Source organism: Spirosoma flavus, from assembly GCF_054778555.1.
Map to the genome: position 1 here is coordinate 692,057 of NZ_BAAGZL010000004.1, position 57,671 is coordinate 749,727.

General features: G+C 47.5%; 51 protein-coding genes (1 of these 51 cut by a window edge). 17 read left to right on the forward strand and 34 right to left on the reverse strand.

What is annotated here, in order from left to right:
* Positions 1 to 23: 23 nt before the first annotated feature.
* Genes ACYVF1_RS23125 through ACYVF1_RS23155 form a run of 7 tightly spaced genes read right to left on the reverse strand, consistent with a single transcriptional unit; the run spans position 24 to position 3,554 of the window.
* On the reverse strand, positions 24 to 374 hold the full coding sequence (locus tag ACYVF1_RS23125) for a hypothetical protein (RefSeq protein ID WP_461083323.1): 351 nt from the start codon (positions 372 to 374) through the stop codon (positions 24 to 26).
* Positions 375 to 402: 28 nt separating this feature from the next.
* Positions 403 to 909 (reverse strand): DUF4123 domain-containing protein, encoded by a 507-nt coding sequence (locus ACYVF1_RS23130; protein WP_461083325.1) that lies wholly within the window; start codon positions 907 to 909, stop codon positions 403 to 405.
* A 26-nt stretch (positions 910 to 935) separates the two neighbouring features.
* Positions 936 to 1,385 carry a hypothetical protein gene (locus tag ACYVF1_RS23135; RefSeq protein WP_461083327.1) on the reverse strand — a complete coding sequence of 150 codons (450 nt, stop codon included), beginning with the start codon at positions 1,383 to 1,385 and terminating at the stop codon, positions 936 to 938.
* The gene (locus tag ACYVF1_RS23140; protein ID WP_461083329.1) at positions 1,382 to 2,407 is read right to left on the reverse strand and encodes a glycoside hydrolase family protein; all 1,026 of its coding nucleotides are present in this window, start codon (positions 2,405 to 2,407) and stop codon (positions 1,382 to 1,384) included. Before ACYVF1_RS23140 ends, ACYVF1_RS23135 begins: the two co-directional genes overlap by 4 nt.
* The gene (locus ACYVF1_RS23145; RefSeq protein ID WP_461083331.1) at positions 2,397 to 2,753 is read right to left on the reverse strand and encodes a hypothetical protein; all 357 of its coding nucleotides are present in this window, start codon (positions 2,751 to 2,753) and stop codon (positions 2,397 to 2,399) included. Before ACYVF1_RS23145 ends, ACYVF1_RS23140 begins: the two co-directional genes overlap by 11 nt.
* Positions 2,754 to 2,804: 51 nt before the next feature.
* Complete coding sequence (locus tag ACYVF1_RS23150; protein ID WP_461083333.1) at positions 2,805 to 3,263, reverse strand: PAAR domain-containing protein; 459 nt, start codon at positions 3,261 to 3,263, stop codon at positions 2,805 to 2,807.
* Between the two features lie 3 nt (positions 3,264 to 3,266).
* The gene (locus ACYVF1_RS23155; protein ID WP_461083335.1) at positions 3,267 to 3,554 is read right to left on the reverse strand and encodes a hypothetical protein; all 288 of its coding nucleotides are present in this window, start codon (positions 3,552 to 3,554) and stop codon (positions 3,267 to 3,269) included.
* Positions 3,555 to 3,650: 96 nt separating this feature from the next.
* Between ACYVF1_RS23155 and ACYVF1_RS23160 the strand changes: the two genes are divergently transcribed.
* On the forward strand, positions 3,651 to 4,547 hold the full coding sequence (locus tag ACYVF1_RS23160; RefSeq protein WP_461083337.1) for a TssN family type VI secretion system protein: 897 nt from the start codon (positions 3,651 to 3,653) through the stop codon (positions 4,545 to 4,547).
* 58 nt (positions 4,548 to 4,605) lie between these two features.
* Here ACYVF1_RS23160 and tssD (ACYVF1_RS23165) read toward each other — a convergent pair whose 3' ends face one another.
* From tssD (ACYVF1_RS23165) to ACYVF1_RS23200, 8 genes are all read right to left on the reverse strand, one after another.
* Positions 4,606 to 5,037, reverse strand: coding sequence for a type VI secretion system tube protein TssD (tssD, locus tag ACYVF1_RS23165; protein WP_461083339.1), 432 nt, complete (start codon positions 5,035 to 5,037; stop codon positions 4,606 to 4,608).
* A gap of 63 nt (positions 5,038 to 5,100) precedes the next feature.
* A complete protein-coding gene (locus ACYVF1_RS23170; RefSeq protein ID WP_461083341.1) occupies positions 5,101 to 6,912 on the reverse strand; it encodes a type VI secretion system Vgr family protein in 1,812 nt (603 codons plus the stop codon).
* A gap of 15 nt (positions 6,913 to 6,927) precedes the next feature.
* Positions 6,928 to 7,338, reverse strand: a complete 411-nt coding sequence (gene tssD, locus ACYVF1_RS23175) for a type VI secretion system tube protein TssD (protein WP_461083343.1) — start codon at positions 7,336 to 7,338, stop codon at positions 6,928 to 6,930.
* 46 nt (positions 7,339 to 7,384) lie between these two features.
* On the reverse strand, positions 7,385 to 7,795 hold the full coding sequence (tssD, locus tag ACYVF1_RS23180; protein ID WP_461083345.1) for a type VI secretion system tube protein TssD: 411 nt from the start codon (positions 7,793 to 7,795) through the stop codon (positions 7,385 to 7,387).
* 12 nt (positions 7,796 to 7,807) lie between these two features.
* Positions 7,808 to 9,211 (reverse strand): type VI secretion system contractile sheath protein TssC, encoded by a 1,404-nt coding sequence (locus tag ACYVF1_RS23185; RefSeq protein ID WP_461083347.1) that lies wholly within the window; start codon positions 9,209 to 9,211, stop codon positions 7,808 to 7,810.
* A 51-nt stretch (positions 9,212 to 9,262) separates the two neighbouring features.
* Positions 9,263 to 9,715, reverse strand: coding sequence for a type VI secretion system contractile sheath small subunit (locus tag ACYVF1_RS23190; RefSeq protein WP_461083349.1), 453 nt, complete (start codon positions 9,713 to 9,715; stop codon positions 9,263 to 9,265).
* A 216-nt stretch (positions 9,716 to 9,931) separates the two neighbouring features.
* Positions 9,932 to 11,242, reverse strand: coding sequence for a DUF456 domain-containing protein (locus ACYVF1_RS23195; protein ID WP_461083351.1), 1,311 nt, complete (start codon positions 11,240 to 11,242; stop codon positions 9,932 to 9,934).
* Positions 11,226 to 13,781, reverse strand: a complete 2,556-nt coding sequence (locus ACYVF1_RS23200) for an ATP-dependent Clp protease ATP-binding subunit (protein WP_461083353.1) — start codon at positions 13,779 to 13,781, stop codon at positions 11,226 to 11,228. The genes ACYVF1_RS23195 and ACYVF1_RS23200 overlap by 17 nt, the downstream gene beginning before the upstream one ends.
* Positions 13,782 to 14,079: 298 nt before the next feature.
* On the opposite strand from ACYVF1_RS23200, the gene ACYVF1_RS23205 reads away from it, so the two are divergent.
* From ACYVF1_RS23205 to ACYVF1_RS23230, 6 genes are all read left to right on the forward strand, one after another.
* Positions 14,080 to 15,852: a M48 family metallopeptidase gene (locus ACYVF1_RS23205; RefSeq protein WP_461083355.1), complete on the forward strand. Its 1,773-nt coding sequence runs from the start codon at positions 14,080 to 14,082 to the stop codon at positions 15,850 to 15,852.
* Between the two features lie 27 nt (positions 15,853 to 15,879).
* On the forward strand, positions 15,880 to 16,674 hold the full coding sequence (locus tag ACYVF1_RS23210) for a caspase family protein (RefSeq protein ID WP_461083357.1): 795 nt from the start codon (positions 15,880 to 15,882) through the stop codon (positions 16,672 to 16,674).
* A 6-nt stretch (positions 16,675 to 16,680) separates the two neighbouring features.
* Complete coding sequence (locus ACYVF1_RS23215; RefSeq protein WP_461083359.1) at positions 16,681 to 17,541, forward strand: caspase family protein; 861 nt, start codon at positions 16,681 to 16,683, stop codon at positions 17,539 to 17,541.
* A complete protein-coding gene (locus ACYVF1_RS23220) occupies positions 17,519 to 18,916 on the forward strand; it encodes a caspase family protein (protein WP_461083361.1) in 1,398 nt (465 codons plus the stop codon). Before ACYVF1_RS23215 ends, ACYVF1_RS23220 begins: the two co-directional genes overlap by 23 nt.
* A gap of 271 nt (positions 18,917 to 19,187) precedes the next feature.
* Entirely contained in the window at positions 19,188 to 21,299 is a 2,112-nt protein-coding gene (locus tag ACYVF1_RS23225) for an alpha-glucuronidase family glycosyl hydrolase (RefSeq protein WP_461083363.1), read from the forward strand.
* Positions 21,299 to 22,102, forward strand: coding sequence for an SDR family NAD(P)-dependent oxidoreductase (locus ACYVF1_RS23230; RefSeq protein WP_461083365.1), 804 nt, complete (start codon positions 21,299 to 21,301; stop codon positions 22,100 to 22,102). Before ACYVF1_RS23225 ends, ACYVF1_RS23230 begins: the two co-directional genes overlap by 1 nt.
* A 57-nt stretch (positions 22,103 to 22,159) precedes the next feature.
* Here ACYVF1_RS23230 and glmS read toward each other — a convergent pair whose 3' ends face one another.
* Both glmS and ACYVF1_RS23240 read right to left on the reverse strand, forming a co-directional pair.
* A complete protein-coding gene (glmS, locus tag ACYVF1_RS23235) occupies positions 22,160 to 23,998 on the reverse strand; it encodes a glutamine--fructose-6-phosphate transaminase (isomerizing) (protein ID WP_461083367.1) in 1,839 nt (612 codons plus the stop codon).
* A 152-nt stretch (positions 23,999 to 24,150) separates the two neighbouring features.
* On the reverse strand, positions 24,151 to 24,954 hold the full coding sequence (locus tag ACYVF1_RS23240) for a glycogen/starch synthase (RefSeq protein WP_461083369.1): 804 nt from the start codon (positions 24,952 to 24,954) through the stop codon (positions 24,151 to 24,153).
* Between the two features lie 138 nt (positions 24,955 to 25,092).
* Between ACYVF1_RS23240 and panC the strand changes: the two genes are divergently transcribed.
* Complete coding sequence (gene panC, locus ACYVF1_RS23245; RefSeq protein WP_461083371.1) at positions 25,093 to 25,932, forward strand: pantoate--beta-alanine ligase; 840 nt, start codon at positions 25,093 to 25,095, stop codon at positions 25,930 to 25,932.
* A gap of 10 nt (positions 25,933 to 25,942) precedes the next feature.
* Here the strand turns inward: panC and ACYVF1_RS23250 are convergent, their stop codons facing one another.
* Together ACYVF1_RS23250 and ACYVF1_RS23255 are read right to left on the reverse strand one after the other, a co-directional pair.
* Positions 25,943 to 27,013 (reverse strand): M28 family metallopeptidase, encoded by a 1,071-nt coding sequence (locus ACYVF1_RS23250; protein ID WP_461083373.1) that lies wholly within the window; start codon positions 27,011 to 27,013, stop codon positions 25,943 to 25,945.
* Between the two features lie 20 nt (positions 27,014 to 27,033).
* Entirely contained in the window at positions 27,034 to 27,705 is a 672-nt protein-coding gene (locus ACYVF1_RS23255; RefSeq protein ID WP_461083375.1) for a M15 family metallopeptidase, read from the reverse strand.
* 144 nt (positions 27,706 to 27,849) lie between these two features.
* Between ACYVF1_RS23255 and ACYVF1_RS23260 the strand changes: the two genes are divergently transcribed.
* On the forward strand, positions 27,850 to 29,085 hold the full coding sequence (locus tag ACYVF1_RS23260; RefSeq protein WP_461083377.1) for a nucleoside recognition domain-containing protein: 1,236 nt from the start codon (positions 27,850 to 27,852) through the stop codon (positions 29,083 to 29,085).
* Positions 29,086 to 29,141: 56 nt separating this feature from the next.
* The gene (locus ACYVF1_RS23265) at positions 29,142 to 29,309 is read left to right on the forward strand and encodes a hypothetical protein (RefSeq protein WP_461083379.1); all 168 of its coding nucleotides are present in this window, start codon (positions 29,142 to 29,144) and stop codon (positions 29,307 to 29,309) included.
* A gap of 2 nt (positions 29,310 to 29,311) precedes the next feature.
* Here ACYVF1_RS23265 and ACYVF1_RS23270 read toward each other — a convergent pair whose 3' ends face one another.
* The 3 genes from ACYVF1_RS23270 to treF all read right to left on the reverse strand — a co-directional run bounded on the left by ACYVF1_RS23270 (position 29,312) and on the right by treF (position 32,834).
* Positions 29,312 to 29,986 (reverse strand): DUF1345 domain-containing protein, encoded by a 675-nt coding sequence (locus tag ACYVF1_RS23270; RefSeq protein WP_461083381.1) that lies wholly within the window; start codon positions 29,984 to 29,986, stop codon positions 29,312 to 29,314.
* Positions 29,987 to 30,109: 123 nt separating this feature from the next.
* Entirely contained in the window at positions 30,110 to 31,225 is a 1,116-nt protein-coding gene (locus ACYVF1_RS23275) for a hypothetical protein (protein ID WP_461083383.1), read from the reverse strand.
* A 76-nt stretch (positions 31,226 to 31,301) separates the two neighbouring features.
* The gene (gene treF / locus ACYVF1_RS23280; protein ID WP_461083385.1) at positions 31,302 to 32,834 is read right to left on the reverse strand and encodes an alpha,alpha-trehalase TreF; all 1,533 of its coding nucleotides are present in this window, start codon (positions 32,832 to 32,834) and stop codon (positions 31,302 to 31,304) included.
* Between the two features lie 182 nt (positions 32,835 to 33,016).
* Between treF and ACYVF1_RS23285 the strand changes: the two genes are divergently transcribed.
* Positions 33,017 to 33,922, forward strand: coding sequence for a glycosyltransferase family 2 protein (locus ACYVF1_RS23285; protein WP_461083387.1), 906 nt, complete (start codon positions 33,017 to 33,019; stop codon positions 33,920 to 33,922).
* Positions 33,923 to 34,035: 113 nt separating this feature from the next.
* On the opposite strand, the gene nuoK is transcribed toward ACYVF1_RS23285, so the two are convergent.
* The 4 genes from nuoK to ACYVF1_RS23305 all read right to left on the reverse strand — a co-directional run bounded on the left by nuoK (position 34,036) and on the right by ACYVF1_RS23305 (position 39,080).
* Positions 34,036 to 34,347, reverse strand: coding sequence for an NADH-quinone oxidoreductase subunit NuoK (gene nuoK, locus ACYVF1_RS23290; protein ID WP_461083389.1), 312 nt, complete (start codon positions 34,345 to 34,347; stop codon positions 34,036 to 34,038).
* Positions 34,331 to 34,888: an NADH-quinone oxidoreductase subunit J family protein gene (locus ACYVF1_RS23295; protein ID WP_461083391.1), complete on the reverse strand. Its 558-nt coding sequence runs from the start codon at positions 34,886 to 34,888 to the stop codon at positions 34,331 to 34,333. The genes nuoK and ACYVF1_RS23295 overlap by 17 nt, the downstream gene beginning before the upstream one ends.
* Positions 34,889 to 34,900: 12 nt before the next feature.
* Positions 34,901 to 36,571, reverse strand: a complete 1,671-nt coding sequence (locus ACYVF1_RS23300) for a 4Fe-4S dicluster domain-containing protein (RefSeq protein WP_461083393.1) — start codon at positions 36,569 to 36,571, stop codon at positions 34,901 to 34,903.
* 103 nt (positions 36,572 to 36,674) lie between these two features.
* A complete protein-coding gene (locus ACYVF1_RS23305; protein WP_461083395.1) occupies positions 36,675 to 39,080 on the reverse strand; it encodes an alpha-ketoacid dehydrogenase subunit alpha/beta in 2,406 nt (801 codons plus the stop codon).
* A gap of 242 nt (positions 39,081 to 39,322) precedes the next feature.
* Here ACYVF1_RS23305 and ACYVF1_RS23310 point away from each other — a divergent pair, with 242 nt between their 5' ends.
* Complete coding sequence (locus tag ACYVF1_RS23310) at positions 39,323 to 39,781, forward strand: DUF1573 domain-containing protein (RefSeq protein ID WP_461083397.1); 459 nt, start codon at positions 39,323 to 39,325, stop codon at positions 39,779 to 39,781.
* A 142-nt stretch (positions 39,782 to 39,923) separates the two neighbouring features.
* Here ACYVF1_RS23310 and ACYVF1_RS23315 read toward each other — a convergent pair whose 3' ends face one another.
* From ACYVF1_RS23315 to ACYVF1_RS23345, 7 genes are all read right to left on the reverse strand, one after another.
* Complete coding sequence (locus tag ACYVF1_RS23315) at positions 39,924 to 40,826, reverse strand: alpha/beta hydrolase (protein WP_461083399.1); 903 nt, start codon at positions 40,824 to 40,826, stop codon at positions 39,924 to 39,926.
* A 90-nt stretch (positions 40,827 to 40,916) separates the two neighbouring features.
* The gene (locus tag ACYVF1_RS23320; protein ID WP_461083401.1) at positions 40,917 to 42,143 is read right to left on the reverse strand and encodes a serine hydrolase domain-containing protein; all 1,227 of its coding nucleotides are present in this window, start codon (positions 42,141 to 42,143) and stop codon (positions 40,917 to 40,919) included.
* Positions 42,144 to 42,293: 150 nt separating this feature from the next.
* A complete protein-coding gene (locus ACYVF1_RS23325) occupies positions 42,294 to 43,742 on the reverse strand; it encodes a capsule assembly Wzi family protein (RefSeq protein ID WP_461083403.1) in 1,449 nt (482 codons plus the stop codon).
* A gap of 99 nt (positions 43,743 to 43,841) precedes the next feature.
* Positions 43,842 to 45,221 carry a sugar transferase gene (locus ACYVF1_RS23330; protein ID WP_461083405.1) on the reverse strand — a complete coding sequence of 460 codons (1,380 nt, stop codon included), beginning with the start codon at positions 45,219 to 45,221 and terminating at the stop codon, positions 43,842 to 43,844.
* Between the two features lie 180 nt (positions 45,222 to 45,401).
* A complete protein-coding gene (locus tag ACYVF1_RS23335) occupies positions 45,402 to 46,934 on the reverse strand; it encodes a capsule assembly Wzi family protein (protein ID WP_461083407.1) in 1,533 nt (510 codons plus the stop codon).
* 152 nt (positions 46,935 to 47,086) lie between these two features.
* On the reverse strand, positions 47,087 to 47,335 hold the full coding sequence (locus ACYVF1_RS23340; protein ID WP_461083409.1) for a hypothetical protein: 249 nt from the start codon (positions 47,333 to 47,335) through the stop codon (positions 47,087 to 47,089).
* Positions 47,336 to 47,394: 59 nt separating this feature from the next.
* Positions 47,395 to 50,319 (reverse strand): putative LPS assembly protein LptD, encoded by a 2,925-nt coding sequence (locus tag ACYVF1_RS23345; protein ID WP_461083578.1) that lies wholly within the window; start codon positions 50,317 to 50,319, stop codon positions 47,395 to 47,397.
* Between the two features lie 208 nt (positions 50,320 to 50,527).
* Between ACYVF1_RS23345 and ACYVF1_RS23350 the strand changes: the two genes are divergently transcribed.
* From ACYVF1_RS23350 to ACYVF1_RS23370, 5 genes are all read left to right on the forward strand, one after another.
* Entirely contained in the window at positions 50,528 to 51,370 is an 843-nt protein-coding gene (locus ACYVF1_RS23350; RefSeq protein WP_461083411.1) for an N-acetylmuramoyl-L-alanine amidase family protein, read from the forward strand.
* 178 nt (positions 51,371 to 51,548) lie between these two features.
* Positions 51,549 to 52,553 (forward strand): MlaD family protein, encoded by a 1,005-nt coding sequence (locus ACYVF1_RS23355; RefSeq protein ID WP_461083413.1) that lies wholly within the window; start codon positions 51,549 to 51,551, stop codon positions 52,551 to 52,553.
* Positions 52,554 to 52,828: 275 nt separating this feature from the next.
* Positions 52,829 to 54,142: a Gfo/Idh/MocA family protein gene (locus ACYVF1_RS23360; protein WP_461083415.1), complete on the forward strand. Its 1,314-nt coding sequence runs from the start codon at positions 52,829 to 52,831 to the stop codon at positions 54,140 to 54,142.
* A gap of 25 nt (positions 54,143 to 54,167) precedes the next feature.
* Positions 54,168 to 55,652 carry an arabinose isomerase gene (locus tag ACYVF1_RS23365; RefSeq protein ID WP_461083417.1) on the forward strand — a complete coding sequence of 495 codons (1,485 nt, stop codon included), beginning with the start codon at positions 54,168 to 54,170 and terminating at the stop codon, positions 55,650 to 55,652.
* A 232-nt stretch (positions 55,653 to 55,884) separates the two neighbouring features.
* A complete protein-coding gene (locus tag ACYVF1_RS23370) occupies positions 55,885 to 56,718 on the forward strand; it encodes an alpha/beta hydrolase (RefSeq protein WP_461083419.1) in 834 nt (277 codons plus the stop codon).
* Positions 56,719 to 56,733: 15 nt separating this feature from the next.
* Here ACYVF1_RS23370 and ACYVF1_RS23375 read toward each other — a convergent pair whose 3' ends face one another.
* Positions 56,734 to 57,671, reverse strand: partial view of a helix-turn-helix transcriptional regulator gene (locus ACYVF1_RS23375; protein ID WP_461083421.1) — the 3' portion only. The gene runs 97 nt beyond the window's last position; 938 of the gene's 1,035 nt are visible here — the last part of the coding sequence; its start codon lies beyond the right edge, outside the window — the gene reads right to left on this strand; it ends in the stop codon at positions 56,734 to 56,736.

Genomic DNA, 57,671 nt, shown 5'->3' on the forward strand with positions numbered 1-57,671 from the left:
GAACTATGGCTAAGATATAGAAACTACTTCTCTTTTCGTAAGGTGTACCCAAGTGGAAATACCCATCGCAACTCTTGTTTATTAGGGCTGACTTTTACACTAACAACCTCTTTTCGCCCATAGCTGGAATGCACAAATTCGGTTTTACTGGTAAAAATGCCAACATGAACGCCGTCGTTACCGACCACTATCACACCTTCGTCAGGCTCAGTTGTTTCTATACCCCAGGTTAAGTAAGCCTTTGCCAGCATTTTCTGGCCGTTAATTATCGCATCTTTGTTCCCATAGAGTACTTCATTCACTACCTGATTGCATTTATACTCGTCGCGGGAAGTGCCTACCAAAAGATTAGCTACGTTAGCTAGAGCGCCCATTCTATTTATTCATTAAAAGGTGGAAAAACTATTTACTTATCGGTTCACTTTTTAACAATTCTTTTCTGGCTCGTTTTAATTGCCCTTCTTCAAGCCAAAATTCTAGACTATAGGCTGGATCTTCGTCTTCCATAAAAAAGGATTGTACTGGACCGAAAAACTCCTGAAGCTGGGACGTATCGCAGGTAGGCAGAAAAACACGAAGCACGCGAGGGTCGTAAAAGCGGAAATAGAGCTCGCGGCCATCTTCAGCTTTTACGAGCAAAAACCTGCGGAAGTGATTATATATTTCTCTGGGATTTGCTTGTGATTTCAGTATAATCCCCCAAGCTTTTCCCCACCCATTGCTAAAATACCAGTTGGCCAAAGCCATTTTCGGATTTATTGTAAAAATATAAGGCGCAAAGATATCTAGAGTTTTTTCACTTTGTCCTTTATATAACGAAGAGTGATTTTCCTCTATTTTTTTAGCTTCTTTAATTGCTTCTCCCATCTTAGCCGCATCGAACAGAAAGTGATCTGTAATTTGGTTCATAAAAGAATTAATTATAGCGATGTTGTTCAGTTAGCAATCGTGAAAACATAAAACTTATTATTTTTAGAAGCAATTAAAAAAAAATAAGCCGGTCCTCGACCATGTTCATTTTCAATATCAATTTCGTAAACTCTCTGATTACTAGGTATGTAGGAAAAACAATTCATATAAGTTGGTGATCCATAGAAGGGATGCTCTAGCTTACTTTCGTATTCGATTATTTCGTTAGTAGGAATTTGAGCTAAATTTTTTCTAATATAATTAGATAGTATAAATTGGTCGATGTCCTTTCTATTAGTTTTTAAATTTATTTTCCCTAAAAAGGAAAATGGGAAAAATAAATGTTCTTTAAGTTTTGTCGGTTGGTGGCGCGCGTTTTGCTTTAGACTTTGAATGAAAATATGAAAATTCTTATCTTGGCTGCTTGAATATAAGATATTAAAGAGCACTATTAAAAAGGTTAATATGTATTTCATGGAGTAACAATAGGTTTGTTAATTTCATAGATCTCATCGCTATTCTCTATTGTATATCCTCTAATGACCTTTCCTTTATCATCCGTTTTTATATTTCCATTCTCATCTTTTAAGGGGCAATAACCTCCATTTGTGTTGTCTTTTCTTTTGAACTTCTTCATTCCACTTACGCTAAAGGATTGATTATTGAAAAGTTTGTATTCTTGTCTTCGCCTTTCGTCTAGATCTGGATGCGATTTGTGAGTCGTATTAACAAAGTCATCTTCCGTAATAAGTTCATTTTTTGCCATTTTTTTTGTAATGGCATCACAGTTGCCATGATTGTATGCTAATGAGACTAGAGCATCAAATTCTTGTTGAGTAACTCTCCTGTTAACACCATTTCTAGCTAACGAGCTTTTTACTCTATTGGAGTATTCACCTTTTGCTTTATCTTCAAAACTATCGACAGCTTCCTCCTCGCTGGTAAATTCAGAATCCTTATTTTTTCCTGTAAACTCACCTATTCCGACAGTCCAATTTCCTTTTCCGCAGCCGCCATCTTGGTATGCTCTTATCTTCCCATCTGGGCATATAAAACCTATTGCTTCATGGCTTTTCAAGAAATTCAAACCGTCTTGACTTGGTACCAAGTCGGCGTTTAGTAGTTTCCTAACATTAATTTCATCCTTTTTAATACAAGGTATACATGGATCCGCTACTTTTTTATTACCAAAAACGTTTTGACGTTCGGTGGGTAGGGTATTATTAATATAATTTCGAGCATCTTTTAATTTCTGTTTATCCTCGGGCAGTAAATCTTTTTCTTTTTTTTTATTGTAAAAAGCAACAACTTTCCGCTGATCTAGCTCTTGTTGAGAAAGAACCCTCTTTTTTTCAATGCCATCTAATAGATTTTGTTTTGCTTGTTTTATGGATATATTCTCATCGGAGATTTTCAATATCTCATTCCTTTCCTTATCTAGCGATTGAATGTCACTTTCCAGCTTTTTAATTCTTGGGGTATTGTAGTTAGTACTCATCTATATTTGGATATATAATTGCTTTAATTTGATCTATTTTATCATCTTCATCCAAACGATAATTATCTAAAATTTCAACTATCCATTTGTACTGTTCATTTTTATGAAAATGTTCTTCAAGCTGAAATGTGAAGTCTGCCATCCATGCTACATTCCTCTCTGTCTGTATTTGGAATGATTTTGAAATTAGAACAACCTGATCAAGTTTATTATTCAGTTCCTCCGGACCCAACCGCCAAACCTTCTCTGGGTAATTTTTTAGTATCCACAATGCTAGACGCTCGCGAAACTCTTTGTAATCAATTTTCGAAAAAATTGCTAACTGAGTTTTTTTGATAAAAAACATACATTTAAAATGATTTGATAAACTTCCCCAACGGATTTGTAATATAATAATTCAGCATTTTTCAACAAATGCTAATCCAGTCGCTGCGCCATTAGCCAAAGCCATGGCCTGCTTCATAATCCGGGCCATCTCTTGCGTCATTCCACTTAGTATCTGTAAAAAGACATTTGGAGGTAATGCTGCGAGCGCACTGATCCCTCCTATACCAAAATCGCCTATTAATACTGTTGGGCACCCCACTGTAATCACTCCCCCATGGGCCGTATTGTCACCCATACGAGCAGCCGGGCGACCTCCAATTAGTACTGTAAAGGAACCCCGTATAATCACATCGGGCGGGCCAACGCACAGGCACATATTGCCAACTGTGGCAGCTGGCATACCGCCAATCAGTACAGTAGGCATTCCGGGCGGTAGCACCGGCCCTCCAACGTGTGGAACCGGTGGCACACCGGGCGTGACCATCGGGCACATGTGCATATCGCCCACGCGGGCAGCGGGTTGTCCCATAGTTTAGTCGTTTGCGGTGCTCCAAAAATCTAATGCCTGCCGAACACGGGCGCACTCATCGCTGTTGATAAATGCATTTCCAGCTCCAACGCCTGCTGCTATACTGCCATATCCAAAGGCCGAAGCCGGATTCGTGTTTGCAAAATACATGATAACACCCCCGGCAACGTATGTTTTCAACGCGCCTTTTGCCATTGATTTTACACAGTTGTTGATGGCTTTTTCGGCGTCTTTCCGGTGTACGCCGTGCTTCTCGATCATACCACTTAATTCGTCGTAATCGCTGTTCATTGGTTCTGGAAGGTTTGGTATTTATTTAACGCTTCTGCTTGATTTACTGAGGGAACCGCCTATTTTTGAGGACGTATCCAAACCTCATTTTTCCACATGGCACTTTTTAACATCAATCCACAATCTGAACTAAATTCGATGGTGAGCAGCTCCGTTAGCCAGGCCCGGAGTAGCCTTACCCGTAACCGCACCATCCGTAATACCATTCTTTATCTGGTTGGCACTGTACTTATTTTTGGCTTGGTTGGATACCTTGGTCATCTAACCGTCAGGAATCTACCCGGCGACACTCCCGGTTTTCATGGCTATCTGATCGTGCTGGCTATTGTACTGTTGCTAGGCGCTCTCAATATCTCAATTATGCGGTCGGCCATGCCCTCAGTTCGTCAAGACAACTATTTGGTCGGGACCCTTATTACCTTACTTATCGGCATTGTTGGAGGCATTGCCATTTTTGTGCTTTCATTCGGACCTAAAGTCTTGGGAATTGCCGACGTACAGGAATTAAAAGCTAACGTCCGCCCGCTCATCACTACAATGCTAATTTTTCCCTTGCCGTTTTTTATCAGTTGGGCACATACCGCATTTGACCGCATTCCGCCAAAAATTTATAAATTCTGGCAATACAATCCGCTGTTACAGATGCCTAACCTGACTGAGGCTGAATTCAAACGTACTACCAATGTCATTTTCGTAGTTGACATTCGGCTCGGAGAAGAAAATATCTATGACATTCGCTCGTTTATTCCCGATAAAATGAATGTGGGCGACGGCTTCCAGTTTTCATTAGATGAGCACAACGAAGACGAACCGCAACGCAAAATAGAAGTCCGCGATCCTAAAAATGCCAACGGAAAGACTAATCTGTACAAATGGCATTTCTATGTGCAAAAACCTTGGTACCGACCTAATATCTATATTGACCCTAGCCGGGATTGTCGCGAGAATTTCCTTCAGAACGGTGACCGCATTACGACCCGACGTATTGGATAAATAATGGAAAAGTGAAAGAGCGAAACGTATTGAAATCGCTCTTTCAATCTTTCGCTCTTTACCGCTTATCGTCCCAGTTATTCTTGTGGGTAGCCCCACTAATGGTGATATCCTCCGCCGACATGGTCAGCGTCAGCGTCATAGCTGGTTTATCGGGTTGCGATGCGTCGGGCGTTTTGTCAAACCGCTCCGAATAGCCAATGCAGCGCGCCCGTTTGAATTCGACTGTTTTAATGACGGCTTCATCAATACCTTGGAATTCAATTTTGCCACTTTGACCATCGTCGAATGAATTGGTCATCCAATCGGCTAAACCTCCATCGCCATCGCTCGATACAATTTCGACGGTAATAATTCCACCCTGTGTGATGGATGAGGGTCTGCCCTTCTGATCGACGGACCGACGGAGTTCGTAAAAACACTTCTGTACTTCGGTGTCGGCCAGGCCTGCCGGACCACTGAGAAAGGCATGAATAGCTGTTGCTGCCATTATAGTAAATTGGTTTGGAATTAAAAAAACATTTAAGTGATTAAAAGGTAATGGATACTTGGGTTATGAATTGATTTTGACGAGAGGAGCCTTAATGTCAACAAGCCCTCCGCCTTTCACGTCAATAGTCGCGGCCTGAACGCTCACCTGCATACCGGCCTGCACATCAACTTTCTGACCCGCCTGCTGCTTAATTTCTTGCCCGGCCTCGTGGCTGGCCTTCATGCTAGCCGTCGTTTTTATATTCTTCGCTTTAACAATCACATCATTTACGGCGGTCATCTCAATGTTATTTTGTGCCTTCATCTCGATGTTATTCTTCGCCGTCATCTGAATATCTTTAGCTTTTAACTGAATTAAACCTTCCGTCTCAAGCGTAATTACACCGTCGTCTTTAAACGTAATGTGAAAGTTTGTTCCTTTTTTATTGGCGTTCGTAATAAAAATCTCCTGTTCACCCGGTTTATCTTTAAAAACCAGCTTGTTTCCTCCTTTTGTGCGAATGATTTTTTGATAGTTGTTGTCAAACCAATAATCGTTGGCTGGCGATTTATGATAAATACTGCCTACTACAATCGGAAAGTCAACATGGTTAGCTTCGTAGCTAATCACAACCTGATCGTCTTTTTCAGGTATGAATAGCATCCCACGCGATGAACCTGTGTATGGAAAAGCAACCCGCACCCAAGTTGATTTGCCTTCCAGTTGATTCGGCCAGTGAAACTGCACCTGTACTCGGCCCAACTTCAGTGGATCCGTGTTTTTGATAACCGTTGCTATTTCAGGTAAGGCGACGGGCATTCGAACAGTTGGATTACGGGGGGGAAATTCGGCAGTATTTGGGACAGCCTCAAAATAGTTTTCGTAGTTTCCGATCTGATCTACTGTATGACTAATGGCTGTAATCCGATAACTTCCGGCATTGTCCTGTTTATAACGACCAGGTGCCGTCAATTTTTGACCCGTTACGTTTACGATGGTTCCGACACTAAGATTTGGGTTCTCGCCTGCGCCATGAAAACGTACCAAATCGGTTGCATTGGTTGCGTTAACGGCTTCAATAGCATTGACTAATTCCCCTTGGAACTGCACGTCACGTAGTGGCCATAATTGTGACGCCTGCGTAAATAAACTCTGCGACTGATCATAAGCAAACGCCCCCAAATTGCCTAGCCCCCCAACAGGCGTACCGGCTCCGGTATAAGCCTCGTGCTTAACGTAGTTGTAGTGACGCATGGCAAAGCGGTTAGGTTTTAAACTAACTGCCATATCAAAATGCTGAACACCATCAATAACGAAAGGCTGTACCTGCGTACCCGGCTTCCCAACCACCAATTGTTGACCGTCGTAGTAGAACCACTCCCCATATTCCGCTGCCAGCCGGTTCAGAAAATCGAAATTACTTTCGTCATATTGCGCTTTGTATTCAATACGGGCGGTGTATTTGGGGCTTACAACTTTTTTGAGTGGGTAAGGCATTAAAACAGCCTCAAAAATTTGTCCAAGGGATTTCTGAATGAACGAGCGCCGTTGTACACCGTCTTCTACCAGAAACGTTGGGCTATGCCCCCGGATTACGTATGAGTTGACTAACTCGCTGTTGTTTCGCAACAACAGTTCGGTCACAACGCCCTTGAAAACGAACTTACCAGGTACCTTCTTATAATATGGTGATATATCAATTTCAACACCCTGCCCGACAAGTTTTTGATGGGCTGTCTTAAAAAACAACTCACCTTTGTCATCTAAATACTCGTAGGGAACCACTATCTCGAACGTGTGGTGTGTAAACAGAGATTGATCGACCCGCAGGCTCGTGAAATGAGTGAGGGTTGTTCCGCCAATCGAAACGATTACGTTAACTTGCTGTGCCATAGTCGTTCGGGGTGGTTAATCAGCCTGCCAGTCGAGCCACTGATTGTCGTGAAGAGTACCATTCAGATGAACCTTAGCGGCAGTAATCCCAATATCAAAGGTGTAGGCAGAGGTTACGCCTTCATAAGGGGTGAAGATTTCCCGGTAAGAAACGCAGTAGCCTTTCTCGAAGGAGAGTGTTTTGAGAGTCGCTCCCTTCAGATCCCGGAAATAGACGACACCGTCTAAGTATTTTTTAGGGTTAATAGCCCATTCCGTCAACACGGCATAGTCGGTCCCAACAATCGAAATACGAATCAGGCCGCTGCGTACGCCCGCTGAAGCCCGTCCACGCGGGTCGGTCGGTTGCGAGAGGGTGTATTCGCAGGTCAGAACGGTAAACGTTTTATTGGAGACGATAAAGTCGGCGGAGAAAGAAGCAGCCATGGGTGGATATAAGATGATTCGCCGTTAGGCTTGACTAACAGCCGCATCAGGCTGTGTCGGGCCATCGGTTATCTAACTTGATGGATCCAACGGTAATTGTTTCAGGCGAAATGGTGATAACCGTCACCATTTGTGCGGTGGTGGTACTACCATCGAACCGTTCCATCAATTCGACACAATAAGCATTAGTGAACTCGATTTCTTTCTCGGTCGATTCGATGTTGTCCATCCGGATAAACCGAATCTTACCGCCGAGTCGTTTGGCAGGGTTGGCCATCCATTCTGCGACAACGTTATCGGCGGTCGCGTTGAATTCAAGCGTGATTTTGCCGCCCCGCGTCAGCGACGCGGGGCGACCCAACGAGTCAACTGCCTGATTGATGTCTAAGTAGACGTAGTTGACAATCGTCTCGAACCCTCCGGTAGCCAGCGAGAACTTCGCCTGAAAAGAAGGCATAGGAGCGAGCGATTAGGTTTGTGAAACGCCCCCGGTGAAGTCGCCCCGTTTCCCAGTTTCAGGGTCACGCCCATCCTCGCCTGTCAGTCCGATCACAAACGTTTTGGCCGGAAAGAAAGGCGTAATGTGGATGTCTAAGTAGATGCGATCCTTCTGGAACGGGTCGCGCCGGAATTGCGGCACTTCAAACTTCTCAATAATTTTGCCTGGCCCCTTGATCTTGTCTAAAAACTGTACGATCTCGCGTTGAATTTCCTGTTGTACTTGCGAGTTCCAGTTTTCGAATGCCCGCTTGTTCAGGAACTGCATCAGTACTTTCATGATCCAGTCGAAAACCCTCACAACAGAATACGTTTTCAAGCCTAGGTTGTTTCCTGTATAAAGCGTTTTGCCCGACATCGCCTGTACCTTCCCCCAGTCGTAGGTCAGCGGCACTAGGCCCATTCCTTCGAGTTCTCCCACTTCGGTTTTCAACAGATCGAGCCGAACGCCCGTTGCCTGTTTAATATTGCCGTACTGATACCCCGCCGACACCTGCGATACCAGCGTCGAATAGATTTTACCTGCTAACGCACTCGATGGCTCCACGTACAAATCATCCAGCTCGTCCAAGTCTTCATATTTACCCCGGCCTACAATGTGGTTGCAGGCCATGAGTATATTGGCGTTATTACCTTCGTCGGCGGCAATTTTCTCTTTCCGAAATTCCGTCAGAATGTCCTTAAGCGAGTCCATGTTCCGATAGTCCGTTACAAACATCATCTTGTGTTTGTTGGCGATGTCGGCCCATTTTGCCACCGACGCTTTGTTCTTTAGCCATCCCGGAGCCACCATCAGCGAATAGCTTTCGCCGAGATCGAAGCGATTATAAGCCTGATGAATCTCGCGGGTGATGTGTTCGATGGTATTCTTGTTCGTGATTTCGGTGTCGTCAAGCTGCCCGATTTCCGCGTTCATGAACACTGCGTTGCGAATCTTGAAGCCACTCGTGTTACCGTTCTCGAAGAATAGGGTGATACCTCGATACGTACTTTCCAATTCGCGAGTTGCGGAGACCATCGCCTGTAGATTCGAGCGGAACAACTCTTCAGCGACCTGCTGTTTCTCCTTCAACTCGTCGGCCATGTCGGTTACCGACGCGCCTTCTTTGGTCAGAATTTCTTTCCAGAGCTCGAGCCGTTGTTTGAGGGCTTCTCGATCTTTACGTCGGCTTTCCTCTTTCAGAAAGATGCTTTTCTTAGCCCGCCGTTCGGGATTAAGGTTATCGGAGCCGTCGATGGTGGTTTCCAGTAACTTGAAACCACCGAACCGAAGTTGCTGGAGTTGCTGAATGTTTTGGTCGAATGACCGGGTAGGCGTTATAGTACGTTCGGCGGCTGGACTGCCAGCCCCGTTGCTTTGCTGCGCTTCAGCCATGGTGCGGAATAAACGCGGTTAAAAGTTAATTGATCGGTTTAGGAAAGCCGTTTAGCCGGCCTGTTCAATTTCGTCGAGCATCTGCTGAATCATTTCCAGCATGGCCTGTTTTGCCTGTGCGTTCAGCAGGGCATTGTGCAGGAGCTTATTGGACCGCAGCTGCATATCGATCTTCTGGAGGTCGAGGATCTTGTGGTTCAGGTCGCGCATGAGTTCGCTCTGCTCAACCAGACCATCGCGGGTGAAATCACCCATCTGCCGAAACTGGAAGGTTTCATAGTTGGGCGCACCCTGTTCGTCGTACAACGTTACGCCGACTTCGGGTTTGAAGTGCTCCATAACTTCTTCAACCGATTCGAGACCGGGAACGGCTTCGGGAGTCGTGCTGAATTCGTCGGAGAGTTTGGCCACGTAGAGCGTTTTATTGAGGCTAACTGGCGAGAGACTGGGTGGTACACTGCGGATGGCGTCCCAGGCACCGGGCATTTCAAGTCGTGGATCCATAGCAAGCGAAACGTGTGGATTTGAGAAATAGAGGAGGTTATATGGTGTATTGATTTACAGGGGCTAATGTAATTAGTTCAGGGTGTTGATGCAAATTTTTTTGGAAATTCAGGCCTTGAGTTGTGTAAGCGGTGGAAATTAACACAAAAGGCAACCGGAACTGATTATTTTCCCGTTTGGAATGGTCGCCATCTCAGATGGGTTAATGCATTTGATTTAGGGCAAGTTTTCATATAGAAAGTCCCCTAACCGTTGACCCGTCTGACTATTAACAAAGGCATCTTTTGTTTCTCCAATCATGCGGGCTGTATCAAGAGCCATATCTCGAGCTGACAGAATCCATTCATCGAATTTAGCCTGTACTTTTTCGACCCAACCACTGATGACCGCAGGAAGGGTCTGAATCCAAGATAACAGACTTTCCACTTTGTCGATCAGCTTTGCCATGGTTTCAGGGTCAACTGCGTATAAAGCCGCGGCAATGGGATCTTCACCAAGAATTAAAGACAGGGCTGCGTAACAGCCTCCCAGAATTACGGCCAGAATACCTAATAATGGTCCCAAAAAAATACCCAAGAGTGTTATGACTACGCCCACGATAAACCCTAACAGGCTTACTACATATTTTCGTTTAATATCAGCGTCTTTTGCGTTTTCTTTATATGCATCACGGGCCTCATTGGCTCCCCATAAATCAACCGTATTCCCGATCAAGGGTAATCTTTTGCTTATGATTTTGAAAAATGAACCAATTGCGTCCGATGCCCGCGCCAATAACCGGTTAAGGCGGGGCATATTATTGAGCGTTTGCGACCATTTTCTGGAAACACCTCCGATGGTTTGGCCCAATGATGTGATAAGCTCTCTTATTTTGGATTCGCACTTATTAACAAAGCCGACCAACGCGTCAATAGCCCGAAGAAGCTTATCGCGGAGCAGATCGAGAGTTTTGGTCAAACTCGTTTCCTCGAAACGAAATTCAGCAATCATCCCCTGAATTACCGAAATCTGTTGTGTAGCTTCGATTCCTAGCTGTTCAATAGGCTTTACCCAGGCTTTGATTTCTATTTGACCGGGTGTATCAGCAATCGTTTCTCTGAGCGAACCCAAACTAAGATTCGTTAAACCTTCATCAAGTGAATGCTTAATGCCTTCGAGCGAGCCAACCATGCGGGATGGCATCCGGCTTATGCTCTCGGTAATTTCATCTAATTTGACCATTGCCTTTTTAGACAGATTCCAATGGCGGTCCACTTTCCATAGGCTATCGACAATGGTGGCTACCTTAACAGCCTGATCAACTTTCTCCTGTAATTTTTTTTCTTCTACAGGCTTCTTTTTCTGTTGGTAAGAAACACCACCAGTTTGAACAGAGCCACTTCTGTATTGTAAGGACGGGTTATTCTGCCAGTCAATAGGACACACATTTCGGCTTGTTTGGCCGAACTCATACAATTTGAAAGGAACCGCGCTTGTTTTGGTGTTCTTCAATGACGAAGCCCTACTTGATCTAAACGGCTGTCTCATGGTTTTCAACAGGTTTTGGTTCTTCTAAAGATTCCACGTTCCAACTCAATTCCTTTTCCTCATTCGAGTCCACCGTCAACGTAGCGCCCTTACTTAATTCGCCTGAAATAATCATGCGGGAGATGGGGAGACGTAGCTGGCTGCGAATGACGCCTTTCAGGGGGCGGGCACCGTATTCGGGTGTGAAGCCGTTCAGGGCTAAGTGTTCGCGGGCCGCTTCGGTTAGCACGAGCGTAATACCCTGTTTCGCTAATTGTTCTTCCAGACCACGCAGGTGAATGCCAAAAATCTGAACAGCGTTGGGCGTTGTGATGGGCGCGAAGGGAATAATACCGCCTTGTTCGTTGATACGTGCCAGAAATTCCGGGCGGAAGTGGCGGGCCATAATCTCCGTTAGGTCGTTTGAGGCCGGAACCTTCCCTTCTCCAAACGATTTAATGATGTGCTGAGCCCCAATGTTGGATGTAAACAGGACTATCGCATTTGTAAAATCGCCTTCCTTGTCGAGTTTGTCGCGAAGTTTAGCTTCGTCCAGAATTTGCAGAAAAATATCGAATACCGAGGGGTGCGCTTTTTCAATCTCATCGAACAACACTACCGAATACGGTTTTTCCCGAATTTTATTCACTAAAATACCCCCTTGTTCGTGTCCTACGTAGCCTGGAGGAGCACCCAGAAGTAGCGATGCGGAGTGCTCTTCCTTGAATTCTGACATATCGAACCGAATCAGAAACGATTCGTCGTTGAACAGAAAATCAGCTAAGGCTTTCGCTAATTCAGTTTTACCAGTACCTGTTGGCCCAAGTAGGAAAAAAGCACCTGCGGGTTTGCGACCATCCGACAAACCTGCCCGCGTGCTTTGCACGGATGCTGCCAAAGCCGTAATGGCCTGCTCCTGGCCGACCACCCGCTTCCGCAATACGTCGGCCATTTTGGTCAGCTTTTCGCGCTCACTCGATTGCAGTTTGCCGAGCGGAATGCCTGTTTTGGCCGAAATCATGGCCGCTACGTCCTGGCGGGTTACTTCCTCCTGTTTAGCTTCGGCCAATGGACGTAGCTGCTCGATACGATTTGCCAGATAGCTATGTAATTCCGATGACTCCTCGATGGATTCGGGTGGGTTCTGATCTTCAATCTGCTGGCGGAGAATGGGGCTGATACGATCCTGGAACTGACGTAGCATCCAGCGGTATTCAGCCAATTGTCCGGCCGTGTCCTGTCCGGCGATCTGGTCAGGCAACGTAGTGAGTTGAGTCGCCAGACTCTCTAGCTCAGCGGGAGCCGTTTCGCCCGTGGTACGTATCGCGGCCATTGTCCGATCGAGCAGGTCGACGGCAGCATCGGGTAACCGACGATCTTTTACGTAGCGACTCGCCAGGCGAACGGCTTCTTCAGCCACCCCCGGTTCGGTTTTTAGATTATGATGTTTCTCGAATAAAGGAAGCAGGTTAGCGACCATTCGCGTGGCCGTAACGACATCGGGTTCGGGAATAATCAGTCGTTCGAAGCGCCGACTAAAGGCTTCGTCTTTTTCAATGTACTGCCGGAATTCATCGTTAGTTGTCGCGCCGATTACCGTCAGTTCACCCCGTGCTAACTCGGGTTTTAGCAATTGCGAAACTCCAGTGCCGATCGAACCGTTCGGATTCAACAGAACGTGAATCTCGTCGATAAATAAAATCGCTTTATCAAACGCCTTGATTTCCCGAATGATACTTTTAATACGGTCTTCCACCTCGCCTTTGTAAGCCGCACCGGCCACTAAAGCTCCCAGATCTAGCTCAAATAGGTTGGCACCCTGTAAGTTAGCCGGTACTTTTCCGGCTATGATAGCCTGGGCAAATCCTTCAATCAAAGCTGTTTTACCGACCCCCGGTTCGCCGACCAGCATTACGTTGGGTTTGGTACGCCGACCCAGAATTTCGAGCATCAGCCGAAGTTCACGATCCCGGCCGATAATAGGGTCTAATTTACCTTCCCGGGCGGCAGCCGTTTTATCGGAGCAGAACCGGTAAAGAGCGGCTTTCTGGCCGTCGGCGGTTCCTCCTGCTGGAGTTTGCCCATTGTTAGCACCATTACTGTCCTGTTTACCAGGCATCACGGCGTCCATTACCGATTGCTCATTGACGGCTGAATCGAGGAGTTCTTTCTGGGTTAACGGCAGCGACTTTAATTGATCCGCAGAAAACCCAATACCGGGTTTTAGCAGAGCAGCCAGCAGGTGAAGAGGCTCTACCGCCGTGGCCGACAATTGTAAGGCAATAAGTTCCGCCATCTGCACAGCTGCTTGTACTTTGGCATCACCAGCGGGGCTTTCGGGAACGGGGCCGGAGCGAGGTACGTCTTCAATACGGATTTCGGCCCAGTCGCGAAAATAATATACATCCTTGCCCAAGGCCATGAGCCACGAAGCCAGTGTTACGTCGTTGTGGAGCAGGGCTAGTGTAAGGTGAGCAGGAGCGAATTGGGCGTGGCTGTTTTCCTTTGCAATTGCTTGCGCTATTTGAATAGCGTGCCTGGAAGTTGCGGATAGGGTCATTGGTGAGGAGTGGAAATCCAGAAAGATAACGATCTATTTTACTTGTAATAGCTGACTGACTACGGAGTCTCTATTGAAAGGCTATTGGCCGACACGGTTCAGGCATTTGATTTTTGCCTGGCACTCTATACTCGGAAAGTGTGATAAAGAGTTCATGGGTGGATATATTTTGGTAAAGTTACCGATTAGAGGAAAAAATTTCGGGAAGTTATAAGAATCCAGTAGTATTCACAATTTTTATCATTTTAATTTACGTAGCCTTTAGTTAAAGGCCAATACTTTTATCTATACCATTTATATGAGAAACATTTCCTGCTATCTGCTGGTAGCTCTGCCTTTGGTATGTACTACGTTGCCAGTTTCGGCTCAGACCGAAGTCCCCATCTTACACGCCAACAAAACAGCTTACGTTGTCGAATTTAAGCCTCCCTACGCTAAAATCAGGGTAAATATTGAAGACGATTACCGGGATTATTATTCGTATATCGACTACCCGGACAGCGTCATGGTTTTCATGGATAAAGGGGATCGGCGGCAGTATGAAAGTAAAAGTCAACGGTTTGTTCGTGACAGTGAAAAGTACGAAGAGCGAAAGCAGAAAGCATTAGCTACGAATAAACCGTTTAAAGATCAGCTTCCGACACCAGTTGACAAGGCCTCCTACCAGCAGCTAAAAACTCTGCTCAAACCAGGTTTAGAGATTGAGATTTCATTCTATGAATACCGATACAGTAAGAAGTTTGTGGCTCAGGAGATTCTGATCATCACAGACCTGAAAGGCCCTGGAACAATAAGTGGTACGTATGAGCAGCTAGACGGTGAGATCGCCACTGTGGATGGGCAGGCGGCCAAGCTCAAACCGGGCATTAAATTAATCGGCGATAAAGGGTATAAGGGTCGCTCCTTTTCCAGTTTCAAAGACATGGAAAAAGGAATGGAGTTGAAACTGCGGGGGCAACGCCAAACTGATGGAGTGCTGTTGGTAGAATCTGGTACGGTTGTTCCCGATGAATTTACACCGACGGATCAGAAGCTATTAACTACGCTGAGGAATACCAAGAAGATGTCGCTGGACGGGCGAGAAGTCGCTTTCGGAAATGCCAAATTTAACCTGTTAAATGATGAGGCAATTAATGCCTACATCACGCGGGTCGGCCGTAAACTGGTCCCAGATCATATCAAAAAGCTTCCTAAAGACCATCCAGCGTATATCAACTTCAATTTCTTTGTAGTTATTGACACTACGTTCAATGCCTGCGCGTATCCCGATGGATCAGTCTTTGTTCATACGCAACTGCTTAATGAGATTGCTAATGAATCGCAGTTAGCGGCCGTATTAGGACACGAAATTGCGCACGTAACGTACCGACATAGCCGCCAGGAATACGAAAAAGGGCAGAATATTGCTTTGGGTAAAGCTGCTTTTTCGACCGCTATGGTAGCCGCTTATGGCATTGAATCCGCTGACCTGACCAATATGGTGGCCGCTTTTGGGGGAGCCGCTTTATCGAGCAGCTACAGTCGTAATCTGGAGAGCCAAGCCGACCGTATCGGGTTAAACTATATTTACGAAGCGGGTTATGATCCGCGTGAGGCTCCGAAACTCTGGGAGCAGCTATTTCACCGAACTCCTGACGTACCAACTAAATCGTTTGGTGAACGAATGTTATCGAATGCGGCTACGTTTGCTGTTCTGTCTCAGCAAGGAGCTACGTCTAGTCAACAGGCTCTTGCTTTAGCGTCGGCTGCCCTGAACAGTAATTCCATTTCGTCGATTTACGCGTCTCATCCATCGGCAGGCAAACGATTTAAATTACTCAATTCGCTGATTGTCCAGAATTATCAGGATGCCGATCTAGACAAACTGAGCAAAGGGGAAACTGAATATAAATTGATCCAGAAACGACTTCGGCGGCTGGTTAAGGGACTTCCTGCTACGGACGACAGCGATGTGGAAGATCAGGCTGGCCAAACTACCAAAACTGCTGAAACGAAAAAGCCGGAAGCCCGCAAAGTGAAATCGACTCCGGCAGGTGGGAAAGGCGTATCTCCAGCAAAAAAGAAGAAATAAGTTGCACCACACTGATTCGTGAAAATTATGAAACGGTTGCTGACTGGCTTGTTTTTGATAGCCACACTGCAGGGTTATGCCCAGAAAATCCATCTTTTGTTCCTGGCCGACCGCGACGATAATCGGGGCGCTAAAGATCGCACGGAAATGGAAAATTTCTGGCGCTACGTTGGCCCCTACCTCGATTATCCGGTAGCAGCGCAAACGGCCTATAGCCGCCAAGAACTGCTGACCAAGCTAAAGGCTTCTTCCATTGTGCCGGGTAAAGATATTGTCATTTTCTATTTTTCGGGACAGGGCGAAGCAGCCAGTGATCGGGTTTGGCCCATTATGAAGCTGAAAAATGGCGATGAAACCCAAAGTCGCGACGTAATGCAGGTACTACGTCCGCGAAAAGCGCATCTAACGCTAGTAATCGCCGATTGTGACAACCAGCCTGAACCTGCATACGTAGCACGGTTAATTCCTCGGCCGCACCCACCAGCTCTGCGGGAGAGCAGCCAAAAGCTATTTCTCGGCCAGGCCGAATGCAAAAAGATGTTTATCAAGATTGCGTCGGCGTCGGTTGGGCAGCGGGCAATGCGGGATAAAAATGGTAATTCCGTGTTTCTCGGCGCTTTTCTGGCAGCTATAAAAGAACAGATGACGGAGTCTGATCCTCGCTGGGGCCTGAATCGCCTGACCAACACCGTTAAAAGCAGCCTGATTCAGAAAGTGGCAACGCAATCGAACGGTTTGCAGAAACCTCGGTTTACGGTGGATTGCCCAGCAGGTGTTGACGACGATGAAGCCGAAGTAGAAGCCGATACCACGCAAAACTGACGGCTTATGCTGACGAGAATCAGTATGCTGATCGTTTTGTCTTGGTTCTGGATGGAATCAGCGCGAGGGCAGCACCTTTACGTATTTTCAGTCATTGAAACGAGTTTGGCGAAACGCTCGGATCGAATTCAGGATGCCGAACGGCTGCGAACGCTGGCTACAGATATTGCCCGCTACGGAAACTACACACTTCACTGGTACGACTTTGGCGATAGCGCGAGTTTTACACCACAAGTAGTACGCAAAACGATTGATGCCTTTGCGCCCCAATCGTCGGAGGTTGATATAGTTTGGTTCTACTATGCCGGAAAAGGCTATAGCGACGGACCAAAAGCCTGGCCTACGCTCCAGTTGAACGGGGGTGATTTGCCTGTTCGGGATTTGCTGGCCCGTTTTCGGGCGAAACCCGTTCGGACGTTACTGGTCACAACAGATTGTGGCAATCGGCCTGCTACGTCCGCACCCCAGTTGGTCGATAACGAACAGATGGATAATTCCCGACGCTCTGTTTCAACTGCCGTCAAACCGAACGTAACGAATCCGGCGTTAACCGATCTGCCGGATATGGACATCGTTGAAACGTATCGTCGTTTGTTTCGGGTGAAAGATGTCCGGCAGATTATTGTCATGTCTTCTGCCAGCCGGGGCCAAAGCGCCCATAGTTCTGTTAAGCAAGGGTCGGTTTGGTTGATGGCCCTGACGCAGGCCATATCAGAGCTTACTAGAATTCAGTCGTCTGGCCAATCGTCCTGGAAGCAAATTCAGGAAAAAGTAGTTCAGACAACGCAATTAAAGACAAAAAATCGCCAGACACCTCTACTTAACCGACAAACCATTACCTGCTGTGAAACTGAATCGGTCAACTAATTCCCGCCTGGATACTGTCTTCAAGACTTTGCTTGGGCTGCAACTTATTCTTTGTCTGTTGATGCAAAGTGCATCCGCGCAAACGCTTCATCTACTGGTCTTTGCCGATACAGATGATCCTGGTTTATCGGCTCCCAACCTGATGAATATTTCGTTTCTCACCGAAATGGCTAACGACGTAAGTCAGGCAACTGGTTTGAAAAACCAGATGGTGGTGTACAAAGGCAAGGATTTTCTGGCCAGCCGATGCGATCAGGTACTTTCAAGTTTTCGGCCCGAGGCCAATGACGTCGTTTTTTTCTATTTCATGGGCCACGGCTGGAATAATTCGGAAACCGAGGAGCCAATGTTGCTATTTAAAACTCAGGGACAAAGTCCTGGACCGACCAACTCCCGCAACCTGAAAGCGATATTTGATCAATTACGGGGCAAAGGCAACCGCCTGACACTCGCTTTCGGCGAATCCTGCAACAGCGCAATCAACGATCGGTCGAAAGCCAAAGGCCATAATTCGCGGATTATGAACGTATCAGCCATCCGGGCCGAACAACTCAAACATCTATTTCTGGAGAGTCGGGCCTCCATTGTGTTGTATACCTGTAAGCGCGGGCAAAAGTCGAATAGCAGCGAAGATGGCGGCTGGTTCTTTACGTCGTTCTACGATCAGTTCAAGCAGTTTACGTCAAAATCGCTACGTCAGCAGCCTGCTGAATGGCAAACTCTGCTGAAAGCGTCTACTGAATCGACCGTCGAATACGCCCGTGAGCAGGGTGCCGTTCAGGAGCCTGTTTTTCAGGTGCTTACCTCCAAAGCTGGTAGTCCGGCAGACGTAGCGTCCGGGGCAGTCGCTATTGCCACCACCACCGGACCCGCAAAACCGGCTAGTACAGGCTTGCCACGTAACACCGCTTCGGCAACACCTGCATCGGCAGCGCGTCCGGCTGGTACAGAGTCAACTTCAGAATCAGCAAACGCGGGCGACTTAGGCAATGTTTGCGCCATCAACCGAGTGGCTTATAAAACGTTACAAAGCCACTTGGTTTTTCTGGAAGGCTTTCGTAGCCGAGTAAATAAGATGGAGTCTGGTGCTGCTGCCGAAGAATTTCGGAACTATTACTCGACAGATAAGCAGGAATTCTTCCAACAGGCCACTAAAAAACTAAACGTAACTGAGCTTGCGCCGGTGCAGGTGAACTTCTTAACGGAGAAATGTGAGGAAACCGCCGAACTCCTGGATGAAACTTTTTACTACGTCGATAAGCCTCAGTTCCAAACAAATGCCTGGAGCAAATTATCTACCCCGATTGTCAACCTTCGAGCTACGATTGCTCGAATAGAGTTTCTGCTCAGGCATTGTAAGGAAGAATCGAAGTAACGGATCAACTGCGTCTTTGCAGCGCTATGCTGCCCAAATTAAGGCGTATCCTATTATTGTTGCCGCTGGAGTAAGGCTCAGTTTACGTGCATAATGTGCACGAGCCGACTGTCCATTGTTGCCTTTATTTTCTAACTGAATCTGCTGGTAAATTATGCTTCATACCAGTATATCAGCTGACTGCTGGCCTTCAATCAGGAAGTGCCTTTATGGCTTGCTTCATAATGGTGAATAAATCAAACTTCTCGGCAATAATCGTAGTGCTGTATTCATGAAGAAAGTAAGTGCCTGGCTCGTTGTTTTACTGGTGTTCGCCGGACGTAGTTATGCGGACGATGGATATCGGTTGTGGTTGAAATACAATCAGATAAGCGACGCAGGAAAACGTAATACGTATGTTCAGTCCGCGCAGTTTATTGCGGTTAGTGGTAAAAGTTCTGTTTTGCAAACGGCAGCTAATGAGTTGCAAATAGGCTTGCAGGGGCTACTTGGGAAAACAATTCCGATTGTTACCAATGCCGGAAATCGAACAGGAGGAATCGTACTGACGATACGTAGCGCGCCCGATGCAGCAGTTGCTACGTTGAACGACGAAGGCTATCACATTGAACAACGTAGCAACATTCAGGTTTCCGCTAAAACCGACCGTGGTGTACTCTACGGCGTTTTTGCGCTGCTGCGTTACGTACAGACCGGCCAGCCTCTTCAACGTATCGATCTGACCAGTAATCCCAAAGTTCGGTATCGACTGCTTAATCATTGGGACAATACCAACGGAACCATCGAACGCGGCTACGCGGGTGAATCGCTCTGGAAATGGTTCGAACTACCCGCTACGGTCGATTCGCGCTACCGCGACTATGCCCGGGCTAATGCGTCGCTGGGTATCAACGGTACCGTGGTTAACAATGTGAATGCCAGTGCGCGGTTTATGACGGATGAGTACATCGAAAAAGTGGCCGCGCTGGCGAATGTATTCAGAAACTACGGCATCCGGCTTTACCTGTCTATTTATTTTCCGGCCCCGAAAACCCTTGGCGGTCTGAAAACGGCTGATCCGCTCGATCCGGAAGTGAGAAAATGGTGGGCTGACAAAACAAAGGCGATTTATAAAGCCATTCCTGATTTTGGCGGTTTTCTGGTAAAAGCCAATTCCGAAGGAGAACCCGGTCCGCAGGATTACGGTCGCACCCACGCCGACGGAGCTAATATGCTGGCCGAAGCGCTAGCTCCATACGATGGCGTAGTGATGTGGAGGGCCTTCGTCTACAAAGCCGATCCCAAAGCAGACCGCTTCAAAGCGGCTTATGAGGAATTTGTGCCATTGGACGGAAAATTCGACAAGAAAGTTATTATTCAGGTCAAGAATGGACCTATTGATTTTCAGCCTCGTGAGCCGTTTTCGCCGATCTTCGGCAATATGCCCCAAACGCCGTTGTCGATGGAGTTTCAGATTACGCAGGAGTATTTGGGCTTTGCAACCCACACCGTTTTTGAAGCGCCTTTGTTTAAGGAATGTCTGGATAGCGATACGTTCGTAAAAGGCAAAGGTTCGACTGTTGCGGAGGTGGTCGATGGTAGTTTGCAGGGCTACAACCTAACGGCGATGGCCGGGGTCGCTAATACAGGTTCCGACCGAAACTGGACTGGCAATCCGATGGCGCAGGCAAACTGGTACGCCTTTGGTCGACTCGCCTGGGATCATACCCTCTCTGCCGAAACCGTTGCCCGCGAGTGGGTAACGATGTCGTTAACTTCTGAGCCCAAAGCAGTACAAACCATTACGAATCTGTTACTGAAATCGCGGGATATCTACGTAGCATACAACACACCACTCGGTCTGTCTCGTCCATGGACGGGCGTTCACTACGCTCCCGAACCCTGGCAAAATCGCAGCTCGCGCCCCGACTGGACAGCCATCTATTACCACCGCGCCGATTCAATAGGCCTGGGCTTCGACCGAACATCAACCGGTAGCAACGCGCTGGCTCAGTACAGACCGGAGGTGCAACAGCAATGGAACAACGTAGAGACCTGCCCGTTGCCGTATCTGCTTTGGTTTCACCACGTTCCCTGGACAAAAAAACTAACAACAGGACGCACGCTCTGGGACGAACTCTGTGTTCATTTCTACACGGGTGCCGATTCGGTACGTTGGATGCAGCAGCAATGGGCTCAGGTGAAACCTAATGTTGATCCAGAGCTTTTCGCCGACGTAGCAGGCCGGTTGACGACGCAGTATAAAGAAGCCATCTGGTGGCGTGATGCGTGGGTGCTTTACCTTCAACCGTTCGCCCGGCAACCGATTCCGGCACCCTTCAAAAAGCCAGATAGAACGCTGGATGATGTTAAAAACCTGGTTAATATTTACCAAATGCGATAATGGAAGCAGTTAAGTCGAACGAACAAACCTCTGAAAATTCAAAAAATCTAAACGTTTTCTCCCTCGAAGGCAAACTGGCCCTGATTACCGGCGGTGGTAGCGGCATCGGTTTCGATATAGCCCGTTGCATCGTGCAGGCTGGTGGCCGTGTCGTCATTACGGGTCGGCGGGAGCAGCCGCTTCAGGAAGCCGTAAACGTATTGGGCGAGCGTGCTACGTATCAGGTTAACGACGTAACGGTACGTGCCTCGCTGGACGAACTTGTCGAACGTATCGAAACCACCGTAGGGCCGATTGATATTCTGGTTAACAACGCGGGTATCAACCTGAAAAAGCCCGCTCTCGACGTAACAGATGAAGATTTTGATCGGATTGTACATACCAACCTAAACTCAGTTTTCAGCCTTACTCGTGCCTGTGCGCAACGGATGATGGCCCGTAAAAGCGGTTCTATCATCATGATTTCGTCAATGGCGGCCTATTACGGGATCGACCGGGTTGTGGCTTATGCTGCGTCAAAATCAGCCGTTGAAGGGATGGTAAAGGTGCTGGCGTCGGAATTTTCGGGCAACGGTGTTCGCGTGAATGCCATCGCACCGGGATTCATCGAAACCGCCATGAGCAAAACCGCCATGAGTGGCGACCCCGACCGGTTTGCCCGCGCCATGCGCCGAACGCCAATGGGTGCCTTTGGAAAACCTGAGGATATTGGCTGGGCGGCCGTATTCCTGGCGTCCGAAGCCGCCCGCTACGTTACCGGTGTTTCGCTACCCGTCGATGGTGGCAATTCGATTGGTTTTTAAGAGCGTTTATAACGTAGTGGAGCGTGTTTCTGTACGAAACACGCTCCACTACGTTCCTTATTCCACCGTAACCGACTTTGCCAGATTGCGAGGTTGGTCGACGTTACGTCCGCGCATTACGGCGATATCATAGGCCAGTAGTTGCAGGGGAACGACCGATACCAGCGGCACCAGCACTTCGTGTACTTTCGGAATTTCAATGGTGAAATCAACCATGCCTGGCAGGTGCGTATCGCCTTCGGTGGTGATGGCGATCACGCGGCCTTTGCGGGCTTTTACTTCCTGAATGTTCGAGACGATTTTCTCGTAAGACGAATCTTTGGTTGCAATGACCACTACCGGCATATCTTCATCAATAAGCGCGATAGGGCCGTGCTTCATTTCGGCAGCAGGATAACCTTCGGCGTGTATATAGCTGATTTCCTTCAGTTTTAAGGCTCCTTCCAGCGCAACCGGGAAGTTGAGTCCCCGACCCAGATAAATGAAATTGCGGGCATAGGTGAAGATGTACGCGATCTCCTTAATCTTATCAGCGGCCTGCAGTACTTTCTCCACTTTTGCCGGAATGCTTTCCAGCTCGGCCAGCAACTGCCGGAACAACGAGTCGGAAATGGTGCCTTTCCGCTTGGCTGCGGCCAGAGCCATCAGCGTTAGTACAGTAACCTGCGCCGTAAATGCTTTTGTGCTGGCAACCCCAATTTCAGGCCCGGCGTGGGTATAAGCGCCCGCGTCGGTAGCCCGCGCGATAGACGAACCCACTACGTTGCAAACCCCGAAAATCGTAGCCCCTTTCGATTTCGCCAGTTCGATAGCCGCCAACGTATCAGCGGTTTCACCTGATTGTGAAATGGCAATCACAATGTCGCCTTCCTTGATAATCGGATTTCGGTACCGAAACTCAGACGCGTACTCCACTTCGACTGGTATGCGGGCCAGTTCTTCAAAAATATACTCCGCTACCAGACCCGCGTGCCAGGACGTACCACAGCCGATAATGACGATACGTTTCGATTTCGCCAGTTTGTCCAGATAATCACGCAAACCACCCAGTTGCAACGTAGCGTCGTCGGCCTGCACGCGGCCCCGCATGGAATCGGCAATGGAACGAGGCTGCTCGAAGATCTCCTTCAACATGAAATGGTCGAAACCGCCTTTCTCGATGGCTTCTAACTCCAGTTCAATTTTGTGGACGTAGGGCGTTGTGGTCGTATTATCTAACGTAACGACTTTTAACGTACCATCCTTAATGACCGCGATTTCGTAGTCGTTCAGGTAGATGACGTCTTTGGTGTATTCAACGATGGGTGTAGCATCGGAGGCCAGAAAAAACTCGTTTTCGCCCACGCCGATCACCAGTGGTGAGCCTTTACGTGCCGCAATTAGTTGAGTTGGATCGGCTTCACTCATAATTACGATAGCATAAGCGCCCACTACTTCCTGCAACGCCAGCCGAACGGCATCTTCCAACGTACCACCCTGATGCTCCCAAATATCTTCGATGAATTGCCCCAAAACCTCCGTATCCGTTTCACTGCTGAACGTGTGGCCTTTCTTGAGCAGCGCCTGCTTGATGGCGGCATAGTTCTCGATAATGCCGTTGTGAATAATAGCCAGCTTACGATGAAACGAGTAATGTGGGTGGGCGTTTACGTCGTTGGGTTCGCCGTGCGTAGCCCAGCGGGTATGTCCCATGCCGATGGTAGCGTGCGTTTCTTTTCCGTCCAGTTCGTGCTCCAGGGCGGCAACTTTCCCCTTTTTCTTATAAATCTTCAGCCCATGTCCGTTCATCAGCGCTACGCCAGCGCTATCGTAGCCCCGGTATTCGAGCCGTTTCAAGCCTTTTATCACTAATGGACATGCTTCACGATGTCCTACGTATGCCACAATGCCGCACATAATCTGTTAGTAGTTAAATGATTATCTACTATATAATTCCACTTAAAATTGGTGGTGGGAGTAAAGTAAAAGCAAAAAGCCGGAATCTCCGGCTTTTTGCAACTCGATTTTAAAAAACGATACGTTATATCCAGCCGTTTCCGGCAGAAGTACTATCCTGCCAACTGCGTGTATAGGTTGTAATACCGATCTGTTACGTCCTCGTCCTCACCGTCGAACTTATGTTCTGGCAAGTCGTTCAGAATGGCGTTCAGACTTTCGCTCGATTCTTCTTCAGCACGTACTACCGCATCGGCATAAGCTGAACCAATCCGAATGAAACCGTTAAAATCGGCGGTTTTCAATTCGGCCAGCATTTCATCGTCAATGTCCATCATCCGGGCTTTTTCGATGATGTCGCCTTCGAAACGGTGCTCAAATGAGTTGTTGTAAACCGTAAAAACCGACTTGGTATCTTTAAACATCGGGTCGTTTTTGTAAGTCGTTTTCAGGTAAAGCGGAATCAAGGACGTCATCCAGTCGTTACAGTGAACGATATCAGGAGCCCAGCCCAGTTTTTTAACGGTTTCCAAAACCCCTTTGCAGAAGAAAATGGCCCGCTCGTCGTTGTCTTCGTAGAAGCGATTTTCTTTGTCGTGGAAGACATATTTCCGCTGGAAATAATCTTCATTGTCGATAAAATACACCTGTAATTTCGCCGTTGGAATAGAAGCCACCTTAATAATCAGGGGCTTTTCGTCGTCACCGACGGCAATGTTGATACCCGAAAGCCTCACTACTTCGTGCAATCGATTTTTGCGCTCATTAATCAATCCAAATCGCGGCACTAGAATCCGGATTTCCATTCCCCGCTCCTGCATGGCCTGTGGCAGTTTGCGGACAAAGTCAGCAACATCAGACGTTTTTAAGAAAGGATTGATTTCACTTGCGACGTAAAGGATACGTAATTTGCTCATAAATTAGGGAAGCGTGTGATGCTTGAGAGAATCAAAAAACTTGCAAAATTAAACAAATTTTTCCCATATTTCAATACATTTTCCCGTAAAAAATAGACGAATCGCGTATCATTGCACCCTTAAAAAAATAGGAACGTTATGATCCGGTTCGACAAAATAGATGCCGTTCGTCAACATCTAAACACGCTACGTGCGGAGCAGACCATCGGTTTTGTGCCGACTATGGGCGCCCTGCACGAAGGCCATCTGGCACTTGTTGAAGCCGCCCGTCGCGAAAACGACGTAGTGGTGAGCAGTATCTTCGTAAATCCCGTTCAATTCAATAATCCCGACGATCTGGCCCGTTACCCGCGCACTCTTGAAGAAGACTGTCAGAAGCTCGAAACGGCCGGTTGCGACGTAGTGTTTGCGCCTTCGGTTGAAGAGATGTATCCGCAAAAGCCCTTGCTACGTATCCATTTTGGTGAGCTGGAAACCGTGCTCGAAGGAGCTTTCCGGCCCGGCCATTTTAATGGCGTTGGTATTGTGGTTTCCAAACTATTCAACATTGTCCAACCCGACCGGGCTTATTTCGGCCAGAAAGACTTGCAGCAGGTAGCCGTGATACGTCGGCTTGTTCAGGATTTGAGTTTTCCCGTCGAGTTGATACGTTGTCCAACGCTACGTGAAGAAGACGGATTGGCCATGTCATCACGCAATCGAAACCTTACACCCGATGAGCGGCAACAGGCTCCAGTCCTGTTCCAATCGTTGACAATGGCGCGCGATTTATTGTTGGAAGGTCAGGACGTAGTACAAGTCAAATCTGCCGTCACGAACTTTTTTGCCAGTCGCCCGGAGTTCAGGTTGGAATACGTCGACGTAGTGAATGCCGATACGTTGCAGTCGGCCGAAGAAGTGCTCGCTCCGGGACAAACGGCCATCTGCTTGGCCGCTCATCTGGGGAAAGTGCGGCTGATTGATAATCTGGTGTTTTGAAGAAGTGATCTTATTTAAGTGCTTCATTTGCCAACAGCCACGCCGTTTGGAATACCAACGTAGCACGCTTTTGTAATACGTCGTAGTTTATTCGCGTCGCAGTGTCGGTAGGTTGGTGGTAATCAGGATGCTCGCCGTCCATAAGAAACAGGACTGGAATTCCGGCTTTCGCGAAATTATAATGGTCGGACCGATTAAAATATTGGTTTGGGTCGTTTCGGTTATCGTGGTCGTCGTTTAATTCAATATTTACAGTGCGCTCATTAGCTGCTTCAACGGCCCGAAACAGTGGCGTTCGCTGATTCCCTGTAATTACGTAAACATAGTTCGGCTTCCTTCGGTGCTTATCATCGACTCGTCCTACCATGTCGATGTTTATGTCGCCTATGAATTGGCTTGGCGGGATGGGTGAGTTTTGAACGAAATAATCGGAACCAAGCAAACCACCTTCTTCGCCTGAAAATAGCAAAAACAAGATACTACGTCGGGATCTGATGCCCAATTGCGCCAGACTATCAAACGTAGCGGCAACGCTTAACACGGTGGCTGTGCCGGAAGCGTTATCATCGGCCCCATAAAAAATCTGGCTTCCTTTTTTACCTAGATGGTCATAATGGGCGGAAATAACGAGGATTTCCTTTTTCAGATCTGTGCCGAGCAATATGCCACCAACATTATGGCCGAGAAATACGTGGCTGCTGTCCTCTGCTGTAAGCGGCAAAGGCGCTAACTCATGGCGCTTAAAAGTCGGTAAACCGGTTACGCGGATTGGGCCAACGCTACCATATGGAGCTACCTCACTAGTCGTAAATGCAAAAAGTTGTCGATACGAACCCCGAATAGAATCGAGCCGGAAAGGGGCTAGTAAGTGGCTTAATCGAAACGCTTGTACACAATAGACAGATGCCTTTTCCTGGCTTACCGTACCTGTTTCACGCCCTTGCAGGCTGTCGGAGGCAAGGGCGTATACGTGCTTACGTAGCAGCGATTTCGAGACCGAAACCTGCGAAATATCAATCTGTGCAAATAATTGAATAGACGTGAACAGAATTGCAAAATTGAGCCAACAAAAAAAGCGCATTATCGGGTTAGCCAGCATTATTAATCCACAATCCGAAAGGCCATTTTGGCTTTCTCGCGGGAGAGGGCGTTGAAGTGCCACCACTCATACTCGATTGACGAAAAACCGCCCTGCCGCATCGCCGTTCGGAGAATCAAGCGATTGTCAATCTGCTTCTGGGTGAGTTTCCCGGCTTTTAGTAGTTCAGCTTCGCGGGATGGGTAGGCTAGTTCACCGAAAAAGTCATATTTGGTGCCCATGTCCAACGGCTTTCCATCTTTCGTAGCTACGGTTAAATCGACGGCACACCCGTAGTTGTGAATCGAACCCTCTCTCGGGTCTGCTACGTATTTTCGGCGTTCTTTTTCGGGGAGGTCGGGTAAAGCGTTCCAGAGGTTCCATTGCGCCGAACGGGGGCGGGCAGCATCGTAGACAAGCAGTCGTAAGTCGGGATGATGCGCCTGGAGGTACTTGCTGGCTTCGGCGAGTTTTTTGGCTGCCATCGGCTGCATGTACGCCCGTGTTAGGTCGCCGTATACATCTTTGCCTACGAAGTTGTCGGTCGTTGAATATTTTAGCTCGACCAGAATTGTTGGGTCTACTTTTTGTACGTCTACCAAGCCCTGTTTTTGCATGGTAGCTTCGGCAGACTGGCAAAGAGCGAAAGTTCGAAAGAGCGAAAGAGCGACGGTATAGAAGGCAAGTTTCCGCATATTGGTAGTTGAGAAGACTTGGTTTAGGCCAAATGTTCATGTAAACTTACGCGGTTTTGACTGAATGCCCGACCGCGAAGAGCGAAGAAACTCCCTCATTTGCACTTTCACTCTTTCGCTCATTCACTCTTTCGTCCTTTAAACATGGCATTAAACTATATCTGGGTTGCGTTCTTCGTTGTCGCCTTTCTGGTAGCGCTCGCTAAACTGATCTTTCTGGGTGATACCGAAATTTTCAAAATCATTGTTGAAGGACTGTTCGACTCGTCAAAGGTAGCCGTAATGGATATTGCGTTGCCGCTGGCGGGGGTCATGACGTTTTTTCTGGGGCTGCTCAACATCGGCGAAAAGGCGGGTGCTATCAATTTCATGGCACGTATCATCGGCCCGTTTTTTCATAAGCTTTTTCCGGAAGTGCCTAGGAATCATCCCGCTAACGGGCAGATGATTATGAATTTTTCGGCCAACATGATTGGGCTGGATAATGCCGCCACGCCCTTTGGCCTGAAAGCAATGGCCAGTTTGCAGGAACTCAACCCGAGCAAAGACACGGCCTCCAACGCACAGATCATGTTTCTGGTGCTGCACACATCTGGTTTACAAATTATCCCCCTTAGCATCATGGCGCAACGGGCTATTTTAGGAGCCACAGACCCATCCGACGTATTTATTCCCTGTGTCATTGGTACGTACGTAACAACGGTAGTGGCGCTGGTTGCTGTAGGCATTAAGCAACGTATCAATCTGTTAAATAGCACTGTCATCGGCTGGTTAGGTGGTATAACGGCCTTCATCGGAATTGCTTTATGGATGTTGGCAGGTAGACCGAAAGAAGAAATCGAAACGTTTTCAAAGGTGTTCGGCAACGTAGTGCTATTGAGTATTGTCGTGGCGTTTCTGGTAGGTGCACTCTATAAAAAAGTGCCCATTTTTGAGACGTTTATTGAGGGTGCAAAAGGCGGTTTTGAGACGACGGTCAAGATTATTCCCTATCTGGTTGGTATGCTCGTTGCTATTGGAGCTTTCCGCAACGCCGGAGCGATGGATTATCTGGTCGGCGGATTAAAATACCTGTTTGCCCTAACCGGTATGAACACGGATTTTACGGATGCGCTGCCCGTTGCGCTGATGAAGCCACTCAGCGGAGCCGGAGCGAGGGCGTTGATGATCGATGCCATGAAACAATTCGGGCCAGATTCGTTTGTTGGGCGGCTGGTTTGCATTTTCCAAGGCTCGGCCGATACTACGTTCTACATCGTGGCGCTCTATTTTGGGTCGGTCGGTATTCGGAATTCACGACACGCTATTCCGTACGGTTTGTTCGCGGATTTTGTCGGTGTCGTAGCGGGAATTGCGCTTGGTTATTTCTTCTTTCATTGAGCAAAAAGCAGAGAAAAACTGTTATTCAAGTAGCTCAACTCCTTCAAATTTTTTCAATGAATATCAATCAAGTGCGTGAACAACTGCATCGGCTTATCGATGACATTGACGATACCTACGTATTAAATGGCCTTTATCGCAATCTGATGGCCGAAAAACGACAACGAGACGCTTACGAAAAGGAACAGGCCGAAAAAGCAAAAAAACAGACCAGCAAGCGGTAAAATTATTTGATAATGCTCGACAGTGCACTGATAGTCAGTGCGATAATAACTGCGTTAAAAGCGAAGGAAAGAATACCATGGCCTAATGCTAGTCGGCGCATAACTTTCGACTGGATTGCTACGTCGGATACCTGGCTGGTCATGCCAATCACAAAGGAAAAATAAGCAAAGTCGAGGTAGTCAGGTTCCATATCGTTAGGAAAGTCGAGCCCACACGGCCGGCGATCTTTTCGCCCGTCGTTGCCATAGTAAAGATGGGCATAGTGGAACGTAAATACGGTATGAACCAGGCTCCACGCCCCAGCCACCGCCAGAATCGCCAATACGTTGTATTCAGCCTGTCTGGGGTCCTGGCTATCTGTCGAACCAAGCAGGGCAAACACCGCAAACAGACTGGCAATGGCGGCAACCACAATAAACAGCAAAATCAGGCTCCGGCTAGAGTCTCCAAGACGTGAAATTGTGGGTAAATCTTTAGGGTGGGTAAGTAGTATAGACGTCCACATAATAGACAAATGCGTGATCACATAAGCCACCCAACTGCTGGTAATCTGCGCAGGAAAACTAAAGTTTATTGCTTTCGAAACCAGGTAAGCGATCAGTGCTGCGCTGAGCCCGACCAATAAACGCTGTGGTGCCTTAAGATAGGTAATTCGACGTAGAGCTTTGGTAAGCATAAAATAGGCTGGTGGGCAGAATACGTATCATTGCAATAGGCTCAGACAGGCTCTGGCTGTCGAGTCGCGTTAGCGACTAACCCTGTAGCTACAACCGACAGCCAGAGCCTGTCGAGGCCTGTATCACTGAGCGCCCAACATTGATAACGGTACCCGAAATGCTTTGGGCCGGTACGTATCTGGATTTTTACTATTATTGATGCAAACCTCAGGCCCGCATTGTAGAAATCCGTTGACGGAATACGTAACGAGCAATCCCCGATCATCTATAAATTCTGGATGACCGATAGCGAAATAGAAGAAAGGATATTTGTCGCCCGCTTTTTCGGGGATGGTATAAATCAGTTTTCGTGGACTGTATGGTCCTTGTGGCTGGTCGGCGGTGAAAGCGTAAATTTCTTTACCAGTACACCCTAAACTGAATTCACTCGATAGCAGCACAAACTTATTCCCGACTTTGAAACCGCTAGCAAAACTGCTGGTTCCATCCGATGCAATCGGCGCGGCTTTCATGGGGTCGGTAATCCAGTTGGTTCCATCAAAATACTGCCAACTCGTAATTGGATCATCGGGCTTGATACGTGCTACGTACATTTTTGAGCCTACGAAACCATCGCCCTTATAGCCAAATACATACATAAAGCCGTCTGACTGGGGCACGAAACCGGCGCTGAACTCAATCTCATTCTGAGCAGGTAATTGTTTGTATCCCTGCACCGTCATGGCAGGAAATTGAATCGTAGCTACGTAATTGGGCTCCTTCGACGTAAAGCCAAAAGAACCACCCGCACCTGTTGTTTTAATGTTATCGAGGAAACAGTATATCGTATTGCCTTGCTGGTAACCACTGCCGGGCCAGAACCAGTACGTCGGCCACCCACCCGGATGCTGAAAATACGAAGCGGGTTTGCCGGTGCCTACTAACGTAGCCATATCGGCTGGGTTGGCCGCACTTTGTAGTAAACCTGCATTGTTGACCTGAAAAAGGCACGGAACCGTTTGACTAGCAGCATCATAGTTATCGATATGACTGTCGCCCCAAAGCCAGAGCGTGCGCCCGTCGGACAACCAAATCGAATAGCCATCATCGCCTGCTACCCATCCTTTTGTGCGACGAAAATGCTCAGTAAACACACTGTCACGCGTTGCCGTTTGTGGCCCGTTTGCGCCATCGCCAGAACTTTTCTTACAAGCGATCCACAAAAGCAGACAACTTGCTACAAGCATATAACTGTTCATAAGCATCTGAGATACAAATGTTGCGTAGTGAGGCTCGTGAAACTTTTACAAACAATAGAAACTATCCACTATTGGATCAGACGTTAGCCGTTTTATCCGCCAATAACCGGAGATAAACGCCATTGGTCCAGCCGAAACCATCCTGATTCGGATATTCTCCTCCACCGGTAGTCAGAGTGGCATCTACTACGTTATATTTTTCCATCATTTTACCCGTTGCCTGAAAAACTTTGTCGTTCAGAGATAGCCATCTGTCCCGGCCTTCATTAGCCGTTTCTATAAATTCATACTGACGTAGCGCCTGATAAACAATCCATTGCAGGGGTGCCCATCCATTCGGCGAATCCCATTGCTGACCAGAACGGGTAAGGGTTGTTACCCAACCGCCCGCCTGTAAAAAGTCAGTTTTCAGCCGGTCGTGAATATGGGCTGCCTGCTCGGGCGTAGCAAGGTTGAAAAATAATGGAAACACGCCCGCTAACGTAACGGCCAACGTTGGTTTTTGCGCCAGAGCATCAAAATCGTGGAAAAAAAGCGTGTTTTCGTTCCAAAAAACTGTTCGAATGAGTTCTTTTCTGAACGTAGCACGCTGTTCGAAAGATTGCGCTTCCTCAGGCATTTCCAGTACGTTGTATGCCCGATGCAACGTATGTTCCAGAAAATACAGCAGGCAGTTTAAATCTACCGGAACTATATCAGCAGCTCGAATAGAAGCCATCGTTTTGGCATCGTCGAACCAACGGCTACTAAAGTCCCAACCCGATTCGCAGGCCGCCCGTATGTGCGTATAGAGTTCTTCAGGAATCACGCCCAGCGGTTCGGCTACTTGTGTCAGTTCAATTTCCTGTCGATACGCTTCGGGGCGCGGGGTTGGTGTGTCATCCCAAAATCGATTCAATACATGTTGATCGCTGCTACCTACAACTCGTTTGTTAATACGTTGCGTCGGCGTCAGTTCCTGTTGACCGTCCATCCAGAAATCGTACTCGCGCCGAAGCTGCGGTTCGTAATGTTTCAGTACGTGTTCACCGTCTATCTCGACCAGCAGATCGACCATTAAGGCGAAATAAGGCGGCTGTGAACGACTCAGAAAATACGTTCGGTTGCCGTTCGGAATAAAACCGTACGTATCAATCAGGTAAGCAAAATTCAACAGCATTCCGCGAATTAAATCGCCCCGTTTCGACTCTTTCAGGCCCAGCATCGTAAAATAACTGTCCCAGTAAAAAATCTCGCGGAATCGTCCGCCAGGTACGATATATGGGTAGGGTAGAGCAATACGCGAACTGCCCTCTACTGCTACGTCGGCTGGTCGCGTCAGGCGGTCCCACAACCGAGTTACGTGTTCATACGTAGTGGAATTTGTGTCGCTGACGTAATCGCTGGCCACTTTTTCAGGCAGAATGAAATAATCGTGGACAAACGCGTCCAGATCAAAATCAGGTTTGGTTTTTTCCGATTCGTAACGGGCAATGAGATCTGTGGGTGTGAGTTTGGGAATACAATCTACAAACGTTTTAGAATCGGAAAAAACATGACCGAGCTGTACGTCACGAAATAAAGTCCCAAATAATTGATCGGGCGAACGAGGAAATACGGCGGCTTCCAAAGTGAAAAATGAACAGTTTGGGTAAAGAAGTATCGCTATACTACAGGTTTATTATAAGTTTTTTATGGTTCAGTCCTGTTTAAGTAACTGGTCTGATGGGTTTATAGGACATTTATTCGATAGAAAGTCTTATTAAAAGAGCAATTGAGTAAATTTGTTCATTTTATGAACGTATTGCTCGAATGGTTTCTGTAATTATTCCGACTTATAATGCTGCTTCCTATTTGCCTTCTCTGCTCAAATCCTTAGAAGAACAAACATTGCCCCATGAGTTAGTTATTATCGATTCTGGGTCGAATGATGAGACTTTGACCATTCTAAAACGTCACAATATAACCCCCCATATCATTCCCAAATCGTCATTTAACCACGGAGGTACCCGAAATTTGGGCGCATCGCTGGCAACGAATAATATTCTGGTTTATCTGACGCAAGATGCGCTTCCTGCCCGAAAAGATGCGCTGGAAAAAATAGTTGATATGCTTATGAGCCAGGACAATATAGCTATGGCTTATGGGCGGCAGTTGCCTTATCCGGACGCCAGTACGTTGAGTCAGTTTGCTCGTCAGACCAATTATCCGGCTGAAAGCAAACTAAAATCCAAAGCATTAATTCCTGAATTAGGTATTAAAACCTGCTCGTGTTCCAATTCTTTTGCGGCTTATCGTAAAGATAGATTACTGGCGAGTGGCGGATTTGCGGTGGATATCATTTTGGGCGAAGACGTAACGGTAGCGGCTAAGTATATTCTTGGTGATCAGATACTTGGGTATTGTGCTGAGGCCGAAGTTTATCACTCACACAATTATACGATTGGAGAAGAATTTAAACGGTATTTCGATATTGGCGTCTTTCATGACGAACAACGCGATATTATTTCGCAATTTACCAGAGCTGAATCGGAAGGATTTGCGTACTTATGGGACGAGTTGAAATACCTCGTTAAGACTTCGCAAACCGGACTAATACCCGAACAATTGCTTAGAACCGGGGCTAAATACGTAGCTTACCGAGCCGGACGATGGCACCGAAAATTGCCCATTTCGCTGAAGCGTCGCTGGAGTATGCACTCTTTTTACTGGAAATAAACCAGAGTCGGTGTCCAAAAACCAGAGCCAACCAGATTTGCCAGATGGACTCTGTGTGCTCAATAAGTCGCTAGTGCAACTTCGTAAGCTGGTTCCTGGCAAACCCTATTTCCTTAATCATTCAGCTCCCGTAATTCATCCAACTGGGCAGTTCGGAAATGGCGATATACCCGCAATACGATGGCTAAAGCCACCGCCGACTCCGCAGCCGCCACAACCATTACGAATAAAGCCAGCATTTGTCCCTGCAACCGGTCAGGGTCGTATTGACTGAAAGCAACGAGGTTGATATTCACGGCATTCAGCATCAGCTCGATACCCATTAGCACCACAATGGCGTGCCTTTTCAGAATGACAACCGCCAACCCAATACTGAATAGGGCTGCACCGACGAGCAAAAATAAATGACTATCGACGGGCTGCATCCTGAGCGTTTTTGTTTTGTGGAGAAGCTAAATAAGCCGCGCCTACGAGGGCTGCTAACAGGAGAATACCCGCAATTTCGAAGGGTACTACGTACTCAGTCATTAATTGTCTGCCAATAATGCCGGTAGTATTCTGCCAGCCAACCGGATGGTCCAATAACGTAAAATTTGCCCGGAAAAGCAGTACGTAAAGCGCTGTAAATAGACTTCCCGCCAACAAAAGCGCCAGTAGCCAACTCCAGCTATCTCCCCGATTCTGCGATAAAATTGTGTTTGGCTGTTGACTGCCTACCTCACCCGGAAGCTGCCGCCTATGCGTGAGCATTACACCGAAAATGACCAGCACCAACACGCCACCTACGTAGATCATAATCTGCGCAATGGCCAGAAAATCAGCGCTGGCCAGTACAAATAATCCCGCAACGCCCAATAATGTCAGTAGGAGGAAAAAGGCGGCATACAATACGTTGCGAGTAAGCAAAACGGCCAGTCCGCCGACGAGTGTAAGGGCTGAAAATGCGTAAAATGCTATCTGAACCAAGATTCTGTCGATTTATGGATTAGTATTATCGTCGTCGGCCTTCGGTTTGGGTTTCATGGTTGGCCGAAAAGCGGGCTTTGGTTTGGGCGGTTCCGCAGCAGGTGCTTCTGCCTGGGACGTAGTGTCAGGAGAGTTTGACTCGGGTGTTACGTCCTCTGTTGGTTTTGGCGGAACCGTGGTCGGCTTCATCGTTGGCCGAAAAGCCGGTTTGGGCTTTACGGACTCGGCCGCGGGAGTTCCCGCCGATGAAAGTTTATCTGTTACATCAGGTTGCTTTTCTAATTCGGTTGTCGATGATTTCTCCGACGTAACACTTGCCGGTTTCATCGTCGGACGGAAAGCTGGTTTGGGTTTTGGCGGTTCTGCGGCAGTTGGTACGTTGGTTGCGTCGGTTTTGGGTTCTTCCAATGGCGGCTCGGCTGGTTTCGCCGGTTTCATCGTCGGTCGGAAGGCCGCTGGTTTGGGCTTTGTTTCTTTAGCAGTGGGAACGTCTGCCTCAGGTTCTTCAACCGGCTGGTCAACGGGTTTCGCCGGTTTCATGGTTGGCCGGAAAGCCGGTTTTGGCACGGGTGTTACGTCCTCTGCCGGTTGGCTTTCTTCCTTAGCCGCTGGCTTCATGGTTGGCCTGAATCCCGCCGGTTTCGGCGTTGGTACTGGCGGAGTAGACGTAGTATCAGGCTTTGCTTTAATTTCAGAATCTGATGGCGTTTCATCCGTTGTCGATGTAGCTGGCGCTCCCGGTTTCATGGTTGGCCGGAAAGGAGCCGCTTTGGGTTTTGGTGTTTCGGCAGCACTATCTGGGGAAGAGTTTTCAGATGGAGTCGCTGCTGCCGGAGCATTCGGTACGTCTACTTTTGGCTTTTGCGTTGGCCGAAATACCGGACGTTTAGCCGACTCAAGTCCGCCCTGGGCTATATGTTCCATTTCGCTGGGCGTTGCGTCCGTCAATGGATGTTCAATTGCCGAACCTTCTGAATTATCCGACTTCTTATCCGTTGCCGTCGTAACTGGGCGGGCCGTTGGTCGAAATACAGGTCGGGCAGCCGGTTTGGGAGCTGATGCAGGTTGATTTATATCAGCGTTTTCCGGCGTACTGGCTGGCGCCTTAGCAACGACTGACTGACTTTTAGCTTCCTCTTTCTCCCGTAGGAACTGCTCGTATAACGACCGTTTTTCGTCAGCCTGCTCCGGGGTAAGGTTTGAAAAATGGTACGTTAATTCTCCAAGTTCGAATTCGCTGTAGTCGAACTTTTTGTCCATTGTCAGGCATTCGGTCGGGCAAACCACGGTGCACAGGCCGCAGTAGCAGCATTTCGCCATATCAATGTCGAATTTGCCCGCGTAGAGACGTATCGGCGATCCATCCGACGCACGACCAACTTCTTCGGTTGCTTTGATAGCATCGATAGTGATGCAATCCACAGGGCAGACTTTGGCGCATTTGTCGCAGACAATACAATCGTCGATTTCGTTACGTAGTCGGTAGCGGCCGTTGTCAGGAATAGGAAGTTGTTCGTGCGGATACTGGAGTGTAACCAGGCCATTTTGCAGGTCGAAGTACGTATCGCTGCTAATGCCCTCGGGCGAACGGCGTTTCGTTGCATTCCGCAAGTGCTTGAGGGTTAGACTCAACCCTTTAACCGTCGTTCGAATGCCAGCTTTTATATCCTGGAAGTATGACATCTATTTGAAAGAGTGAAAGTGCGAAAGACCGGGCCGCCGGAGCGGTGAAAGAGCGCATATGAAATGTCAACTTAATGCACGCTTTCATTCTTTCACTCTTTCGCTAAATTTTTGGATATCGAGCCGGTTCGGCTTCACTCATGAGCGCGTAAACGGTTTCGACTACGTCGTCAACATTAGGTTTGGAAAAATAATCTCCGTCGGAGCCATACGGTGGCCGGTGTGCTTTAGCCGATATCGTTCGGGGAGACGAATCGAGGTAACGGTACGCATTCTGCTCTTCCACAACTTGCTGCATCATGTACGCTGATGCCCCACCTGGTACGTCCTCGTCAGCAAAAACGACCCGATTGGTTTTTTTTATTGATTCAACAATGCTGTGATGAACGTCGAATGGTAAAAGCGTTTGTACGTCAATCACTTCTACATTGACACCTAGCGGCATCAGCTGAATGGCCGCTTCCATAACAATCCGGCACATAGAACCATACGTAACAACCGTTACGTCACTACCAGTTCGTAGTATTTCTGGAACCCCCAGTGGTAGGCAAAAGTCATCCAGGTTTTCAGGCTGTTTTTCTTTCAGCCGATACCCATTCAATGATTCAATTACTAAAGCCGGGTCGTCGCCTTTAATGAGCGTGTTATAAAATCCGGCCGCTTGCGTCATGTTTCGGGGCACCAGTATATGCAGGCCGCGCAAACTGCCGAGCATGGCGGCCAAGGGCGAACCCGAATGCCAGATGCCTTCTAGCCGATGCCCGCGCGTTCGAATGATGACAGGCGCCTTTTGCCCACCTTTCGTGCGATAGAGCAACGTAGCTAAGTCGTCTGTCAGCGTAGCCAGCGTGTAATAAACGTAGTCGAAATACTGAATCTCAACAATGGGCTTTAAGCCACGCATCGCCAAGCCAATTCCCTGGCCAATGATGGTAGTTTCGCGAATACCCGTGTCGGTGATACGTATCTCACCGTATTTTTCCTGCAAACCGGCAAATCCCTGATTGACGTCGCCAATTTTTCCGACGTCTTCACCCAGCGCCACTACGCGCGGATCGCGGGCAAACAGATTATCGAAATAGTGCTGAAGTAATTGATACCCATCAACTACCTGACTGTCGTCGCTGTAGCGCGCTGGCGTGCCTTTTATGAGCATCGGCGAATCGGGCGATTCGCTATAGAGGTGCGAGTGGAACCGTTCGGCGTTCGCGCTATTGCTACGTTCCAGCCAGTCACGAAGTTGCTGACGAGCGGGTGTATTATCATGGCGAAGAACACGTAACGCCTTACGTACCGCACTGGTCGCGTCCCGACGTAGCGGCATGAATTCGTGACGTAGTTCTTCCCGAATCGCCATCAAATCTGCCGATTTAGCGTGGTGCCGGGCCGCTTGCTGAATAAGGTCAAGTACTTCGTCGTAATCACTCTTCATCGACTCCTGAAAGCTGGTCCAGGCACTGGCACGAGCCGTTTTGGCCTTTTCTTTTGCTTCAGTTTCAATGGTTTCGAGTTCGTCGTTAGTGGCGTAACCATTTTCGAGAATCCACTGCCGAAAAATCCGGTTGCAATCATGTTCGGTTTCCCACTGCAGTCGCTCCTTCGATTTGTAGCGTTCGTGTGAACCCGACGTAGAGTGTCCCTGGGGCTGCGTAAGCTCCTGTACGTGAACCAGAACCGGTACGTGTTCCTGACGGCAGATGTTGGCGGCATGTTGATACGTTTCCAGCAGTGCTACGTAGTCCCAGCCTTTTACAGTGATAATCTCGATGCCTTTGTCGTCGGCATCGCGCTGAAAACCAGCCATCGCTTTCGAAATACTAGCCTTTACGGTCTGGTATTCAATCGGAACCGAGATGCCGTACCCATCATCCCAAATCGACATCATGAGTGGAACCTGCAAAACACCGGCCGCATTCATGGTTTCCCAGAACATGCCCTGCGACGTAGAGGCATCACCAATGGTCGCAAAAACGATTTCATCACCGTGATGTGAGAAATTGGTCAGACCGCCTAATCCTGGATTATTCCGGTAAAGTTTAGAAGCGTAAGCCAGACCTACCGAACGTGGAATCTGACCGGCGGTTGGCGAAATATCACAAACGGAATTATAAAGTTCAGTCTGATTACGCCATAAACCCTTGTCGTCGAGCCAGCGAGTGGCGTAATGACCATTCATGGATCGTCCGCCGGTATTAGGGTCTGCGGCTAGATCGGTATGTGCGTAGAGTTGGGCAAAAAACTCAGTCCAGGTTAGTTCGCCAAGAGCAGCCACAAACGTTTGGTCGCGATAATAGCCAGACCGGAAATCGCCCATCTTAAATGCGCTTGCAGCTGCAAGTTGAGCAAGCTCTTTACCATCGCCAAATATGCCAAATTTAGCTCGCCCGCCCATTACGTCACGCCGACCCAGCAAACTTACCTGTCGGCTTTCGCAGGCCAACTGATAATCAGATAGGATTTTTTCACGACTTAGAATATCAGTCGAGCGGAGTTGTTCGTTTGCTATCACAACAGAGCTACGTGTTGAAATCGTCTAACAATTAATTTATCGATGAAGTGGCTGATTGCGAGTACACGTGTTACCATGCGAAAGTAAAAGTAAGATAAATCGAGTCAGCTTTCAAAAAAACGATTTTTTCAGTTTCTTTGTTGAACAGAAACACACCTGTAAATATTTGGCAAACAGTTTGCTCTGATATTTTTCTGAGGTATTCGTATTTTAACAACCAAATTATAATTTCGTTTAGTCCAATGAAAAAGTTTTTTTCACTTTTCGTAGCTTTATTTGTGTTTGTCGCAGTTGGCTACGCCCAGAAAGGAGTCATGAAGTTTGCTAAAGAAACGCACGACTTTGGCAAAGTTGAACAGGGGAAACCGGTAACTCACGTTTTTGAATTCAAAAATACGGGTACTGATCCTGTGGTTATCAGTGACGCCCAGGCTTCTTGCGGTTGCACAAAACCAAACTGGACTCGCGAAGCGATTCTGCCTGGCAAAACCGGTACGGTATCGGCTACCTACAACGCAGCCGCTGCAGGTCCGTTCAATAAATCGGTAACGGTAACGAGCAACGCCGAAGCCGGTCAGGTTGTTCTGTATCTGAAAGGCGAAGTGGTAACACAGAAAGAGGCTGAAACAGCAGCCGCCCCTGCTCCAGGAGCCGCTCCAGCCGCTAAAGACAAGAAGAAAGCCACAAAAACATCCCGCTAATTACTGAAGGGTTAATAGTGTGATCATGAAAGGCATCTGGTAGTTTACCGGATGCCTTTTTTTATGCCCTATTAGTTAATAGTCATTAGTCATTGAGAAATTGAATAACTTCTCCAAATAACTATCGACTTACGACTTTTGACTACTTTTTCACTGCCCCTAGGCTTATTAACCAGGCCTTGCAGCTTTCGGGCCAATTGTTTAGCGAGCCAAATTTTGCCGTACGAAGGCCGAAACCGTGTCCACCTTCTGGGTAAAGATGCATTTCAGCCGGGACTTCGTTTTTCAGGCAGGCCAGATAAAAATTTATGCTGTTTTCAACCGGAACACCTTTGTCATTCTCTGCATGAACCAGGAAGGTAGGGGGCGTTTGTTTGGTGACCTGTAACTCGTTTGAGTAATACTTAATCATCTCCGGCGACGTATTGAGCGTACCTAATAACTTATCGCGGGACCCGGTGTGCGCCTTTTCGCCAAACGTAATGACTGGATACATCAGGATCGCAAAGTTCGGCCTGGCCTGTTCGCTGGCTTTGGGGCCCATGTGGTAGTGGGTTGCTAACGTAGCAGCCAGATGCCCACCCGCCGAGAAGCCCATCACCCCGATTTTTGCTGGATCGATACCATATTTACCAGCATTCTGACTTATCAACGTCATTCCCTGCATGGCGTCCATGAGCGGTACTTCCTGCTGATTAGTCATGATAGCTGGATTCGGCAGTCGGTATTTTAAAACAAAAGCCGTTACGCCCATACTATTGAACCAGGCTGCTACGTCGGAACCTTCGTGGCTTGCGGCTAAAATACTATAGCCTCCGCCAGGGCAAATCATGACGGCTGCACCTGTTGATTTATCTTTGGGTGCTGGGTAAGCCGTAAGCGTAGGCACTGATACGTTGCTTATTCGTAGAATGCCATTGGCGTCAGTTTCAGACTTTTCTGTGATCTGAGCACCAGCGATGGCATTTGGGATGGCGTTATCGGGCCAGAGCTTGATAATATCCTGTGAAATGGCAATCTGAGGGGCAGCGGTAGCAAGTAACATACAAATCAGCAGCGAGCGCATAAAGGATTTACTACGTTTAGAATAGAATGAACTGTCATACAGAAAAGCTATTCAAACTGCTGGCTCTACTCATATTTCAACATCACTGCTTTCGTCACTCGCTTTATCGGCGGGACCACTACGTAATACATCTATCAGTTCTTTTACGCGATATACCGTCGTGTTGTAGCGATTTCCGAGCATAATGATAACGTACTCATCTTTAGGGCTGAACCAGAACATGGTGTTATAGCCTTTCCACCAACCCGAATGGTAAATGAACTCTGGTTGATTTTCATCATTTAGCATCATTCTGAATCCGTAGCCGTAATTTTTAGCGCCTTTACGTTCGAAACTACGTGGTATGAAGGCTTCTGCCAGGCGTTTTTTAGGTAAAACGCAATCGCCATTTAACGCTCGATACCATCGAAAAAGATCGCCAGTGGTCGAATAAATTCCCTTGTCGCCTACTACGTCGTCATAATAGTCTTTCGGGATTCGCCGATTCCACTGATAGCCGGCCGTTTTATGCTGATTAAATAATTCGTTCTTCGTTGTAGCTACAAACGTATTATGCATGCCGAGCGGCTCAAATATATTTTTATGGATGAATGCCTCATAGCTCTGCCCCGTACTTTTTTCGATAATAGACGCCAGCACCATGTAATTGGTGTTGCTGTAGCTGAAGCCCCGGCCAGGAATGTTGTATGCTCTGGGTGTAGGTTTTACGGTAGCAAACCAATGCATGATGGTAGCGTTGGTAGGATAAGGTTTTTCTTTTTTATAGAAATTGACCTTCATGCTATCATCGAAGGCATACTGATAATTCGGTAAGCCGCTTCGATGGCTCAGTAGTTCACGTATTGTAATGCCGTGATACGGGAAATCAGGATAGAATTTCTGAATGGTATCCTCAAATTTCAGCTTGCCGGCGTCAATGAGTTTGAGCGTAGCGACGGCTGTAAAGGTTTTGGATAATGAAGCCAGTTGAAATTTCGAATCTTCAACCAACGTATCTCGCTGATTGCGTTCAAAATGCCCTAATCCGAAACAGTTTTTATAAAGGATAATGCCTTTCTGAGCGATTAATACGTTCCCATTCAAGCCCCCCCTTACTTTTTGCCGGATAATATCCTCAATAAGCTGACTTTTCTGGTCGGCGTTGATCTGTTGCCGAATAGTTTGCTCTTCGGTGGAAGTAATGGCCTGACCGTCAGCACAGTTGCGCAGAGCTTTTGTGGCACGGTTCAGCTTTTTCTCCTGATTGCATGAAATTGCTAATGCAAGTACGATTACGATGCTAATCCACTTCTTCATTGTATTCATCCGCACTATCCTGACGCGCTTAATTTTCTATGGGTATATGGAGCGAACTCTGACAAAAATAATCATTACTCGAGATTCATAACGGTGACTTAGCACAAAAACGTGTTAAAATTCGCTAAAGATCTGAACGTAAAGACTAAATTAAAACCGGCTTCGGGGCGAGACAATGACCGTTTTTTTACCTGAAAGCACCCCAGATTTACGAAGAGCAATAAACATGCCGGTACTGGCAGGAAGTAAATCACCGGCATCGAATGCAAGCATGGCTTTAAGCTCGGTGCCTCCCAGAATATTCAACGGAATGGAAGCCGCTAGTAAGCCAGAAAATTGAGTAGGTAGACTAGGGTAAGGTACCGCATAAGTTCCTGCATTCCGGCTTATGGATAGCTTCGTTGTTAAATTGATTTTATCGAGTAGAACAGCCGTCATACCTAAGTGAAAAAGGCTCACTCTATTATTGGCTATACCCGGGCGGGCGGGTAGTGTTGGGCGCGTTTCGGGTTGGGGCGTAAGAAAAGGCGTGCCTACCGTACGGCCAAAATAAGTCCAGCCATCCAAGTATTGACTGTTATTGAAATAGTCGTCCCTGCCACGGCGCTGTGGGTCATCCAAAACAAATTCATCGCCCCCCTGGCTGCCCGAAAACATATACTCAAACGTGATCTGACTTAGATAAAAATCACTTCTCAGGCCATTCTCGTGTTTAGGGCGTATCCGTATACCGTTTAGACCATCTTCTAGATTTGTTCCGTAAAAGAGCGAACCGTCATCATAAAAAAATTGCCGGTACGCATAGATATTAACCGAATTCAAATCAAGCTCAGCCGCAAAATCAACGGAGCCAAGGTGGTTACCGATACGATTTTCTTCAAAATGCGTAATGGTTTGAATAGCCTGATCGTCGGGGAATGGATTACGTGTGCCCAAAATAACGGCTGGGTAATATTTTATGGACGAAGGAAGCTTTCCATCTCTGGATACCCCCGGATCCAGATAGTCGGAGTAACCACCCCACATAACCTGGTGATTAAATCCTCCGTACAGCTTGAAAGCCCACGATTCTTTACCGATACGTCCGTAAAAAGATGACTGATGTAAATACGTTCCCTGAACTAAACGTCCTTGATTCTCAAACCATCCGTGTGAGAACGTTCCCATGACGGATAGCACGCCTTTGGTAAAAGGAATTGGCGTAAACGTAGGTAAAGCCAGTTGGATTTTGGGGAAAGGCAACGCATTTCCCGACCAAATGTAAGAGCCTGATGTAAGCAACGTATCGACCAGGCCAATAATCTCCTTGCGTCGGCCAATGTAAAGTTCGAAGGCGCCAATACGTCCTTTTACATACGCTTCGGTTAGTAATACCTGCGAATTACTACCTGCATTAACGACAACATTGGCCCCATACCCCCAGTCTAAATTAGGGCGATACCCGGTGCTGTCTCTTGCAATGTAATCAGATTTTAGTTCGGCATCCAGCCGCATGAAACTGTTCTGAAGCGGAACAGTTCCGTATTGATTGGCCCGTAGCCAAAAAGGAGTTCTTCCCGTTGATAATAAGGGTCCTGCTGTTGCTGAATACTGATGCAAGCGCTGTCCAAAAACAGGAGTATACAACGCTAGCCAGCACAATACAAGAAGACTACTCTTATTATATGAATTGTTGAGTAAGATCATACTAAAGTGGAATTACTTACCGCGCCCTTGAGCCATCACTCGAAGCGTTTGCGCTATAATCCACATGTCAAATAGAAAAGACCGGCGTTCTGGATACAATAAGTCATAACGTAACCGCTGGACCATTTCGTCAATACTGGCAGCATATCCAAATTTAATCTGCCCAATCGACGTAATACCCGGTTTTACTTTAAGAAGGGAACGGTATTCTGGAGCAATTTCGACAATCTGGTCAATAAAAAATTGTCGTTCTGGTCGTGGACCTACAACAGACATGTCGCCCACCAGCACGTTATAAAACTGCGGAATTTCATCGAGTCGGGTTTTGCGCATAAACCGCCCCCATGGAGTTATCCGACTGTCGAGTAAGCCACCCGATAGCACAGGGCCTGATTGTTCCGCATTGACATACATACTACGGAACTTGTAAATGTTGAATGGCTTTCCGTGACGACCGATACGTTCCTGAGCGTAAAAGATTGGCCCTTTCGACGTTAAACGGGTTATTAAGGCCATAATGACAAAGAGCGGCAAGCCTAAACCCAAGGAAAGCAATGAAAACAGAATATCAAAGGAACGTTTGAGCGTATTAACCCGAAAATCGGCCAGCATTTGCGATGAAAGATTCATCACGGGCAGAAAATCGTGATACTCCATTGAAGCGCCTTTTGCCAGGAATCCTCTGAAATCAACCAGAAGCTTTACCTGATAGTCAACGTCTTCCGCATTGTCGACAATAGATTTAAGGCGGGAATTATCAATGTAGGGCATGCAGCAATAAACGCAGTCGATGCCCGCCGATCTCACATAGGCTAATAAATCGTCATAACCTCCCGTCAGTTTATCACTGTTTTCAGGATTGTTCTGATCAAAATAGCCATAGAACCGAAAGCCCATTTCTGGATGGGCTTCATAAAAACTGTGTATCGATTCAGCCAGCTTTCCGTACCCTACAATAACGTAGCGTCGGCTATTATAACCACGCGATCGGTATTCTCTGAGAAAAATTAAACCACCGATTCGAAACAGTGAGCCAATTGTCGTGAAGAGAACATACGTTATCAGCAGATGCTCCCGGGAGTAGTAATAGGCTTTAACAGCTACCCAGTAGATTGAAATGATGGCGACGTGGATTGCCATCAAAATCAATAATTTTCGAAGTAAATGGCCTATTTTAAATAATTGCCGGGGAAAAATATAGGGCTTTAAAATCAGAATTTCGGCAAGCCAGATCGCATTGAATAATATCCATAGCGATGCATAGGGAGGTGAACCGACGGCTTCAAGTGTCTGAAATTTAAGCCAATAAGCCCCTACGAAAGCCGCGTTAAGGCTTAAGAAATCAACAAAGACATGTAGCGGAAAAAATAATATAGAATACCGATGCCTCATATCTTCCAGTTTTACTCATCCAATGCTTCAGAGCATTCTCCGGCATTGTATACGCTAAAATAGGGTATACGGGTTGATGAGTTGATACTAATATTATCTAACGGTCACAGAATAGGGCCGCAAATTAGCGATAAAAACTTGCTAAAAAAATTGGATTATATCGAGTTTAAATTTCATAGCTTATTTGTATTGTGCTGATAACCAAGATTTTCTTATACTAAGAAATGTGCCAATACCGCTTTTATATAAGTTACCGGCATCGGCTGCAATATTGGCGGTCAGATCAAGGCCACCCAGTATCGACAGGGGAATAACGACACCAGCGTAGCCTGAAAACTGGGTACGTATCGATTTGTATGGGATATCATACGTACCATAATTCTGGCTTAATGACAGCTTCGTTTGCCAAGATATTGGGCCTTTTAGTAAACTGCCCTCAATTGGTAGCACACCAGCCATTCCGAGGTGGAAAACAAGAACCCGGTTGTTAATTGTAAAGATGCCATAAGGATACTCATTACGAGGGCCTAAGGCTGGCGGAATGAACGGTGTACCGATGGTATGTTTACGATACGACCACCCATCTCGGTACTGCTGGTGATTAAAGTAATCATCCTTACCTCGTTTGTCGGGGTCGTCAATAATAAATTCTGGTCCGCCCTGACTGGTCGTATTGAGTACCTCAAACAAAATATCGCGGAAGATGGCTTTTGGGTCGTTCCGGCGCAATCGAATGCCATTTAAGCCGTCAGCAATATTGATTAAATAAAATAAGGATCCGTCCTCATAAATATTTTGCCGATAGATGTACAGCATATGCCGAACCAGGTCGATTTCGATAGCAGCATCGACGGACCCCAGATGATTGCCAACCCGATTTGTCAGGTCAAAATACGTGTATTGGTTTGGGTCTGTCCGGCCTGAATTCAACGTAGAAACTACATAAAAATAATTAATCAGACCCGTGGGTAATTTACCGCCCACCGGAATGGTGCCCGGAATACCAGTAGGATCGCTGGCCTGCCCACCCCAAACAGCCTGATGATTTATACCTCCAAAGACACGTACTACATCCGTTGGCCTACCGATGCGTAAATACAGCGACTTCTGATGGAGCATTGTGTTCCGTATGTACCCCACCGCATCCATATAGCCGTGCGCAAACGTACCCTGAACAGCAACCCACCCTTTGGTAAAACCAATTGGGGTGAAAACCGGAATGGAAATCTGAATTTTAGGGATAGGCATGGCATTGCCCGACCAGGCATAGGAACCCGTTGACAATGTTGAGTCGGCCAACCCAAATTTCTCACGCACCCGGCCAATGTAAGCCTCAAAAATACCCCGACGTACTTTTACGTAAGCTTCTGGCAGCAGTACGTTTTTCTCATAAGGTAACAGATTGGACGTAGTATTCGCCACTACGTTGATGCCGTAGCTAACATCAAACATAGAGTCTTTCCAACGCCCCGTACTATGACGACTGGAATCGTAATCGCTGTAGATACCCGCCCGGAACGTAGCAACAGGGGATTCATTGGGGACAATACCGTATTGATTTGATCGGAGCCAGAAAGGCGTATCAGTAGATGAGGAAAGATACGTACCCGCTTCAATGGAATATTGAGTCGGCTGGCGAATAGTCTGGGCAAGACTTCCGTAAAAATGACAAGAAAGGAAAATACAGATCCATCCTGAAAGGTTGATACGCATGCACCGGCTGGTTCGGAGCGACTGGCAACACTTTTACTACTTACCTAATTAAACCTGGTATGTATAAAGTAACTCCAGTTTGCTCAAAGATTAATATTGACACTAGACTGATAAACGAGAACAAGGAAATAGAAACGTATAAACGCACTGCTTTAATTTAGCCTGTGGGCCATAGCAGCCATCGCGTTTAGGGCCTTCGCATCGTCCTGAGCCGTCTGATAGGTATCCACATTCTGAGGGGCAATACCCATTTCTTTCATGAGCCGATACTGCCGGGCTTCAACATAGGCCAGCCGGGCAATAATCTGATTCAATTTGGCATCCTGTTCATCCTGTCGAGCCAATATATACGCTGTTTTAAGCTCCAGCTCATCAAGGCGCTGCTTATCGCGGTCAGTCATGTTGATCGGTTTATCGGATGAATTGCCGCGGCAAGATACTATTTTTTTTGCTGGGCTGGTTAACGGCCATAAAATCCACCACTGTCGTAGAAACTCCGGCGACGGCTCAGTTTAAGCTCCTGAAGAATTGAGGAGCGGGCCCGTAAATCAAAGGAATAATTACCCGAACGTAAGTTATTGCCCGAATAAGGAGTCCAGTTGAAGGCCATTTCCCAGCAGTGCAGGTCCCGATTGATACCGATGGTGGTGAGTGTGGGACTTTTAAAGTTAAAATCGTAACCCGTGTTGATGGTTATTTTCCACTTTGGTGTCAAGCTTAGGTCTCCGGTCAACGTTAACGCCTGAATTACCTGCGATTTTTCAGGGGTCAGTTGGGTCCACCCGAACGTATAGCTGACGTTCATCGACCAGGGGACGTTAAAATCAACGTAAAGTTCTGGGTTGTTGTTGATGGCTTTCATGGTAGCCTCCGATGCGTTCGGGCTTGTTTTGGGCTTATCAGCCTGCTTGGGCGCAAACCGGGCGCTCATATACGCCTGCATATTAGTTAAACGTAGCAAACCCTGTCCGGCCTGAAGAGCATACAACTTCGGCACCCGGATGTATTGGGGATTCTCGTAACCCAGAACTTCTTGTACTGTAGGCGAATAACTTAATGCCGTTGGGAGCGCATAAAAAGGTGTTCCACCGTATGCCCGGTATGCATATGGGTCGAAAGTGGACGATAGGTTGAAGCTGATATTCTTGAAAATCTGCGTATTGGCGCTTACAGCAATGGGTGATAAATTGTAATCGGGCGCCAGCAGGTTATAGCTGCCGTTGATGCTTAGGTTGTCGAAAATAGGAATCTTCTTAAATTCCTGCCCGCTCGAGTCGCTACGTGTACGAACCTTCATTTCGAGCTGGTTCACGATACCGAACGAAATATAAGCTGACTCTGTGCTGGTTCCGCTGCCGCTACTTCCGCCAAGCCCCCGAAATACCGACAGCGTTCGGCGGTAAAGCGGCAAATTAGCGAGCGGCCCCTCGGCTGGCAATACCTGAAACTGGCCATAAGCCGGATTCGTGAAATCAGGGATGTAGCTAAATGAAATCGAAGGCGCTACGGTATGTCGAATCGCTTCAATACGCTTCCCCCGGATAAAGAACGTACCGTAAAATCGGGTGTTCATGCTGGCATTGACCGAGAAATTATACGATGGGAAGAATCCACGAGCCGTATCGATACGTACCGATTGTAGTGCCGGTATATAAGTATAACTCAGCTTTTTAGAATAAATATCGCCCTGTAGTGAGAAGCCCGGCGTTACGTTGATGTAACGTAGCAGCTTTATATTCGGCAGCGAAATAGGAATGCTGTAACGGGCCGTTATTTGACGATTTTCCCAGATACGTGCCGCATTTGCTACGCTAAAGGCAATCAGGTTGGGGTCTTGCTCTACAATCCCGAAACGCAGGTTGTTGGCCCTCCGGGTACTATCCAGAATACGTTCCAACGTACTGACTGTCTTTAAGTTTGTGCTGACTGGAAAGCCTAAGCCCGTGGTATCGACCTGCCGACGGATTGTGTTACTAATACCAATAGAACCACTGATATCGAGACCCACGCGAAAGCTTTCAAACCAGCGACCGCTGCCCCCTCTGAGCGCGAAAGGCGAAATCTGGTTGATACCAATGTTGAAGTCAGACGATACGTCGGTTTTTCCGTTTTCACGCACGCCTGTTTGTTGATTTATCTGGCCAAACTGCTGATTAACACGAAGGTTAGCCCCCGCCCGAACGTATTGCCCAAAGGAGCGGCTATACTGAATTGACGAACCCGCTACGTTAGAAATGTAGGACTGGGTCGAAAACGAGTTGAACTGATTATAACTGTTGCTGCTTACGTTGACGTTCGCCGAAAAACTACCCCGTCCGCGTGGTACAGGCGAGTGCGACCAGGTAAACGAAAAATCGTTACGTGGAGATTGGGTAGTATCGACGCGGTCGCCGGAGCGGTTACGGTTAAATTGAAAATTGACCCCACCACTGTACCGATACCGTTTGTTGTAGGCTGCTGATAAGCCCAACCCCCAGCTGCCTCGCGAATAAATTTGTCCTTTGAACTGCAATCCTAGGTTTTCGCTGACGGCCCAGTAATAACCGCCATCGCGCAGATAGAAACCCCTGCCGTTCGGCTCCTCGCCGTATTGCGGCATTAGAATTCCCGACACGCCGATTTCTTTCCGTTTCGGAAACGGGAAAAAACCAAAAGGAAGCCCAATTGGCAGAGGAATCTGATTGATGACCAGATTAAATGGCCCAGCCACAACCTGTTTGTTGTGAATAACTTTTAGTTTGCTGGCATTAATGTGAAAATGCGGGACCGCCAGATTACAAGTTGTATAAATTGCCTTACCGATGTATAAATTATCTTCGGCATCTTTCTTAACGGTTTGCCCTCGGATATTTCCCTCGCCCTGCTGGGTAATAACGCCCTGAATTCGCCCTTTTTTTGATTTGAAATTGTATCTGATTTCTTTCGTGTCGTACTGGCCTTCGCCGTCTTTAAAAATGGGCCGCCCAATCAGTTTTTTTGCTGTCGAATCATAGCGACCTTTCGCGTATACTTCGTTCGTCAGATAATTGAGCCGGATGTAATCTGCCTTCAATGAAATATCACCGTAGATTACACTGGCATCACCAAATAACTCAACTGTCTGACCATCAGCGGCATAAATAGTTGAATCTTTGGCCTGATATTTGACAGTCGTTTTAAACGAATCCGCTGAGTCAGCTTGAACCGTATCACGCACCGCAAGACGTAGCGAATCGGAACCCGTTGTGGTTCGGCTCTCCGGACGTACTGTGTTAGGAGAAACAATACCTGGTTTGGAGGGGTCTGCAACGCGCTGGGATGGCACCGTAGTTGGCGGAATGCCGCCCTTTGCTGGTAACCGGGGTAGGGTAGGGTTCTGGGCTAATGTGCTGAATGCCAACAGCATTCCGACAAGCCCCTGAATGGCCCGTATTGCGGTAATAAGTTGAATCTGCAAGGGCCGCAAAATAAAGTATCCTTTTTTAAGGTTTATTAAAAAAATTATATTTGCCTAAAGACTGTCAAGTCTAAAGCTTACAAAGTTATTCACGAACGTTTATCCTGCTGTCGCTTTGAAACGTTTTTGGCTGTTAAAAATTATTAAACCCATAAAGATGTCAACTCACGGAATAGTGACAACATTGGCTATTCTGGTGTTACCCCTCCTGGCCCTGACAACTCCCGACGCGCTGCTTCAGGCACCGCCACAGGACACTACCCGACAGGGCGCTCAGGCTCAGGCCGCTCCAAATCAGGTACGTACGGTTGTGCTTGATGCCGGACATGGTGGTAAAGATCCAGGTACGCATGGCCGGTATGCCAAGGAAAAAACAGTCAACCTGGAACTGATTCTGCTTCTTGGCCGTAAAATTAAGTCACGATATCCAAATGTTCGGGTCATTTATACACGAACGACCGATCATTTTGTCGATTTATATGAGCGCGGTGCTATTGCCAATCGTAATAAAGCTGATTTATTTATCTCGATTCACTGCAATGCAAGTCCGTCAAGCAGTAAGGTTTATGGAACCGAAACGTACACGCTGGGCTTGCACCGTACACAAAGTAATCTGGATGTTGCCCGGCGAGAAAATGCCGTAATTCTTCAGGAAAAAAATTACCAGCAAACTTACAAAGGTTTCGACCCCAATTCACCCCTGGCTACAATTATGCTGGCTAATTATCAGCACGCTTTCATGGAAAGCAGCATCAATTTTGCCGAAAAAATTGAGCGTAGCTTCCGCATGAACGCCAACCGGAAAAGCAACGGTGTGAAACAGGCAGGATTTATCGTTCTCTGGAAAACGACGATGCCTAGTGTGCTGATTGAAACGGGCTATATGTCAAATCGTGAAGAGGAGGATTACCTTCGTTCGGAAGAGGGCCAGGAAGAAATGTCCGATGCTATTTACAAAGCGTTTGCCCGGTATAAAGAAGAAATCGAAACCGCAGAATAAAATCGCCAGTTGATAGTTGGTCAGTTCGTAGTACTTTCGATCGACGACCGTCAATCATTGACTATCAACCGTTAATCAATTATTTCCCCAATCTAAGGGACAAACTAGGGTTAAAGTTGGTTATATGGTCAATCAACGGAATGATGCAGCTCATTGAGTTGTTCACGTTTTCTCACGCATGAAAATTTCACAGGAAGTAAAAGTAGGTTTGCTGGCTGTTGTCTCGCTGGCGATGTTCTACTTTGGTTTTCGATTTCTTAAGGGCTCTGACTTTTTCAACACAACCAATAAATATCAGGTTGTATACGACAACATCGACGGCCTTACGGTTTCCAATCCAATCAAAATCAATGGCTTGTCTGTTGGTCGGGTAAAAGCTATTGAAATCCTTCAGGATCAAGGTAATAAGCTGCGGGTTACCGTAGAGATTAATCAAGGTATACGTATCACGCAGGGTACCAAAGCATTCCTATCTGACGATGGGTTGCTGGGTGGTAAAATGATTCAGCTTAGCATTAATTCCAGCAAACCACTACTCGAAGATGGTGGGCAGCTTGTATCCGCGAAAGAGACAGGTTTATCGGCGTTGATTCGCGAAAAAACACTGCCCGTGCTGAATAATGTTGACTCGCTAACGTATCAATTGAACAAGGTAGTGGCCCAGTTCGACCAGACGGGCGTTATGCTTAATCAAACGTTACGTAGCGCCAACGCCGGTGTGAAAACACTCGATCTGACCATCGAAGAAAATCGGGCCGGGTTACGTGCTACGCTGGCCAATGTGAGTAACCTGTCTAAATCCCTGGTCGAAACCGAAAAGCAGCTCAAGCCCATTCTCGCGAAAGCCGATACGTTCGCCGATTCGCTTCAGGGATTACAACTGAAACAAACTTTATTGACAGTTAACAAGACGGTCGATAATCTGCAACGTATTCTACTGGACGTTAACCAGGGGAAAGGTTCGCTGGGTAAACTGACTTCCGACGAAGCGCTCTACAGCAACGTAAATAAAACGACGGCCAGCCTCGAAAAACTCCTGACCGACCTGCGTGAAAATCCCAAACGCTACGTCCACTTCTCGCTTTTTGGCAAAAAAGACAAAGCCAAAACGGAGTCTCCTGCGAATACAACCACAACGACAGCCACAGTTATTCCAGCGAAGGCTGATTCTACTAAAAAATAACGTAGCGTACAGGTGATACGTTACTAATGACAACGTAGTAGGTTTTCACTACGTTTGGCATAACACTCTCGCTGGCGAAAACGTATGCCCGTAAAACTGAGGTAGCAGTCAGCGAATAGCTAAGATCTACTTCATTTAGAAATCGATAAAATCGCGCTGTGTCAGTAAGATTAATTACTGACAATCTTCTGGTATAAGCTGCTTTCCAATGCTTGAAATGACTGTTCATTCGGTACATTCATGCTGGATATAAACGCGCTTAAACCTCGACCTGTATGCCCTCGTCCCGACGCGATTTTCTCCAGAAATCAACACAACTGGCGGCTGGCCTGAGCCTTGCTACGTTGCCCGTTACGGCTCAGCAATCCCCAGCTGCCGATGCCATACGTATCGGCCTGATTGGGGTCAATAATATGGGTTGGTCCGACTTAACGTCAATGCTCAAAAATTCCGATGCCGTTTGTGTCGCCCTGTGTGATGTCGATAACAACGTACTGAACAAACGAGCGGCTGAATTAGAAAAAAAGACGGGCAAAAAGGCTACCCTCTACAGTGATTTTCGGAAACTCATTGACGATAAATCCATCGACGCTGTGATTGTAGGTACGCCCGATCACTGGCATTGCCTGCCAGCGGTATATGCGTGTCAGGCGGGGAAAGATGTTTATGTAGAAAAGCCCCTCGCCAACTCTATTGAAGAATGCGACTTGATGGTGGCCGCGGCCAAACGTTACAATCGAATCGTACAGGTGGGGCAGTGGCAACGTAGTGGCGCGCACTGGAAAGACGCTTTAGACTACGTTCAGTCTGGGAAAATTGGTCCTGTACGTACCGTGAAAACCTGGGCGTTTATGGGGTATGGCAAAGAATTTCCGCCCAAGCCCGATGCCCCCGCTCCGACCGGTGTCGATTACGATATTTGGCTGGGTCCGGCACCAGGCCGCCCTTTCAACCCAAATCGTTTTCACGGAAGTTTTCGTTACTACTGGGATTATGCCGGTGGGCTCATGACCGACTGGGGTGCGCACATGATTGATATTGCCCTGTGGGGAATGAACGTAGCGGCTCCTCGCTCGGTGGTGGCAACGGGTGGTAAATACGGCTTCCCCAACCATGACGGCGATACGCCCGATACTGTGCAGGTAGTCTATGACTACGGCAAATTTTCCGTGCTCTGGGAGCAATCGTTGGGTACGATACGTGGCCCTTACGACCGTGATCATGGCGTTGCTTTCATTGGCAATCTGGGGACCGTTGTTATTGACCGGGGAAAATGGGAAGTACTGCCCGAAGTAGAGCAGGGGCGTTACCTGAGTCCTGCCATGCCTATCCAGAAAGCAACTGCCAATGATTTAGATGCCCATACTCGTAATTTTCTCGACTGCATTCGCTCCCGGAAACAACCCAATTGTTCGGCGGAGGTTGGCCGAAACGTAGCATTGCATTCGCATTTGGGCAATATTGCCTACCGTACTGGTCACAAACTGGTGTGGGATGCCGAAAAAAATATGATTGTGGGCGACACGTCAGCACAGCAGTTGGCTAAAGCACATTATCGCTCGCCCTGGACATTACCGAAAGTATCGTAATGGACGTATCAACATGCCGATGAGTATGCAGTCTACTGATAAAGCGCCATCCGAACTCCTGAATCGTAGCGAACGTAGCGTTGGTGCGTATGCACTAAAAGTTGGCCTGTTTGGCATTGGTCTGGAAGCGTATTGGGCGCAGTTTGCCGGCTTACAGACACGGCTGGAAGGTTATCTAAGTGAACTAGCTCAGAAAATGGAGCGGCCTGGTGTTGATATTGTTAACATCGGGATGATCGATACACCGGAGAAGGCCATGCACGCGGGGCATCAGTTTCGGCAGGCCGATGTCGATTTGATTTTTCTCTACGTTACCACCTACGCCCTTTCGTCGACGGTGTTGCCTGTCGTTCGTCGGGCCAAAGTGCCGGTGATTGTCCTAAACCTAGCCCCCGAACCGGCTATCGACTACGAGTGGTTCAACAAACTTGGCGACCGGACGCGCATGACCGGCGAATGGTTGGCCTTTTGCTCAGCCTGCCCGGTTCCGGAAATTGCCAGCGTGTTCAAACGATCGAATATCCCTTTTTACCAGGTTACGGGGCTGCTACGTGATGATCCGGTTGCCTGGACCGAAATTGACGAGTGGATCGAAGCTGCCCGCGTTGCCAACATTATGTCGCACAATCGATTGGGTGTAATGGGTAATTATTACGGCGGAATGCTCGACATCTATTCGAACCTCACGCTGCACAGTGCTACGTTCGGTGGGCATATCGAAATGATTGAGGTCGACCAGCTTTCTGCGCTACGTAAAGACGTAACAGATGCCGACGTCCAGCAACGTATCGCCGAATTTCAGGATCTTTTCGACGTTCAGCCCGACTGTACTCACGCCGAACTCGAACGAGCTGCCCGCACGTCTGTCGCCCTCGATCGCTTGGTTAATGAACTTCAGCTTGGCTCGCTGGCCTACTATTACAAAGGCTCGGGAAACCCTTGGAATGAAGACACCATGAGTTCGGTCATTCTGGGAAATTCGCTTTTAACGGCTAGAGGTGTTCCCGTGGCGGGCGAGTACGAAGTCAAGAACGTACAGGCCATGAAAATTATGGATTCGTTTGGCGTAGGCGGTTCATTTACTGAATATTACGCCATGGATTTTCGGGATGACGTAGTACTGATGGGCCACGATGGTCCGGGTCATATTGCCATCGCCGAAGGGAAAACGAAAGTCCGCCCGCTCTATGTCTATCATGGTAAAGTGGGCAATGGTTTATCGGTTGAAATGTCGGTGAAACACGGCCCTGTTACGTTGCTGTCGGTTGTTGAAACGATTGACGGAAAAATTCAACTGCTGATGGCGGAGGCAGAATCGGTGCCGGGCCCTATTCTGGAGATCGGGAACACCAACAGTCGATACCGTTTCTCTATTGGAGCGCGCCAGTTTGTGGAAGCCTGGAACAGCCACGGACCAGCTCATCACTGCGCTATTGGCGTTGGACATATCGCGGCTAAAATCAGGAAGTTAGGGGCTTTGCTGAACGTAGAAGTTAGTCAGGTTTGCTAAGCGTGCTACGTTAAAAACACAAACGCCGGTTTAATTAAACCGGCGTTTAGGTAATCCCATAAGTGTTGGCTGCGTAACAAAGATACAATCAAATTTTCGATTAACGTAGCAAAAACGATGAGTAAAACTGCCATTTTAGCCTTTTTTACAGCCAACATAGATAGCCTTTTTATCGTGCTGAGGAACGAAGCATGACAGAAAATCAAACAGCTTTATTAATTCATTCCACGAAATGCGCATTTTTTATACACTGATTTATACAGCTCTGTTGTTAGTAGCGAATCTGGCTCAGGCGGCTAAAGTCGACACAGTTGATACGTATAGTTCGTCCATGAAGAAGACAATTAAAGCCGTCGTCATTACGCCCGATTCATATACAAACGGTACTGAATTTCCGGTCGTTTACCTGCTGCACGGATACAGCGGCAACTATAGCGACTGGACCAAAAAGGCCCCCGGTGTTGGGCGGCTGGCTGATACACAGCAGGTTATCATTGTCTGCGCGGACGGAAACTTCGGAAGCTGGTATTTCGACAGTCCTGTCGACCCTTCTTTTAAGTACGAAACCTACGTAGCAAATGAGCTGGTGCCCTGGATTGATAGTCACTACAAAACCGTCAAGGGTCGAAAGGGGCGAGCTATTACGGGGTTGAGTATGGGTGGTCATGGCGCCTTATATCTGGCGTTTCGTCATCAGGACGTATTTGGAGCCGCTGGAAGTATGAGCGGAGGGGTCGATATTCGCCCGTTTCCGAATAACTGGGATATGGCCAAACGACTCGGTACGTATGCTCAATCTCCGGAAAACTGGGAAAAAAATACGGTCATCAATCTGCTGCACTTACTCACACCCGGCGCTTTGGCTTTGTTCGTTGATTGCGGTACCGAAGATTTCTTTTTTAAGGTCAACAACAACCTGCACGAAAAACTGCTGGAACGTAACATCGCCCACGACTACACCACCCGACCGGGCGGCCATAACTGGGCGTATTGGAGCACAGCTATTACGTATCAAATCCTATTCATGCGCCAATATTTCGACCGGGCGGCTGCCGCGACAAAATAGAACGCAGTAATCAGTTCATTCCGAAGTTTCTTTCGTTATGTGGTTTTCATAAGCGGAAAGGCTGGACTGCAATCGGGCACGGATGGCAGAACGAAGACGTTCGGGAGAGAGTACAGTCATTCCATTACCGAAGCCTAAAATTTCACGCTCAAGCTCAAAATTATGTTGTACCTGGAGCTGGATGATGACCCCTTCTGGCGTTTGCTTAATTACCTGTTGCGAGTGATGAAGTGGCTTGGTTAATACGTAGGGAGCGTGTTGATACGTTACCAGTAATTTTACCGGTGTAGCCCGCATATTTGGACTTACCGAAACGCCAATGACATCCCGGTAATACGTGTCGGGATCGATTCGGCTCGCTACGTAGTCGAGATCAGTAGCGGGCGTGATACGTAGCATTCGATCCAGCGCCAGGTTCAAAATCTGTTCTTTTCCGTCGCAGACGCCCACCGCAAACCAACGATTTTTAAACTCCTTGAGCCACCAGACATGGAAGGGGAGCGTCTGCGGTTTTCGGGCCGAAAAAGACTGGTACTCAATGGCAAGTGGTTGTTTCTGAACAATCGCCTGATACAAATCATCTAATAAGTGAAGTCCTTTCAGGTTTTCATTTTTCTCAAAATCAATCACCGAAACAGACTTTTGCGCTGTTGAGTAAACGTGATCTTCCAGCTTTTGCACGACTTCGTTCAGCGCCGTAAAATGTGAGAACCCTTTAAATTGTTTCAGTACTTCAACGGCCTCGTTCATTCGCGATAAATCACCGTCCGAAAGCGGAATATTAGTGATGCTGTAGGTTGGGTCTTCGTACGTATAGTACTTCTTGTCAACCACAACAATGGGCGCAAAATAGCCTAACTTATCACTTCGCATCAACTGCAAATCGGCCTGAACGGTCCGTCGACTGATGCCTTTCACGATGCCTTCATATTCATAAAGCGCATCCGAAACTT

Excerpts from the sequence above, each read along its gene's own strand:
- ACYVF1_RS23155 (WP_461083335.1), bottom strand. The coding sequence starts at position 3,554 with ATGAACAGCGATTACGACGAATTAAGTGGTATGATCGAGAAGCACGGC.
- ACYVF1_RS23370 (WP_461083419.1), top strand. The coding sequence starts at position 55,885 with ATGCGCATTTTTTATACACTGATTTATACAGCTCTGTTGTTAGTAGCG.
- ACYVF1_RS23260 (WP_461083377.1), top strand. The coding sequence starts at position 27,850 with ATGGCATTAAACTATATCTGGGTTGCGTTCTTCGTTGTCGCCTTTCTG.
- ACYVF1_RS23340 (WP_461083409.1), bottom strand. The coding sequence starts at position 47,335 with ATGACTGACCGCGATAAGCAGCGCCTTGATGAGCTGGAGCTTAAAACA.
- ACYVF1_RS23255 (WP_461083375.1), bottom strand. The coding sequence starts at position 27,705 with ATGCGGAAACTTGCCTTCTATACCGTCGCTCTTTCGCTCTTTCGAACT.
- panC (WP_461083371.1), top strand. The coding sequence starts at position 25,093 with ATGATCCGGTTCGACAAAATAGATGCCGTTCGTCAACATCTAAACACG.
- ACYVF1_RS23275 (WP_461083383.1), bottom strand. The coding sequence starts at position 31,225 with ATGAACAGTTATATGCTTGTAGCAAGTTGTCTGCTTTTGTGGATCGCT.
- ACYVF1_RS23285 (WP_461083387.1), top strand. The coding sequence starts at position 33,017 with ATGGTTTCTGTAATTATTCCGACTTATAATGCTGCTTCCTATTTGCCT.
- glmS (WP_461083367.1), bottom strand. The coding sequence starts at position 23,998 with ATGTGCGGCATTGTGGCATACGTAGGACATCGTGAAGCATGTCCATTA.
- ACYVF1_RS23350 (WP_461083411.1), top strand. The coding sequence starts at position 50,528 with ATGTCAACTCACGGAATAGTGACAACATTGGCTATTCTGGTGTTACCC.
- ACYVF1_RS23270 (WP_461083381.1), bottom strand. The coding sequence starts at position 29,986 with ATGCTTACCAAAGCTCTACGTCGAATTACCTATCTTAAGGCACCACAG.
- ACYVF1_RS23315 (WP_461083399.1), bottom strand. The coding sequence starts at position 40,826 with ATGTTACTTGCTACCGCTGCCCCTCAGATTGCCATTTCACAGGATATT.
- ACYVF1_RS23170 (WP_461083341.1), bottom strand. The coding sequence starts at position 6,912 with ATGGCACAGCAAGTTAACGTAATCGTTTCGATTGGCGGAACAACCCTC.
- ACYVF1_RS23185 (WP_461083347.1), bottom strand. The coding sequence starts at position 9,211 with ATGGCTGAAGCGCAGCAAAGCAACGGGGCTGGCAGTCCAGCCGCCGAA.
- ACYVF1_RS23320 (WP_461083401.1), bottom strand. The coding sequence starts at position 42,143 with ATGAAGAAGTGGATTAGCATCGTAATCGTACTTGCATTAGCAATTTCA.
- ACYVF1_RS23195 (WP_461083351.1), bottom strand. The coding sequence starts at position 11,242 with ATGAGACAGCCGTTTAGATCAAGTAGGGCTTCGTCATTGAAGAACACC.
- nuoK (WP_461083389.1), bottom strand. The coding sequence starts at position 34,347 with ATGCAGCCCGTCGATAGTCATTTATTTTTGCTCGTCGGTGCAGCCCTA.
- ACYVF1_RS23265 (WP_461083379.1), top strand. The coding sequence starts at position 29,142 with ATGAATATCAATCAAGTGCGTGAACAACTGCATCGGCTTATCGATGAC.
- tssD (WP_461083345.1), bottom strand. The coding sequence starts at position 7,795 with ATGCCTTCTTTTCAGGCGAAGTTCTCGCTGGCTACCGGAGGGTTCGAG.
- ACYVF1_RS23225 (WP_461083363.1), top strand. The coding sequence starts at position 19,188 with ATGAAGAAAGTAAGTGCCTGGCTCGTTGTTTTACTGGTGTTCGCCGGA.
- ACYVF1_RS23250 (WP_461083373.1), bottom strand. The coding sequence starts at position 27,013 with ATGCGCTTTTTTTGTTGGCTCAATTTTGCAATTCTGTTCACGTCTATT.
- ACYVF1_RS23190 (WP_461083349.1), bottom strand. The coding sequence starts at position 9,715 with ATGGATCCACGACTTGAAATGCCCGGTGCCTGGGACGCCATCCGCAGT.
- ACYVF1_RS23200 (WP_461083353.1), bottom strand. The coding sequence starts at position 13,781 with ATGACCCTATCCGCAACTTCCAGGCACGCTATTCAAATAGCGCAAGCA.
- ACYVF1_RS23135 (WP_461083327.1), bottom strand. The coding sequence starts at position 1,385 with ATGAAATACATATTAACCTTTTTAATAGTGCTCTTTAATATCTTATAT.
- ACYVF1_RS23145 (WP_461083331.1), bottom strand. The coding sequence starts at position 2,753 with ATGTTTTTTATCAAAAAAACTCAGTTAGCAATTTTTTCGAAAATTGAT.
- ACYVF1_RS23365 (WP_461083417.1), top strand. The coding sequence starts at position 54,168 with ATGCAGTCTACTGATAAAGCGCCATCCGAACTCCTGAATCGTAGCGAA.
- ACYVF1_RS23150 (WP_461083333.1), bottom strand. The coding sequence starts at position 3,263 with ATGGGACAACCCGCTGCCCGCGTGGGCGATATGCACATGTGCCCGATG.
- ACYVF1_RS23300 (WP_461083393.1), bottom strand. The coding sequence starts at position 36,571 with ATGTCATACTTCCAGGATATAAAAGCTGGCATTCGAACGACGGTTAAA.
- ACYVF1_RS23330 (WP_461083405.1), bottom strand. The coding sequence starts at position 45,221 with ATGAGGCATCGGTATTCTATATTATTTTTTCCGCTACATGTCTTTGTT.
- ACYVF1_RS23240 (WP_461083369.1), bottom strand. The coding sequence starts at position 24,954 with ATGAGCAAATTACGTATCCTTTACGTCGCAAGTGAAATCAATCCTTTC.
- ACYVF1_RS23310 (WP_461083397.1), top strand. The coding sequence starts at position 39,323 with ATGAAAAAGTTTTTTTCACTTTTCGTAGCTTTATTTGTGTTTGTCGCA.
- ACYVF1_RS23160 (WP_461083337.1), top strand. The coding sequence starts at position 3,651 with ATGGCACTTTTTAACATCAATCCACAATCTGAACTAAATTCGATGGTG.
- tssD (WP_461083339.1), bottom strand. The coding sequence starts at position 5,037 with ATGGCAGCAACAGCTATTCATGCCTTTCTCAGTGGTCCGGCAGGCCTG.
- ACYVF1_RS23205 (WP_461083355.1), top strand. The coding sequence starts at position 14,080 with ATGAGAAACATTTCCTGCTATCTGCTGGTAGCTCTGCCTTTGGTATGT.
- ACYVF1_RS23215 (WP_461083359.1), top strand. The coding sequence starts at position 16,681 with ATGCTGACGAGAATCAGTATGCTGATCGTTTTGTCTTGGTTCTGGATG.
- ACYVF1_RS23210 (WP_461083357.1), top strand. The coding sequence starts at position 15,880 with ATGAAACGGTTGCTGACTGGCTTGTTTTTGATAGCCACACTGCAGGGT.
- ACYVF1_RS23335 (WP_461083407.1), bottom strand. The coding sequence starts at position 46,934 with ATGCGTATCAACCTTTCAGGATGGATCTGTATTTTCCTTTCTTGTCAT.
- ACYVF1_RS23360 (WP_461083415.1), top strand. The coding sequence starts at position 52,829 with ATGCCCTCGTCCCGACGCGATTTTCTCCAGAAATCAACACAACTGGCG.
- ACYVF1_RS23355 (WP_461083413.1), top strand. The coding sequence starts at position 51,549 with ATGAAAATTTCACAGGAAGTAAAAGTAGGTTTGCTGGCTGTTGTCTCG.
- ACYVF1_RS23125 (WP_461083323.1), bottom strand. The coding sequence starts at position 374 with ATGGGCGCTCTAGCTAACGTAGCTAATCTTTTGGTAGGCACTTCCCGC.
- tssD (WP_461083343.1), bottom strand. The coding sequence starts at position 7,338 with ATGGCTGCTTCTTTCTCCGCCGACTTTATCGTCTCCAATAAAACGTTT.
- ACYVF1_RS23130 (WP_461083325.1), bottom strand. The coding sequence starts at position 909 with ATGAACCAAATTACAGATCACTTTCTGTTCGATGCGGCTAAGATGGGA.
- ACYVF1_RS23230 (WP_461083365.1), top strand. The coding sequence starts at position 21,299 with ATGGAAGCAGTTAAGTCGAACGAACAAACCTCTGAAAATTCAAAAAAT.
- ACYVF1_RS23345 (WP_461083578.1), bottom strand. The coding sequence starts at position 50,319 with ATGCTGTTGGCATTCAGCACATTAGCCCAGAACCCTACCCTACCCCGG.
- ACYVF1_RS23140 (WP_461083329.1), bottom strand. The coding sequence starts at position 2,407 with ATGAGTACTAACTACAATACCCCAAGAATTAAAAAGCTGGAAAGTGAC.